Below are 57,671 nucleotides of genomic sequence, written 5' to 3'. Positions count from 1 at the left end.
CGTAGTAGCAGGAGAATATTTCATTAATGAAAAACTGAAAGCTGGTAAGAAAATCCTGGCTGAAGGCGCTCAAGGTAGCATGCTGGATGTGGATTTCGGTACTTATCCTTTCGTAACTTCTTCCAATACCATTTCTGCAGGTGTCTGCAATGGTTTGGGTATTGCACCTCAATGGATTAAGGAAGTAATCGGCGTAACTAAAGCTTATTGCACACGCGTAGGTAGTGGCCCTTTCCCTACTGAGCTCCACGATGCTACTGGTGAAAAACTGCGTGCTGCTGGTCATGAATTCGGCGCTGTAACTGGTCGCCCACGTCGTTGTGGCTGGATTGACCTGGTTGCACTGAACTATACTTGCATGCTGAGCGGTGTAACGCAACTGGTAATGACCAAATCTGACGTACTTGATGAGTTTGATGAAGTGCTGGCCTGCACTGCGTATGAAATCGACGGCAAACAAACAAAACAATTACCTTTCCAAATGACTGGCCTCGACATCACTCCGGTGTATGAAACATATCCAGGTTGGACAGACAAGACTTCTACTAGTAAGCAATTCAATGAGTTACCAAATGAAATGAAATCATTTGTAACTTCCGTAGAGAAATATCTCGGCGTTCCCGTGAAATTCGTTTCCAACGGGCCGGGACGTGACCAGATACTGGAACACTAATTGCAAAAAATTACGGAAAAAAAACGGCAAAAAAAATTTGGCGAATAAAAAAAACTATTAAAACTTTACGGCAAAGAAATAAGTGAACCTATTATGAAATCAAAATCTGATAAAGAGAAAGAGACTAAAAAAACTACTTCTCCTAAGACTGCAAAAGACGCTCCTAAAGCTGCGGCCAAGCCTAAGAAAGAGGTGGATGAAGATGATGAGGATGAAGAGGATGAGGAGGAAACAACTTCTAAATCTTCTGCCAAAAAATCAGATAAATCTACTTCTAAATCTAAGCGTAAGTCAGACGACGATGATGAAGACGACGATGACGGTGATTTCGATGACGCTGATGATGCTGACGCATGGGAAAAGGGAGAAGAAGAGGATTATGATCCTGACTTCGAAGAGTTCGATATTCCTAAATCTAAAGGAAAACGTGGTCGTCCTAGCACCAAAAAGGATGATGACGATGATTTAGGCTTTGATGACGAATTCAAAGATATGGATCTGTTCAACGATCGCTTCGATGACGATGACGATGATTTCTAAGCATTAAATAGATTATTATCAGGATATTTCACACTTTCCCGGTTGATGATCACAAAATATTTAAACAGCAAATGTTGAATTGGTGCTCCCGGTTCAACATTTGTTGTTTATTAGACAATAATGACTATCCCTCGTCTTATCATCAATTCGAAGCTATACTGGCAGCCGACGCAGTTGCAACCCTCCAACTGCCCGCAGGCAACGCCTTTGATGAACTACTGCAGTTTCATAACACTCATCAGGATTGGCTGTTTGGTCACCTGGCCTATGATCTTAAAAATGAAGTAGTTCCTAACTTACATTCCTCCAATCCGGATGGTTCCGGTTTCCCGGATATGTTCTTCTTCCGCCCTCGCATCGTATTGATGCTGGAAAAGAACCAACTCAGTATTGGGATGGAAAATGGAATGCTGGATCAAGCCCGCGAAATTTTCCAGCAATGCCTGGAAATGCCCGCTGCCATTGCAGATCACACTGCGGCTATTTCGCAATCGCTACAGTCACGTCTCCAGCACGATGCTTATATCGATGCGGTAAAATCCCTGCAAGATCACATCCTGCGCGGTGATTGCTATGAGGTAAACTTCTGTAGAGAGAGCTTTATCGAAGATGCAACCGTATATCCACCAGCGTTATACCATCGCCTCAGTACCTTATCTCCGGCGCCTTTTGCGGCTTATTACCGGCTGAACGACCATTACATGGTCTGCTCTTCTCCGGAGAGATTCATGCAGAAAAAAGGCCATAAAATCATTTCCCAGCCCATTAAAGGGACCAGTCGCAAAGACAAGAATCCACAAGTGGACGAAGCCCTGAAAAAGGCCTTGTTCAACAATGCCAAGGAACGTGCTGAAAACGTAATGGTAGTGGATTTGGTAAGAAATGATCTCTCCCATACTGCTGTCAGAGGCTCTGTCACTGTAACGGAACTGTTTGGCATTTATTCCTTCGCGCAGGTACATCACATGATTTCTACTGTGGCGGCAGAACTCCCGCCAGATCTGCCTTTTACGGAAGTGCTGAAACAATCATTCCCGATGGGCTCCATGACAGGCGCCCCTAAAATTAAAGTAATGGAACTGATTGAATCACATGAAAAAAGCAGAAGGGGACTGTATTCCGGAGCAGTTGGATATATCACCCCAGCAGGTGATTTTGATTTCAATGTGGTGATTCGAAGCATTCTGTATAACGCTACTGCGAAATACCTATCTTTCCAAACAGGATCCGCCATTACTTTTTACAGTGATCCAGAAAAAGAATGGGAAGAATGCCTGTTGAAAGCCGCGGCCCTCCGGAGTGTACTCAGCGCTTCGGAAACAACTGTTCCATCGCCTGGTCAATAGTGGGATAGGAAAATTGGAAGCCCGTTTGTTGAATTTTTTCGGAAGACACGCGTACACTTTTCAATACCTCTATACTAAACTCCCCGAGAGCGAGCTTTACGAGTGGAGTAGGCATGTAAGCCAGCATATAGCTCTTGCCTTTTGCAGCCCTGGCCATACTTTGTACCAGTTCCTTATTGGTAACAGGCTGGGGAGCTACTGCATTATAAGTTCCATCCAACTTATCGTTCACAATGGCATTGAAAAATAGGCGCACTAGATCCTGGATATGTATCCAACTGTAATATTGCTCTCCACTACCCATGGCCATTGCAAATCCAAAACGTAAGGGCTTGTAGAATTCTTTCAATGCCCCTCCATCTCTACTTAACACAATGCCTATACGAAATATTACCAGTGGCTTCTCGAGGGATCTAACCTCACTAATGCTTTTTTCCCAGCGCTCCGTGGTACTGCCCAGGTAATCCGTAGCAGCAGGGTCGGTTTCTACAAAAGGATGATCTTTATATGGCCCATAATAACCTGTAGCCGAGGCGCTGATGACCTTTTTAACTTTGTTTGGGGTAGACAACAAGGCCTTGACCAGCAGCTCGCTACTTTGGGTGCGACTATCAACAATTTCCTGCTTGCGGGCGGCTGTCCAGCGTTTATCTGATACAGATGCACCTGCTAAGTGAATAATATAATCTGCCTGCTGCAGAGCAGCAGTGTCTATGGTTTGATGAAGGATGTCCCAGCGGGCATATGTTACCTGTGGGTTGGAGCCTCGTTCCGGTATACGCGTTAGTACAATCACCTTGTACCCTCTTTCCAGCAACAGGGCCGTTAATGCGGTGCCTACCATGCCGGTACCACCGGTTATTAAAACGGTTTCCATTGAAAAATGCTGTTTAAAAATATTTTCCTAAAAGTACACAATAAATCCAGGCTTTTAGTATTTATGTAACGGGGAAACCCGTACGGAATTGTGCACGGAAATTGCTTGTCAATATTCTAAATTTTAATGTAAGTTTGAAAATCATATATGCAGTACACTCCTGCAACACATTACCACAACTTATTGAAATACATCTGACGCATGCATAGACTATACCGCATTCAATTGTTTTTGATAATGCTACTGGCCGGAACTACAGTGATGGCCCAGAAAATAACCTATACCCAGCCGGAAAAGGATGATTTTAAAAACACCGAATTCGAAATTATAGGTAAGGTAGGAGGAAATGTCCTGGTCTATAAATCAGACCGCGGCGCCTATGCAGTGTCGGTATATGATAATGGGATGGAGCTGAAAGAAAGGGTAGCGCTGGACTTTCTTCCTAAGAAGGTAATCAGTATGGACTTTGTAGCTTATCCCAACAAAGTACTCATGATCTACCAGTTTCAGTATAAAGATGCCGTTTACAGCTTCTGCGCTTCTATGAGTCCGGATGCGAAATTCTATTCTGAACCGCTGTTGATCGACTCTACTCGTATCGGCTACTATTCCAAGGAAAACAAAGTGTATTCCATGGAAGTATCCGAAGATAAGAATCGGATCATGATCTACAAGATCAATCAGGATAAGGAAGATAATAACCTTTTCTACACCTTCCTCTACGATAGCACGATGAGCCTGGTGAACAACAGTAAGGTGAGTCTGCCTATGCAGTCAAAGAAGTTCTTCCTGAACAACTTTAACCTTACCAACGACGGCGATTTCATTTTCAATAGACTGGAACGTACCAACAGTAAAGACTATGTGGTAAGTGGTAATATGATCATCAAACATCCGCTGGTGGATAGTTTTGAGGTATCGCCATTACAGTTCCACTCCCAGATGCTGGATGAGATCAAAATGAAAGTGGACAACCAGAAAGGAACGGCACTGATTACCGCTTTCGCTTATAAGCAGAAACGTGGAAATGTAGAGGGAATGTATCTCTACAAATATGATTTTAAAAATCAGAAAACTAATTATGAGAAATTCCTGGCTTTCTCACAGGAACTGAAATCAGCGGCCCGCGATGAATCCAGTACCAATGCTGCTTTTAACGACTACTTCATCCGGAAGGTTATCAACACTGCCAATGGCGGATTCCTGTTGACTGCAGAATCTTTCTCCACTTCCAGCCGCTATCAGCCATGGAACCGCTGGAATTACATGTATGGCAGTCCTTATAGTGGCCTCTATTCTCCCTACTACTATTCTCCGTATTCTCCATGGTACTACAATCCCGGTTACTGGAACAATTCCCAGGGATTGCGCTATCATTATGATAAAGTGATTATAATGTCCTTTGATGAGGAAGGCAATATGCAATGGAACAATTTCATTAACAAAAGCCAGTACGACGATAATGCAGACCTGTATCTGTCTTACATGATGGTGAACATTGGCAGTGAACTGCGCTTCCTCTACAATGATTTGGACAGAAGAAGCTATATACTGATCGACAATAGCCTAGACCCAGGTGGTAAAGTTAACAGGATGCCTACTCTGAGAAATCTGGATAAAGGCTATACCTGGATGCCACGTTACGGTAAACAGATCAGTGGCCATACTGTAGTGATACCATGCATTTACAGGAATTATATTTGCTTTGCTAAAATTGACTTTTAATCACACCTTTGCACTGTGATAAAATTTTTTCGTTCCGGCAACCCACTGACGGTATTGCTGCTGCTGATTTATACACTTGTTGTTAAGTTTTACTACCTATTGCATCCGTCTACATATTTGGCGGATGGGTCAGATGGTTTGTTATATAACCTGTTGGTGAAATGGCTACATGGTCTGGTAGGGCCAAGTCCCGTTTTTTTCACCACGCTGGCCATCTTGTTGATATTGGTGCAGTCGCTCTTGTTTACGAAAATTATCAATCATCACCGGTTGTTTGCCAAGCCTACGTACCTACCGGCGATGTGTTATATCCTCTTTACATCCATGTTGCATAGCTGGAATGTATTTTCTCCAGCGTTGATTGTGAATGTGATCATGCTCTGGGTATTTTCCAGTATGACCTCCCTGTATACGCGTACATCCGCCAGGGACGTGGTTTTTAATATCGGATTTGCACTTGGGGTATGCGGATTATTTTATTTTCCGTCTATCATCTTCTGTCTGTTACTCCTGGTAAGTATGCTGATTATGCGTGCTTTCAGGCTAGCAGAGTGGATTATAGGCATATTGGGGCTGATTTGTCCGTTATACTTAATGGGCACTTATCTCTTCCTGACCAACCAGATTGGCCTGTTGAGAAAGATCCCGAACATTGGCCTTTCATTGCCGTTGATTACCGATTATAAAGTGTGGGGAGCCATGGTGGCCTGTATGCTGTTCTTCATTCTGGGTTGGCTGCTGTTGCAGCGTCCTTTGAAGAAAATGCTGATCCAGGGTAGGAAGATTTGGGCAACGCTGATTGTATACGTGGTCGTAGCGATGTTGATTCCTTTCTTCAATCCGGAGTTTTCTCCTGCCTATTGGGTACTAGCGGTACTGCCTGTTTCTATGTTCGCTGGCAACGTTTTCTGGTGTATCCCTAACGATACTTTTGCCAATGTCGTGCATCTAATTACCTTCTCATATGTGATAGTTATGCAATATTTCAGCTAAAACGAGCTGATAAGGTATTGGTTTTCAGTAATTTGATATTTGAGGATGAACGGCGATGGAAAATTGCGAACGGCGAAGTAATTTTGTCCTTTCCTTGTAGATTTGTCATTAGTGGATTTGCTGATATGAATCACAGGAAAACAGTGAATTTTAAAGCATTTTTTTCTACATAAACACAAAATATTTTCAAATGAAATTTGGTGTTGTCACCTTTCCGGGTTCAAACTGTGATCATGACATGATTGATTCTTTACGTAATGATTTAGGTCAGGAAGTTATAGAGCTGTGGCACAAGGATAAGGATTTGAGCGCATTTACTACAGAAGATTGCATCGTGCTGCCAGGTGGTTTTTCTTATGGCGATTACCTGCGTTGCGGTGCTATTGCTCGTTTCAGTCCTATGATGCAGAGTGTGATCGAGTTTGCTAACAAAGGTGGCCGTGTAATCGGAGTATGTAATGGATTCCAGATTCTGTGTGAAGCAGGTTTGCTGCCAGGCGCCCTGCTGCAGAACCAGAATCAGCAGTTCGTATGCAAAAATGTATTCCTGAAAAGTGAGAATACCACCGCATCCATTACCAAAGATGTAACTGGTCGTGCACTGATGATTCCTATTGCTCATGGTGAAGGACGTTATTATGCAGATGAGGCTACATTGAATGAACTGGCTGAAAACAATCAGATTCTGTTCCGCTACTGCGATGAGTTTGGCAATGTTGTTGACGCAGCTAACCCAAATGGCGCTCTCCGCAATATCGCAGGTATTTGCAATAAAAACCGCAATGTATTCGGTATGATGCCACACCCAGAGCGTGCTACTAATGGCACCCTGCGTAATAGAGACGGACAACTGATATTCCAGAGTCTTATCAATAACAATTAATAAAAATCAAACCACACCAACCAATTAAAAAGCTAAGTATGAAGAAGTTATTAACAGCAATGATTCTGTTTGCGCTGCCATTTCTGGCAAGCGCGCAGATCGAGAATCCAGTGAAATGGAAATTTGCCGCTAAGAAGATTAATGACAACACTTATGAGCTGCACATGACTGCTACTATCGACGGTGGCTGGCATCTGTATGCACAGGAAGCAGGTGAAGGCCCTGTTCCTACCTCTTTCAAATTCACTAAAAATCCACTGGTAACTGCTAATGGTAAAGTGACTGAAGTAGGTAAGCTGCATAAGAACTTTGATAAGAATTTCAATTCTGAACTGAAATACTACGAGAATACTGTAGACTTCGTACAGAAAGTAACTGTGAAAGGTAAAGCTGCTACCAAAGTAAAAGGTTCCGTTGAGTTCATGGTGTGCGACGATCATCAATGTCTGCCTCCTAAAGACACAGAATTCACCATTACTGTTGGAGGTAAATAAATTGTATCTACCTACACATAATAGCAATTTATTAAACGAGTTCCACCCCGCTGGAACTCGTTTCTTGTTTTCTTTGAAAAGTATTATTTAAAGCCTATCTACTTTATGAAGCATTTGCTTTCATGGCTGATCCCTGTCTTCGCATTATTCACAATGCAGGCCAACGCACAGGATCAGAACCCGAAACCAGTGAAGTGGGAATATTCCGCTGAAAAAAAGAACGATTCTGAATATATACTCCATCTGAAAGGTACCATCGAAAAAGGATGGCAGTTGTTTTCCACCACCATGGCGGACGACGCTCCTAATACCCGCGTGGTACTGGACAGCGCTACCAGTAGTGTTGCGAGTATTGTTGGAATAAAAGAAATCGGAAAACTGGATACTCACCAGGAGCCATTATTTGATATGGCAGTTAGCGTTTTCGAAAATAATGTACAACTGGATGTGAACCTGAAAGTAAACGGTACACTGCCAGCCAACGTTAAAGGAAGCGTTAATTACATGGCACTCAAAGGAGAAGAAGCCATTGGACCTGAAGAAGACCAGTTTAAATTCAATAACAAATCCGGAGAGCTGGTAAGTGTAAGCACTGCCCTAAAAGAAGCTACGGGAGATAAGTCGCAATTAAAACGCGCTTCTATCGACCTAAATAATCCGGTAAAAAACTGCGGTGGTACTGGTCAGGAAGGCGGAGAGAAGAAGAGCCTCTGGGGACTGTTTATTCTTGGTATGTTGGGTGGGTTTATCGCACTCTTCACGCCTTGTGTATTCCCAATGATCCCACTGACGGTATCCTTCTTTACCAAGAAATCCCAGGATAAGAAAAAAGGAGTAATGAATGCATTACTATATGGGTTCTTTATCTTCCTGATTTATATCTTGCTGAGTCTTCCGTTCCATTTCCTGGATTCTTTAAATCCGGAAATTCTGAATAACATCTCTACCAATGTGGTGTTAAACCTCGTGTTTTTTGTCATTTTCATTGTTTTCGCTATTTCCTTCTTTGGTTATTTTGAAATAAGCTTACCAAGTGGTCTGGCAAACAAAGTAGATGCAAAAACAAGTGTGGGCGGATTAGTGGGTATCTTCTTTATGGCATTGACCCTGGCCTTGGTATCTTTCTCTTGTACAGGTCCGATTCTCGGTTCCCTGTTGGCTGGTTCCCTGTCTACCGATGGTGGCGCAATGCAACTCACTGTTGGTATGGGAGGCTTCGGATTTGCACTGGCACTGCCTTTTGCATTGTTTGCACTGTTCCCAGGATGGCTGAATTCCCTGCCAAAATCCGGTGGATGGCTGACTTCTGTGAAAGTGGTACTGGGCTTCCTGGAGCTGGCTATGGCTTTGAAGTTCCTGTCCAATGCGGATCTGGTAAAACACTGGGGACTGCTGAAACGTGAAGTATTCTTTGGAATCTGGATTATTATCGGCGTTTGCCTGGTATTATATCTGTTGGGTAAGATACGTTTCCCTCACGATTCTCCTATCAAAAAACTCAGTAAAGCACGTATTATCCTGGCATTGCTGTTTGGTGCATTCACACTGTACCTGATTCCTGGCGTAACCAATACCAAATATGCCAATCGCTCATTGATCAGCGGTTTCCCGCCACCATTGAGCTATAGCATTTATGGTGAAGATGCAGCTAAAGGGGTGGAACCAAATGTCATTAACGACTACGAAAAAGCACTGCAACTGGCTAAAGAACAGCATAAACCAATTTTGTTGGATTTCACCGGATGGGCATGTGTTAACTGCCGTAAAATGGAGGAAAATGTTTGGCCGAATGATGAAGTAAAAGTGCTGATTCAAAAGGATTATATCCTGGTTTCGCTGTATGTGGATGATAGAAAAATGCTGCCTGAAGATCAGCAGTACATCTATACTACCACCAATGGACGTAAAAAGGAAATCAAAACAGTGGGAGATAAGTTTGCCACTATGCAGACAGAGAACTTTGTGAATAACTCACAACCATTCTATGTGTTGATTAGTCCAGATGAGAAACTCCTGACGCATCCTGTTGGCTACACACCAAGTGCAAAAGAATATGCAGATTGGTTGAAATGCGGACTGGAAGCATTCAAGAGTCAGAAATAACAATCACAGTAATGTGGAAACATAAAAAAGACGGCCATTTGGCCGTCTTTTTTACGTTTATATAACTTCAATCAAGTCTATTAGAAGGCGAAATCCGCTACAGCAGCAGCAGCTACTTTCTCCTGTTGGCCTGTCTGTAAGTTTTTAATACTCACTAGATTTTCCTGTAATTCAGATTCTCCGATGATGGCTACAAACGGAATACCGCGCTTATCAGCATATTTCATTTGTTTATCCATTTTGGAAGACTCGTGATAAATTTCTGCGGCAATGCCTTTATTGCGCAGCGCTTGTACATGTCCGAATGCGGCGCGGGCATTAGCTTCGCCGAGGTTCAGGAAGAGTACGCGGGTAGATTGCTGTGCCGTTTCTGGGAAAAGCTTCAGTTCTTCTAGTACATCATAAATACGATCAACTCCAAAGGAAATACCGACGCCGGAAATGCCTGGCAGACCGAAAAGACCAGTAAGGTCGTCATAACGACCACCACCTCCGATACTACCCATTTTAACGGTAGCAGGCGCTTTTACTTCTACAATCATACCTGTATAGTAATTCAGACCGCGGGCCAGTGTTACGTCTACAACAGGAATACTATTGTAGGTGGTATAACCAGAGTTCAGTACAAATGAAAGTTCATCGATACCTTTCTGAGCGGTAGGGCTGTCTTTCAGCAGTGTGCGCAGTTTTTCCAATTTCTCTTCGCTGGTACCATCAATAGCCAGGAATTGTTCAATCGTGTTGATATCCTCAGTAGTAAGGCCTCTTTCAGCGAGTTCTTTACGTACGCCTTCCGCGCCTATTTTATCCAGTTTATCGATGGAGATAGTGATATCTGTAAGGAGACTCGTTTTACCAATTACTTCTGCCAGTCCATAGAGGATTTTGCGGTTGTTCACGCGCAGTTCTACGCCCTGGAGGCCAAGACGAGAGAAAACGGTATCGTAAATGAGCAGCAGTTCTACTTCATTCAGCAGGGAATTGCTACCTACCACGTCCGCATCGCATTGATAGAATTCACGGTAGCGGCCTTTCTGTGGTCTATCAGCTCTCCAAACTGGTTGCATCTGGTACCTTTTGAAAGGCATTGCCAGATCATTCTGGTTCATCACCACGAACCTAGCGAATGGAATGGTAAGATCATAACGGAGGGCTTTTTCACTGAGCGCGCTTACGAGTTCCTTGTTATTGGTCGCCTTTTCAGCATCTGCGAAAATTTCTCCGTTGTTCAGGACTTTAAACATCAGCTTATCGCCTTCTTCACCATATTTGCCTGTCAAGGTCGACAGGTTTTCCATGGCAGGGGTTTCCAGCGGTTGGAATCCGTAGAGTTCAAATACTTCACGGATGGTCTGGAAAATATAATTACGCTTTCTTACGATCACCGGGCCGAAGTCGCGGGTACCTTTGGGAATGCTGGGCTTAATCATTATAAAAAGTTAAAAGTTATTGTTCATTTTTTACTATTCGTTCGCAGGCTTCGTATATTAATCTATATACAGGAGCGAACATGGTATCATCGAAGTATGGATCGGGCACTTCCTGTTTATTTTCCAGCAGGAAATGGACTTTCTGGCGATCGGCTTCATGTCTGGCTTGATGGATAACGTTACTGTAGTTACTGCTATCCATGACGTAGATACGATCGAATCGGTCGAAATCGCTGCTATTAAATTGCTGGCCCCGGTGTCCGGAGATATCGATACCATAGCTCCGGGCGATTTTAATGGATCTACGGTCAGGAGCGTCCCCGACGTGCCAGTTGCCCGTTCCGGCGGAATCGATGTGCCAGTCGTGATGATGATACTCGGTCGCTAGGTGACGCATAATACCCTCCGCAAGGGGGGATCTGCAGATATTACCTAGACAGACCATTAAAATTTTCATGTTAAGGAAATTGAAATTCTGGCCGCAAACCTACAAGATATTATGGAAATCTGCATTGATTTGCATCTAATAGGTAGGTAATGAGATTATTGAAAGAAAAATCTGCTTAAAAAATGTTATTTGTTGAAAAAATGCCTCAAATTGCCGCTGGTTGTGTAATTGAGTGTATATTTAGCAGGTTTTTTTAACAAACTTCTAAAAGTTCATATACCTGATTAAAAAATATTTTTTTGTATACTTGTAAATCGCAATCATAGAATGATGCAGGACGAACGAACAAATAGACGTATAGAAAATAAGTATAGACCAATAGGCGAATTAGTTAGAGGATTATTCTTTCTTCTCTTTGGTCTTTTCGCGATTTTCGCACAAAAATTAGGCTTTGGAGAGTTCCGTTTACCGCCGCAGTGGATGACATTTTTGGGAATTGCACTGTGTATTTACGGTCTCTTTAGAGTTTATAATGGAGTGAAAAAACTTTTTTTTAACGGGAAATAGCGAAAGGAGGTTTGTTTATGGGAATACTCAATTTTACTAAAACGGCGGCGGCCTGTATGATAGCGATGATTGCTATGGCTGCTTGTAATAACAAGACTGGTAAACAGAAGATAGACACGCCAACCGAAGGAACCATCCGGATCAGTGTTGATGAAACATACCAACCGCTGATGGAAGCTGAGATCAAAGTATTTCAGTCTTTGTATCCAAAAGCGCATATTATTGCAGAATACAAGCCGGAATCAGAATGTTTTAAGGATTTGTTGGACGATAGTTCAAGACTGATAATTGTTACACGCGAATTTAACCAACAGGAAAAGGATTATTTTAATCAGCAGATCAAGATTAAGCCACGTAGTATGTTACTCGCCTGGGATGCGTTGGCGCTGATCGTTAATCACAGCAATCCAGATTCTATACTTACCATGGACCAGGTAAGGAATGTGATGGATGGCACAGATACTGAACGTAAATGGCAACTAGTGTTTGATAATGCCAACTCAAGCACGGTTCGATATATAAAGGACTCCATCAACAAAGGTAAAGCGTTACCTGCCAATACTATGGCGGCAAAAACCAATCCTGAAGTAGTGGGTTACGTTACAAAGAATAAAGATGCCATTGGAGTTATAGGTGTTAGCTGGATCTCCGATCCGAACGACTCCCTGTCACTGGCCTTTACCAAAGACGTCACAGTAGCCAAATTGAGAGCTGATGGCTATTCTGAATTTGTAAGACCTTACCAGGCTTACATTGGAATTGGTAGCTACCCATTGAAAAGAGGTTTCTTTTATTGTTTGAGAGAACCATACAGTGGACTTGGCTCGGGGTTTGCCACATTCCTAGGGAGCTATGAAGGACAGCTAGTAATCAAGCAGTTCAGATTGTTCCCGGCCAGATTGAACGTAGTTTTCAGAGAGGCCAACCTGAAGTAGAAAAACACAACTAAAAATTTAAAAAAATCAGATTGCAAATGAACAGACGGAAAAGTTTAATCGTAGCAATGCTGTGCGCTGCATCCAGCAGTGTGATGGCTCAATCTGTAGAAGATGGATTGAAAGACCTTTATTACGGAAAGAATCTATCTGCAAAACAGAACTTCGAAAAAGTAATTGCTGCGAAGCCAACAGAAGACAAAGCCTATTATTACATGGGTATAGCACAACTGGCCATGGGTGATCAGGCTGGTGCTGCTGCCACTTTCCAGAAAGGTTTGCAGGCTGTTCCTACCTCTGCATTACTGCAAGTGGGTATGGGCCGTATCGACCTGTTGAATGGTAACGCTGCTGCTGCCAAACAAAAATTTGAAGGCGCAAACGCTGCTACTCAAGGAAGAGATGGCGATGTGGCACGAGCTATCGCTGATGCCAACACAGAAGTGAAAGGTGGTGATCGCCCTTACGCATTGAGCGTAATGGAAAAGCTCCTCAATAACGAAGGACGTAAGAAAAAAGAACAATATACTGCTACTGCAGCGGATTACATTGAGCTGGGTGACGCTTATCGTTTCCTGGGTGGTGAAAATGGTGGTAAAGCCATCACTACTTACGAGAAAGCTTTGGAATTACAGCCTAACAATGCAGAAGCAGTAATGAAAGAAGGTTTGGTAAACTATAATGCCCGTCTGAAATCAGAAGCGGTATCTGACTTTACCAAAGCAACCAACATGGATCCTAAGTATGCTCCTGCATTCTACGAGCTGTTCCTGTTCTACACCACTCCTAAAAAAGATCAACTGGATTGGAACAGAGCTGCTGGATACCTGCAACAATATATGGAAGTTGCTGACCCTGCAGATAAAGCTAAACTGCAATATCTGTCTGCTTCTGTAGCTTTCTTCAAAAAAGACTACGATCAAGCTATCTCCAAAGGACAAGCTGCCCTGGCTGGTGCTGATGCACAAACCACAGATAAATTAAGTCTGCTGATTGGTGACTCTTACCTGCAAAAAGGTGACTCCCTGACTGCTAAGAAAGTAATGGATGAATATGTAGCTAAAGCTGGCGATGCACATCTTGGTATCCAAGATTACAAACTGCTGAGCACTATTTACCTGCGTCTGAAATCTTCAGATTCTGCTACCCAAGCTGGTTATTCCGATAAAGGTCTGACTTACCTGGAAAAATATGCAGCCCTGGATACTACCAAAGACGTAGAAACCTACAATGCAGTAGCTGAAGCATATAAATCCGCTAAAAAATATGGCAAGGCTGGTGAATGGTATCTGAAATCCAATGATATCCGTGTTGCTAATAAAGAAACACTCCAGGCGATTGACTATTATCTGCCTGCACAGATGTTCTACTATGCCGGTGCTACCAGCAAACCACAGGATACTGTTGCATTAAATAAAGCAGATGAACTGTATGGTAAAATGATCGAAGTAAAACCTGATTTCGTATTGGGTTGGTATTACAGAGGGATGGCCAACTATGCCAAAGACCAGCAAGGTCTGTCAGGTATTGCAAAACCTTACTTCGAGAAATATGCAGAAATCGCTGGTGGCGACCCTGCTAAAAACAAACTTAACCTGATCAATACTTACACTTACCTGCTGCTGTACTACTACAACAAGGAGGATAAAGCAAACATGAACACTTACATGGAAAAACTGCTGTCTGTTGATCCAAACAGCGTTACCGTGAAAGAAATCAAAGAAAACATGTCTGCTCGTGAAAAACCTGCCAAACCAGCAGGTAACGGTGCCAAAACGGCTGCCGGCAACAAGAAGTAAGTAATCATCAAAGATTATAGACAAAAAACCCTCTGAACTTCAGGGGGTTTTTTTGTTTCTGGTTAATGAAAAAATCTAATATTTTACAGGTTTATTCATTTGATATTTAGATTACTTGCAGTATTTTTGCGCATTCGGTCAATATTTTTATCGGGAAGCTTATGTATACAGAAACTGAATTTTTGTCAGCAACGACTACTCCTTTCAGCTATCTCCCTATTGTATTGCAATTATTTGCAGCTATAGGTTTTGTTGGGATTACCATGTTTGCCACCCATTTTCTTGGTCCCAAACGTAAAACAAGCGATAAGCTTATTAACTTTGAGAGTGGAATTGAACAAGTTGGAAATGCCCGTCAGCCGGTTGCCATCAAATATTTCCTCACTGCGATCCTGTTCGTGTTATTTGATGTGGAGGTAATCTTTTTCTATCCCTATGCTGTTAATTTCAGAAGCCTTGGCTGGGAAGGATTTACTGCAGTGCTGATGTTTGTTGGTTTCTTCCTCTGTGGTTTTATCTACATTGTGAAGAAAGGAGCCCTTAAATGGGAAGATTAATCATAAATCTCTAAAACTTATACCATGGCTCGTCCGGTTCAATATAATACTAACGTGAAGATGGTGGAAATCCCTGAGGGATATTCCGGTGAAGGATTCTATGCCACCTCTTTTGATAAGGTGATAGGTTTGGCGCGTAAGAACTCTATCTGGCCACTGCCTTTCGCTACTTCCTGCTGTGGAATCGAATTCATGGCAACAATGGCTGCTACTTATGATATGGCACGTTTCGGTGCGGAACGTATGGCTTTTACTCCTCGCCAGTGCGACCTGCTGATGGTAATGGGTACTATTTCTAAGAAAATGGGACCTATCGTACGTCAGGTATACCTGCAGATGGCTGAGCCACGCTGGGTAATGGCAGTAGGTGCCTGCGCTTCTAGTGGCGGTATTTTCGATACTTACTCCGTTCTCCAAGGTATTGACCAGGTTATTCCGGTGGATGTATATGTACCGGGTTGCCCTCCAAGACCAGAAGGAATTATTGACGGCTTCATGAGAATTCAGGACCTCGTTGGTAATGAAAGTCTCCGCCGCCGTCATTCTGAAAGATATCGTGAACTCATGGAGTCTTACGGTATCAAATAGTGAAGAACTGGTAAATCGTTAATCGTAAATTACTCTTGTTAATGTCTTTAACAAACGAACGCATACAGCAACGACTCACGGAGAAGTTTGGAGAACAAGTCAGCGGCTTTGAAGAGCCATATGGCATGCTCACCTTCACCGTGCAGAAAGACTATAATCTGAAAGTAATGCAATTCCTGTTTGATGACGAGGAGTTGCGTTTTCAGTTTTTAACGGATATCACTGCCGTTCATTATCCAGAAAGGAAAAATGAAGAACTGGCTGTGATTTATCACCTGCATAACTTCCAGGATAATGTGCGCATTAGAATGAAAGCGTTTGCACCGGTATCCGCACCTAAAATATTTACCGCTACCAGCCTGTTTCTCTCTGCAAACTGGATGGAGCGTGAAACATATGACTTTTTCGGGGTTGACTTTGTAGGTCATCCTAATCTGAAACGTATCCTCAACGTGGACGAAATGAATTATTTCCCCATGCGTAAGGAATTCCCGCTCGAAGACTCCATGCGTATTGACAAAGACGATGAGATGTTTGGTCGGGGAGGAAACATTTAATACTACCAGGATATGCTAGACCAGAAACAACACGTAAAGCTGCCGGAAGGCTCAATAGAGAAAACAACTACCACGCTGAACCTGGGGCCTACTCACCCTGCTACCCACGGCGTGTTCCAAAATATTCTGGAAATAGACGGTGAACGAATTGTAAGCGCAGAATCTACAGTGGGCTATATCCACCGCGCCTTCGAAAAACTCGCTGAACGTCGCCCTTACTACCAGATCACTCCACTCACAGACCGTCTGAACTACTGCTCTTCCCCCATCAACAACATGGGCTGGCATCTGACGGTAGAAAAGCTGCTGGGTTTAGAAATGCCTAAACGTGTAGATTACATGCGTGTAATCATCATGGAATTGGCGCGTATTGCAGACCATCTGATCTGTAACTCAGTAATGGGTGTGGATACAGGAGCCCTCACCGGTTTCGTATACCTCATGACCTATCGTGAGTTGATCTATGAAATTTATGAAGAAATCTGTGGGTCCCGACTCACTACCAATATCGGCCGTGTAGGCGGTTTTGAAAGAAATTTCACACCTGCTGCATGGGCTAAAATTAACCGCTTCCTGGATGAATATCCGGCTGTACTGAAGGAGTTTGAAACCCTCCTGACCCGCAACCGTATCTTCATGGATCGTACCAAAGGAGTAGGCGGTATCGATGCCAAACGCGCTATGAGCTACGGCTTTACAGGCCCTAACCTCCGCGCTGCAGGTATCGACTACGATGTACGCGTGGCGAATCCATATAGCTCTTACCAGGATTTCGACTTCTCAGTGCCTGTAGGTACTACCGGCGACTGCTACGACCGTTACCTGGTGCGTAATGCAGAAATGTGGGAAAGTATCAGCATCATCCGTCAGGCAATGGAAAAATTAAAAGGCCTGCCAGAAGATATCTACCATGCAGATGTTCCAGATTTTTACCTGCCTCCTAAACAAGACGTATACACGAAAATGGAAGCCCTGATCTATCACTTTAAGATAGTTATGGGTGAAACCGATATGGTTCCAGGAGAAGTGTATAACGCCGTAGAAGGTGCCAATGGTGAATTGGGCTTCTATCTGATTAGCGATGGTGGCCGCAGTCCTTATCGACTGCACTTCCGCCGTCCATGCTTTATCTACTACCAAGCTTATGCTGAATTGGTACAGGGAGCCATGCTGAGCGATGCGATCGTCTGCATGAGTAGCCTGAACCTGATCGCTGGTGAGCTGGACGCGTAAAAGAGAGATATAAACTCCGGTTTATATCTTACACGTATTAATAAATTTATTCAATTATAAATTTGAATAGCAGTGGTTCAATTTTCTGAAGAGAAACTGAATAAAGTAAAAGAGATCATCGCACGCTATCCGGAAGGGAAGCAAAAAAGTGCGTTGATACCGGTGCTGCACCTGGCACAGGAGTCATTTGGTGGATGGTTGAGCGCAGAAACGATGGACTATGTGGCAGGATTGCTGCAACTGACACCGATCGAAGTATATGAAGTGGCTACTTTCTACAGTATGTTCAATCTGAAACCTGTAGGAAAGTACCTTTTTGAAGTATGTCAGACGGGTCCTTGCATGGTGAGTGGCTCCGATAACATCATTGAGTATATCAAAACCAAATTGGGTATAGCGGTAGGTGAAACTACCGCCGATGGCATGTTTACACTGAAAACAGTGGAATGCCTGGGTGCCTGTGGTTATGCTCCGATGATGCAGTTGGGTAAACATTACCGTGAACATCTCACCCCGGCAAGAGTGGATGAAATCATTGCTGAATGCAGGTCTAAGGCTAACTAATTTCGGTTACTAAAACATTATTACCATGATGCGGTTAACAGACATCTTTGTACAGAATTTATTACAGAACAAATTCATCCTGGTTGAATCAGCCCTGCTGGTTGGATCACTGACAGCACTCTGCAGAGTGGATGATACTTTTGCTTCTTTTATTTTCGGAGTTACTTCTGGATATCTGTTGTTCCGGCTAGGTGACCGTATTGCAAAAAGAGGAGCCAGTAAGGCCTGATGGTCAAAAATCATTACATCACAAATCTGTTGATGACAGCTTTCAGAAGGAAGATTGTCGTCAAACTATAAGAAGAAAATGGGACGCAAATTACTGTTAGAAAACGCACATATTGAAGGCATCCGGTATTATGATACTTACCGGAGCAAAGGCGGTTATGCGGCAGCGGAAAAGGCGCTGAAAAGCATGGGCCCAGAAGCTGTACTGGAAGAAGTGAAGAAAAGTGGTCTCAGAGGCCGTGGTGGAGCTGGCTTCCCTACCGGCATGAAATGGAGCTTCATTGCAAAACCAGAAGGCGTTCCCCGTTACCTCGTTTGCAATGCGGATGAATCCGAGCCAGGTACGTTCAAAGACCGCTACCTTATGGAGTTTATCCCTCACCTCCTCATCGAAGGATTGCTGATCTCCAGCTTTACCCTGGGCGCTAATGCCTGCTATATATATATCCGTGGTGAATATGCTTGGATTCCTGATATCCTGGAACAAGCTATCGCGGAAGCAAAAAATAACGGATGGTTAGGTAAAAACATCCAAGGAACTGGTTTCGACCTGGAAATCTACGTTCAGCGTGGTGCTGGCGCCTATATCTGTGGTGAAGAAACTGCGCTCATTGAATCCCTGGAAGGTAAACGCGGTAATCCACGTATCAAACCTCCATTCCCTGCGGTAAAAGGCCTCTGGCAGTGCCCTACCGTAGTAAACAACGTTGAAACACTGGCTGCTGTAGTACCTATCATTAACTACGGCGCAGATGAATATATCAAACTGGGCACTGGTAAATCTACTGGTACTAAACTGATCTCCGCTTGCGGTAATATCAACAAACCGGGTGTTTACGAAATTGAAATGAATATCTCCGTAGAGGAATTCATCTTCTCTGAAGAATACTGCGGTGGTATCAAAAATGGTAAACGCCTGAAGGCTTGTATCCCTGGTGGATCTTCCGTTCCAGTGCTCCCTGCCAATCTTCTGCTGAAAACAGCTAAAGGCGAAACCCGTATGATGACATATGAAGGTTTGGCAGATGGCGGTTTTGCAACAGGTTCCATGCTGGGTTCTGGCGGTTTTATCGTAATGGATGAAGATCAGTGTATTGTTCGCAACACGCTCACATTTGCACGTTTCTACCACCACGAAAGCTGCGGTCAATGTAGCCCATGCCGTGAAGGTACCGGTTGGATGGAAAAAGTGCTGAAAAATATTGAATACGGAAAAGGTAAAATGAGTGACATCGATCTGCTCTGGGATATCCAGCGTAAAATCGAGGGTAATACCATCTGCCCACTCGGCGATGCAGCAGCATGGCCAGTAGCAGCAGCTATCCGTCACTTCCGTGATGAATTTGAATGGCATGTGAAAAATCCGGATGAAGCGCAGCGCCGTAATTTCGGCTTGGCCCATTACGCAGACCCACTGCCAGTGCCTGCTGCTGTGTAGGTTGCTCGCAAAGGGCGCGAAGGAGCAGAGACGCAAAGATTTTCCCCAGTATTGTTAACCTTTAGATATTTCATCCATGGAGGAAAATGTAATCTCGAAGGAGATTTTAAATGTTTGCTTTGACATTCATAAAAAGTATGGACCAGGATTGTTCGAATCAGTGTATGAGGAGATCCTATGTTATGAACTAAGAAAGAGAGGCTTTGATGTTATTCGCCAAAAGGAAATTACTCTTGTTCATGATGAGGTGAAATTAGATAAGGCGTTTCGAATAGATCTTCTGGTAAATGAAAAAGTTCTTATTGAGATTAAATCAGTGGAAGAATTGGGAAATGTACATTTTAAACAAGTATTGACATATCTGAAACTGACGAATCTGAAATTAGGAATGTTAGTGAACTTTAATGTTTCATTGTTGAAGCATGGCATTCATAGAATAGTTAACGGGTTATATTAAAAATCAGTTAAAAATCAAACTTACTCCTTAGTTCCTTTGCGAACTTTGCGAGAAAAAAAATATACAATGGCTGAGGAAAAAAAATTGTTCAAGGTCAAGATTGATAATATCACCGTGGAGGTTGAACCTGGTACAACCATTCTCAACGCGGCGCGTGGTATCGGGGGAGATGTAGTTCCACCGGCAATGTGCTATTACTCTAAACTGGAGGGTAGTGGCGGTAAATGCCGTACTTGCCTCGTGAAAGTAACCAAAGGATCCGAAGCAGATCCTAGACCTATGCCTAAGCTGGTAGCTAGCTGCCGTACAACCGTAATGGATGGTATGGAAGTGGCGAATATCACGTCTCCAGAAGTCCTGGATGCACGAAAAGGTATCGTTGAATTCCTGTTGATCAATCACCCGCTGGATTGCCCAGTATGTGACCAAGCCGGAGAGTGCGACCTGCAAGATCTGAGCTACGAACATGGTGCTGAAACCACCCGCTACGAATTCAAACGTAGAACTTTTGATAAAGTAGATCTCGGCGAGCATATTCAGTTGCACATGACACGCTGTATCCTTTGCTACCGTTGTGTTTTCACCGCTGATCAACTGACAGAAAAACGTGAACACGGGATACTCGATAGAGGTGATCATTCTCAAATCAGCACTTATATCCAGCAAAACCTGGACAATGACTTCATTGGTAACGTAATCGATGTTTGTCCGGTAGGTGCGCTGACAGATAAAACGGCTCGTTTCAAAAACCGTGTATGGTTCCTGAAACCTGTGGATGCACATCGTAACTGCGAGAATCCAAAATGCTGCGGTAAAACCGTACTCTGGATGCGTGGTAACGAAATCTTCCGTGTAACTGCTCGTAAGGATCAGTTTGGGGAAGTAGAAAATTGGATTTGTGATACTTGCCGTTTCGAGAAGAAAGACGTGAAAGACTGGGTAGTTGAAGGTCCTCGTAATATCGATCGTCACAGTGTGATTTCTCAGGGTCACTATGTAAATATGGTGAAACCTAAAGATCCTCTGGTGGAAGTATTGGATGGCCGTCAGCCACAATTACTTTTCGATATCCACACTACCAGCCAGGTAAACAGACCGGATATCGATCTGTCTAAAATTGACGGACCGGCACATTCTGACGACTTCAACAAGCCTAAATCGTAATTCGTAATTCGTAATCGTACTTGATAATGACGTTATTAAGCATAGACTGGTTTTATTTAGTGGAGAAAATACTCCTGATTTCCGGAGTATTGGTGCTCTCACTGGTGGTGGCCATGTATTCCACCTGGGGTGAAAGAAAGGTGGCCGCCTGGATTCAGGACCGTCTGGGTCCTAACCGTGCGGGTCCAATGGGATTGCTCCAGCCGCTGGCGGATGGTGGTAAACTCTTTTTCAAGGAAGAGATTATCCCAACCAACTCCAACAGATTTCTGTTTATTCTGGGTCCGTCCATTGCAATGATGGTGGCCTGTATGACCAGTGCTGTTATTCCATGGGGAGATACCATCACCATCGCAGGACGTTCTGTTTCCTTGCAGGTGGCTGATGTGAATATCGGTATCCTCTTTATTTTCGGAGTAGTGAGTATGGGTGTGTATGGTATCATGATTGGTGGTTGGGCTTCCAACAACAAATATTCCCTGCTGGCATCTGTGCGTGCTGCCTCCCAGATCATCTCTTATGAGCTGCCTATGGGTCTGGCTTTGATCGCGCTGCTGATGCTGACAGGTACGCTCAGTTTGAAAGAAATTGTTGAACAGCAGCGCCATGGTATGTGGAATGTATTCCTGCAGCCACTGGGCTTTGTGATTTTCCTTATTTGTGCTTTCGCTGAATGTAACCGTACTCCATTCGACTTACCAGAGGCAGAGAATGAGCTCAATGGTGGTTATCACCTGGAATATTCTTCCATGAAACTGGGCTTCTTCCTGTTTGCGGAGTATATCAATATGTTCATCAGCTCTGCATTGATCGCTACCATGTATTTCGGAGGTTATTCCTTCCCAGGTATGGACAGTCTTGGTTGGAATGAAAATGCGATAGCCCTGTTAGGGTTCTTCTTATTTTTCCTGAAAATATTGTTCTTCATTTTCGTATTCATGTGGGTACGTTGGACAATCCCAAGATTCCGTTACGATCAGTTGATGCGTTTGGGCTGGAGAGTATTGATTCCAGTGGCATTGGCAAATATGCTGATCACAGGCGCTGTGGTATTATTACGTCAACATTAATCATGTATTTTCCCTGCCATTGGCAACAATGGCAGGCCTTAAATAGCATTTATTATGCAAACTTTAACTAATAGGGCAAAACCGGTTGATCGCAGTCCCATGACTCCCATGGAGAAATTGTATATCCCCGGTATCGCAAAGGGGATGTGGATTACCCTGAAACACCTTTTCAGACGTAAAGCTACCGTTAGCTTTCCAGAGAAGAAACGTCAATTCAGCCCTGTATTCCGTGGACTGCATGTACTGAACAGAGATGAAGAAGGTCGTGAAAGATGCACTGCCTGCGGACTCTGCGCAGTTGCTTGTCCGGCTGAAGCGATCACTATGGAAGCAGCAGAAAGAAAACCCGGAGAAGAACATCTGTACCGTGAAGAGAAATATGCTGCCCGCTATGAGATCAATATGCTACGTTGCATATTCTGTGGTTTTTGTGAAGAAGCATGTCCTAAAGACGCCGTTTACATGTCTGAAACCTTCCCTCCAGCGGATTATCAGCGTAAAGGCTTTATCTATGGGAAACAAGATCTCCTGATCCCTAATCCCAAAGACAATAAATAATTTCTTCCTAAAAACACAATACAATAGTCAAACATAGCAGAGATGGGAATGAGTATACAACAAATAATTTTCATGGTGCTGTCGTTCGTTGCGCTGGTATCAGCGTTGGGCGTAGTATTGAGTAAAAATCCCGTTACCAGTGTATTATGTCTGATCGTGACATTCTTCGCGATAGCCGGACATTACATCATGCTGAATGCACAATTCCTGGCAGTAGTACACATCATCGTTTATGCAGGAGCCATCATGGTATTGTTCCTTTATGTGATGATGCTGATGAATCTGAATGCAGACATTGAGCCGCACAAACGCAACTGGCTGAAATATGCCGGGGCTATCAGTGGCGGCGCGCTGTTGGTAGTACTGGTAGCAGCACTGCGTGATGCAAGCGTACCTGCACTGAATGATACTGCGGTTGAAATTGGTCTGATCCATAACCTGGGTAAACTCCTGTTTACACAGTATGTGGTGCCTTTTGAGATCAGCAGTATTCTGTTCCTCAGTGCAATGATAGGTGCAGTAGTAATTGGTAAAAAAGACTGATCCTATCAGGTCAGTGTAGTTCGTAAATCGTAATTCATTTATATGCCTGTTCAATATTACATATTCCTGAGTATCGCCCTGTTTTGCATTGGTGTTATGGGAGTGTTGATGCGTAGAAATGCCATCATCATTTTTATGTGCATAGAACTGATGTTAAATGCAGTAAACCTGTTGCTGGTTGCCTTCTCAAAAATGTGGGCAGATGCCGGAAAAGTAGATGCCGGATCAGCGCAGTTATTCGTGTTCTTCATCATGGTTGTAGCAGCTGCTGAAGTAGCAGTGGGCCTGGCCATCATTACAATGGTCTACAGAAATACAAAATCCGTAGATATTAACATTCTTAACAGGCTGAAAAATTAATAATTCTCATCCTTCATAATTATTAATTTCTTCGACGTCGTAAATAGAATTGATAAATGATTAATCTAGTTTGGCTGGTACCATTTTTACCATTATTAGGTTTCCTGGTGAATGGATTGGGACGCAGATTTTTATCCAAGTCCCTCGTAGGGTTTGTTGGAAGCAGTACGGTGTTGGCTGCCTTTGTGGTGAGCTTATTGATTTTTTTCCAGGTGAAAACCCCGGGATTTACTGCACAGGTTGTTAGCCTGTTCGATTTCATTTCTGTCGGATCACTTCATATTCCCTTCGCTTTTCAGGTAGATCAACTGAGTGCACTTTTCCTCCTGATTATTACCGGTGTAGGTACCCTGATCCATATCTACTCTACTTCTTACATGCATGATGAGAGCAATGAGAGCTTCGCAAGATATTTTGCTTACCTCAATCTCTTCGTATTCTCTATGCTGATCCTCGTATTGGGTGCCAACTATGTGATGATGTTCATCGGTTGGGAAGGCGTAGGTTTATGTTCTTATCTCTTGATTGGTTTCTGGTTTAAAAATACCAGTTATAATAATGCTGCCAAGAAAGCATTCATCATGAACCGTATCGGTGACCTCGGTTTCCTGATCGGTATCTTCTTCATGATTATGCAATTTGGTACAGTTACTTTCCCTGAAGTATTTGCAAAAGCAGCGCCACTGGGCATGAATAGCCCAGTTCTGGCGGCTATCGCTATCTTCCTCTTTGTAGGTGCTACCGGTAAATCAGCGCAAATTCCGCTGTATACTTGGTTACCAGATGCGATGGCGGGTCCTACTCCTGTATCTGCCCTGATCCACGCTGCCACCATGGTGACTGCCGGTATTTACATGATTGCTCGTAGCAACGTGATTTACACATTGGCACCTTGTGTTCAGACTATCGTAGCGGTGATTGGTTTGGCAACTGCACTCTTTGCAGCTACCATCGCCCTAAAACAAAACGATATCAAAAAAGTACTGGCCTATTCTACAGTAAGCCAGTTGGGTTATATGTTCCTCGCACTGGGCGTTGGCGCTTACGGTGCGGCGGTATTCCACGTAATGACACACGCTTTCTTTAAAGCGCTGTTGTTCCTCGGTTCCGGTTCCGTTATCCACGCAATGGGTGGCGAACAGGATATCCGTAAAATGGGTGGACTGAAAAAATATATGCCTACCACTCACTGGACATTCCTCGTAGGTTGCCTAGCCATTGCAGGTATCCCTGGATTCTCCGGTTTCTTCTCCAAAGATGAAATCCTCGCAAATGCCTTTGGAGTGAATATCTCTTATTATGCGTTTGGACTTATCGGTGCGCTGATGACAGCCTTCTATATGTTCCGACTGTATTATATCACTTTCTGCGGTCAGTTCCGTGGCACACACGAACAAGAACATCACTTGCATGAAAGTCCTGCTGCTATCACCATTCCACTGGTAATTCTTGCTGTACTGTCCATCTTCGGTGGTTATGTTGGCATGCCGGAAGTATTTGGTGCCAAGAACTTCCTGGCGGAATACCTGGAACCTATCTTCGCACCGTCTGCACCGTTTGCAGTGGCGCATCATCTGGGCCACAGCACAGAATGGTTGCTGATGGGATTGAGCAGTGCGTTGGTAATAGTAATGATCTTCTTTGCACGTTCTCGTTTTGTCAACTACCAGGATACTGGTGCTGAAAGCACAGGCTTAGGAAAAGTACTGGAAAACAAATGGTATGTTGATGAGATATATGATGCGGTAATCGTAAAACCTCTCTATGAACTGAGTCGTTTCTTCCGGGATACTATTGAAAAATCCGGAATTGACAGACTGGTAAATGGTGTCGGTCGTGGTGTTAAATGGGGTAGTAACCAGTTCCGCCAGTTACAAAGTGGAAATGTTGGGTTCTACATCTTTGCCATGGTAATTGGTATGATCGTATTATTTGTGATCGGATTCTTATTATAAACCAAAAGCAGAAGTTACAAGCGCAGATAAATTATGTTGACAGTTTTATTAATATTGATTCCTTTCATAGCGGGCCTTATCGCATTTGGCCTGAAGGGATCCGGGCCTAAAATGCTGGCGATGGTAGCATCCCTGGCAACGGTGGCAACAGCAATCGGCGCATGGTGCCGCCTCGGTACTGCACCAGCAGATTTGAGCTTTGCAGCCAACTGGATTCCTCAGCTGGGGAGTCAATTCAAAGTAGGGTTAGATGGAATGGGCATGATGCTGTGTTTACTTACAGCCATTGCTTTTCTGCTTGTTTTCATCAACATTCATAACCGCGAATACGAATCTTCCAGCAGCTTTTACGGACTGATGTTATTATCGCAGGCGGGTCTGACCGGTGTATTCACCGCGTTTGATGCCCTGCAGTTCTACATCTTCTGGGAGCTGGCACTGATTCCCGTTTATTTCCTCTGCTCACTCTGGGGAGGCGAAAAACGTATAGCCGTTACCTTTAAGTTCTTCGTTTATACATTCCTGGGTTCACTGCTGATGCTGGTAGGTATCATCTACCTATATGCACAAACTCCGGATCATTCATTCAGTTGGGAAAGCTTTACTACCCTGCATTTGGGTGCTGATCAACAAAACTGGCTCTTCTGGCTGTTTTTTGTTGCATTTGCCATCAAAATGCCAGTGTTTCCTTTCCACACTTGGCAGCCAGATACTTACGAACAATCTCCAACCCCTGTAACCATGATCCTCTCTGGTATAATGGTGAAAATGGGTCTGTTTGGTCTGATTCGTTGGTTGCTGCCGGTATTGCCAGAAGGCGCTAGCATGTGGACAGATGTAGCTATCGTATTATCTATCATCGGTATCATCTATGCTTCTTGCATCGCCATGGTACAGAGTGATCTGAAACGATTGATTGCTTATTCTTCCATTGCGCATATTGGTTTGATGAGTGCTGCTATCTTCTCCAAAACGGAGCAGGGTATGCAGGGTGCGCTGTTGCAGATGTTCAACCACGGTATTAACATTATCGGATTGTGGATAATCGTTGAAATTATCCAGCAACGTCTGAAAGTGAAAAATATGGACGATTTGGGCGGTATGGCGCAGAAGGCTCCTCGTATGGCTACCTTCCTGGTAATCATCAGTCTTGCCAATATCGGTCTGCCATTGACGAACGGTTTTGTAGGTGAGTTCCTGATGTTTAGCGGACTTTTCCACTATAATCACTGGTTTATGGCCATTGCCGGACTGGGTATCATACTCGCAGCAGTGTATACACTGAATATGATTCAGAAAGTAATGTTCGGCAACACGAATGCATTAACAGATACTACTACTGACCTGCAGCCTGGTGAAACACTGGCGCTGAGCGTGGTGGTTGCTATCATCCTGATCTTGGGTGTTTATCCAAAACCAATCCTGGATCTGGTTAGCAGCACAACAGCAGGGGTTCTTAAATTTTAAACGGGGTTTTGTAACGCAAAAATATGAATGCACTAATTTCTACTGCTTTATCGGGCGTTGTACTGATGTTTGTTGGTTTATTTGCACGAAATAAGCAGACCATTAAATTTTTTGCCATAGCGGCCATTATTATAGCTTTTATAGCTAACCTCGTACAGTATCCTTCTGTTGAGCTGGGTAGCTATACTATGTTTGGCATGATTGAAGTGTCTAAATTCAGTGTGATCTTCAATGCCGTAGCATTGGGTTCTACGTTGATATATTTCCTGTTATCCGGCAGTGATTTTGAAAAAGTGGGAGAACATGTCGCAGATTATTTTGCGCTGATATTCTTCATTTTGGCTGGTATCTCTCTGGCATCTACCTTCAGCAACCTGCTGATGTTGTTCCTGGCCATTGAGATTATGTCCATTCCACAGTATATCCTGGCAGGTAGCGATAAAAAGAATCAGAAAAGTAATGAGGCTTCCCTGAAGTATTTCCTGATGGGCTGTTTCTCTACAGGTATACTCCTGATGGGTATCACCTTGATTTACGGTTCTGCAGGTACTTTCGAAATCAGTTCCCTCGGACTGGGTGCTGAGAACGTTTCTCCACTTGCATTATGCGGTATTATCCTGGTGGCTTTTGCACTGTCTTTCAAAGTATCTGCAGTGCCATTCCATTTCTGGACACCAGACGTATACGATGGTTCACCAACCGTATTCACCTCTTTCATGGCAACAGTAGTAAAAGCAGGTGGTTTCATCGCTTTTGTAAGGTTGTTCCATGTAGGTTTCAATGGCGGTACCATCAGCCAGCATTGGATGCTGATCTTGTCTATCATCACTGCACTGACTTTGGTACTCGGTAACTTCACCGCAGTATTCCAGCAAAGTGTAAAACGTATGCTGGCTTACTCCAGTATTGCGCAGGCAGGTTTCATGCTGTTTGCTGTCATCGCTATGAATCAGATGGCTGCACAAGGAATTATCCTGTATGCTGCTGCTTATAGCGTGGCTACCATCGGTGTTTTTGCAGTACTGATGCGCATGCATGACTATACCTTCGAAGGCTTCAATGGCTTGGCTAAGAAAGAACCGTTGCTGGCTTTTGCAGTAACTGTATTCCTGTTCTCTCTGGCGGGTATTCCCATTACTGCTGGTTTCTTCGCGAAATACTTCGTACTGGCGGCTGCCATCCAGCAAGGACACATGCTTTGGTTGGTAATCCTAGCAGTGCTTTGTGCAGCTATCAGCGTATACTACTATTTCAGAGTGATTATCGCTATGTACTTCAAACAGGGCACTCCTGTACTGGAACCAGTTTCAGGTGGCTTTAAAGCAGCCCTGATCCTGACCGTTATCATCGTTCTGGCGATGGGTATCTTCCCTCACCTGGTGATAGGTTGCCTCTAAACACATAGTAATACGATATAAGATGAGGGCCCGCGCAGATAGCGCGGGCCCTCTTGCTTTAAAGGAACCATTCATCCCAAATAAGCGCGTTTCGAATGCATTATTATATTAACTTTACTATTAACCCGTAATTATGCAATCCCGAGATATATTTTCACTAGCATATCGTTCCGTTACCGGTAACAGACTACGTACCGGGCTTACTGTAGCAATTATCGCTTTAGGTATCACCGTTCTGGTAGGTATTCTCACAGCTATCGACAGTATGAAGAGCAGCATTTACAGCAGCTTTGCTATGATGGGTGCAAATAGCTTCAGTATCAGGAACAGGGATATCCAAGTACGCATAGGGGATGATGGTGGAGATAAAGCCTCAAAAGGGAACAAAAACATCAAAAAAGTAAAGAAATCAAACAGTAATAAGGTTATTTCCTACCAAGACGCAATGGCGTTCAAGGAAAGATTCAAATTTCCAGCCCAGGTCAGTATTAATGTTAGAGCTTCTGGTATTGCCACCGTTTATAAGGATGATAAGAAAACGAATCCTAATGTGACCGTGTTGGGTGGCGATGAGAATTATCTCTTGATATCCAACTACGAAGTCGCCCAGGGAAGAAACTTTAACTCCCTGGATGTTAACTCCGGTAGAAATGTCGCCATCTTAGGTAAGGACGTGGCCGAAAAACTGTTCGGCAAGAAGCTGAAGAATGTAGTGAATAATACCATTCGGGTAGGAGATGTGCGTTATCGCGTAATTGGTGTGCTGGCCTCCAAAGGTAGCAGTAGCCTGATGAGCGCTGATAATGTGGTCATCACTACGGTCAACAATACACGAAGAATATTCAACAGACCCAATGTTTCTTACCAGATTGGTATCGCTGTGAAGGATATCAATCACATGGAACCCGCACAGGGAGAAGCTACGGGGCTTTTCCGCGTTATCCGCGGACTGGCAGTGAATGAAGAGGATAACTTTGTTATTAGTAAGAGCGATAGCATTGCGGAAATGCTCTTCAAAAGTCTTAGCCAGGTGAATCTTTTCGCCGTTGCGATTGCCTTTATTACGCTCTTTGGTTCGGCCATAGGCCTTATGAATATCATGTTGGTTTCTGTGGCAGAGCGTACCCGCGAAATCGGGGTTACCAAAGCCTTGGGCGCCACCAGTAAAGTTATCCGCAAGCAATTCCTTTACGAGGCTATTATCATCAGTGTAATGGGTGGCTTAATAGGAGTGATTGCAGGTATGCTGCTGGGGAATATTATGTCCATTCTCCTGAGTTCTCCATTTTATATTCCATGGTTCTGGATTTTCGTAGGAGTGAGCCTTTGTGCGCTAGTGGGCCTGATCTCCGGCCTTTATCCGGCCTTTAAGGCTTCCAAACTAGATCCTATCATTGCGCTGCGATACGAATAAGCAGCTTCACTTTACATCTGTTTTTTTATATCTTGTTCATTACCTAAAAAATGAGCAAGTATGCCATTACTCATTGTTATTGCTGCTATTCTGCTGCTGGTAATACTGGTTACCTGGTGCAAGCTGAATACCTTCCTCTCTTTCCTGATAGTATCCCTGCTAATGGGATTGGCCCTGCATATGAAGATGACGGATGTTATCCAGTCTATCCAGACAGGTATCGGGAAGACACTAGGCTCTTTAATTGTAGTCATTGTTTTTGGCAGCATGTTGGGAAAGCTCGTAGCGGAAAGTGGTGCGGGACAAAGGATTACAGGTGGACTCATGCAATTACTCGGTCCAAAGTACGTACAGTGGTCACTGATGATTACCGGTTTTGTAGTGGGAATTCCCCTCTTCTATAACATCGGATTTGTATTGATGGTGCCGCTTATCTTCATGGTGGCAGCGCGTACTGGATTACCGGCTGTCTACCTGGGCATTCCTATGCTCGCGTCTCTCTCTGTAACACACGGTTATCTACCTCCACATCCTTCTCCCTCTGCACTGGTACAATATTTCCATGCCAGTATGGGACTAACCTTGTTGTATGGTATACTGGTGGCCATTCCCGCAATCATCCTTGCAGGACCTGTTTTTAGCCGCTTACTTAAAAACTACACTACCACTCCATCCAAAATGTTTGAGGCGAAAGAACTGCCTGAAAATGAGATTCCAGGTATGGTAGCAAGTCTGCTGGCTGCTATGCTACCGGTACTGTTGCTGGCTATGACTGCATTGGTAAAGCTATGGGTGCCAGCAGGGAGTATCTGGTACGATATGGCCACCTGGTTGGGCGAACCCCTGATAGTGATGCTGCTGGCCGTGTTGAATGGTATGTATTTGCTGGGGTTCCGTCGGAAGATGTCCTCAAAAAGAATGTTGGGATTGATGGATGAGGCAGTGAAGGATGTAGCCGTGATTATACTGATCATAGGCGGCTCCGGGGCATTGACACAATTGTTGCACGACAGCAAGGTAAGTGCTTATATCGCTGATTCATTGCAGCAGTTGCATTTACATCCATTGGTGCTGGCATGGGGCATAGCCGCTATTATCCGAGTATGCATAGGATCTGCTACAGTGGCGGGTCTTACTACTGCTGCTATTATAGCGCCGATGATCCCTGCATCAGGTGTAAATCCTAATCTAATGGTACTGGCCACTGGCGCCGGAAGCCTCATGTTTTCTCATATAAACGATGCTGGTTTCTGGATGTTCAAAGAATACTTTAACTTGTCTGTGAAAGATACGATTAAGACTTGGTCAGTAATGGAAACCATCGTATCCATCACAGGACTGGCGGGCACATTGGTGTTGAGCCTCTTTGTATAAATCATCAACTGAAAATCGGGAAAAATGCTTTGGTACGAATTAAGAAATGCGGCACAGGTGGATTCTCCTGCCATTGTGGTATATAAAGACAGAATTATAGAGAATATAAGGCTGATAAAGGGAATGATCGATGATGTACAACGGTTACGCCCACACGTTAAAACGAATAAGATTACAGAAGTGGTACAGCTCATGCAGGATGCGCATATCAACAAGTTTAAGTGCGCCACCATTGCTGAAGCGGAAATGCTGGGAATCGCTGGGGCAAAGGATGTACTGCTGGCTTACCAGCCTGTTGGCCCTAAAGCGGTACGCTTGCTGGAACTGGTACAGAAATATCCTGCAACTGTATTTTCCTGTCTCGTTGATAACATAGAGGCAGCTAACCAACTCAGCCATTTATTTACTACGGTAGGAAAGAAATTGCCGGTGTACGTGGATTTAAATGTAGGAATGAATCGCACGGGTATTCGTCCGGAAAATGCCCTGGAATTATATGAATACCTGCATACGTTGCCAGGAGTATTGCCTATAGGATTGCATGCCTATGATGGCCATCTGCATGATACGGATATGTATATACGTACCCAACGTTGTGATGAGGCTTATTCGCCTGTTGAGCAACTGCGTGCGGCTATCGTGGCAGCGGGCTTCCAAGAGCCTGTAATTGTGGCGGGAGGTTCTCCTACTTTCCCAATACATGCACAACGTAAGGGGATCGAATGTAGTCCGGGTACTTTCGTATTCTGGGATTTTGGATATGCCCGCAATCTGCCGGAGCAGCCATTTCAGTATGCAGCATTGGTATTGAGTCGGGTGATATCTGTCTTGGATGCGCAGCACATCTGCCTGGATCTAGGACATAAATCCGTTGCTGCCGAGAGTCCGCAGCCACGGGTGGAATTCCTGAATATTCCTGGTAAGATCATTTCACAGAGTGAAGAACACTTGGTAATGGAGGTAGATGACGCCACGAAATATCCGGTAGGCACCCTGGGATATGGCGTGCCACTGCATATTTGCCCAACGGTAGCCCTATACGAGAAAGCATATGTTGCCGAAGCAAACGATGTGATAGCCAATTGGAAAGTAATAGCGAGGGATAGACAGATCATTGTCTGATCCACAATAAAATTCGGTATCTTTATATAGCGCTGAATGGTGCAGTCTAAAGATACCGATTATGCATAGTGTAACCTCAAGAATCATGACGTTCAACCAGGGGCGTATACCTGAGTTGTTAAATATGAAGTATGATGCTATGCGAGAAAACCCATTTCGTTTTTTTCGCGGCACCTGTCATTTGTTTTATGAAGATCTTCCGGCGAGGAGCCCTCTCTTAAAGTCGCCACTCACCTGGGTTTGCGGTGATCTCCATCTGGAAAATTTCGGCAGCTTCAAAGCGGACAATCACATTCCGTATTTTGATATCAATGATTTTGATGAATCTGTTCTGGCGCCATGCCTGGTAGATCCTACGCGATTGCTTTGCAGCGTATTGTTGGCCTCCGATGTATTAGGGATCAACAAAAAGGGCGCTAAAAAGCTGTTTGATACCTTCTTGGATACTTATGCGAATACGCTTGCCACGGGATATATCCGCTCCCTGGAGAAACAGGCAGCCACTGGTACGATCAAGCTGTTTCTGGATACGGTACGGAATAGAAAACACAAGCCATTTATCATGAAGCGCATGGAAATGCGTAATGGCAAACCACGACTAATAATTGATAAAATCAAAACTTTAAAGGCGCCTAAGGAATCCAAAACACAGATAAAGGAACAAGTACAAGCGTGGATGTCACAACATCCGCAAACAAAGGGGTATAAAATTTTAGATATCGCTTATCGTATTGCCGGTACCGGTAGTTTGGGTGGAACGAGATACGCTTTACTTGTAACGCATGCAGATATGCCAGGAGAGCATTATCTATTAGATCTGAAACTAGCGCTGCCTTCTTGCATATTAAACTATCATTCTTTCTCTCAGCCCGAATGGCCTGATGAGGCATCTCGTGTAACCGAAGTCCAGAAAAGGTTTCAGGCAGCTTCGCCTGCATTGTTACACGAGGTGGAAGCGGGAAATCAGCATTATATCTTGAAAGTGCTACAGCCTTCTGCAGATAAGATTGACTTTCAGTCGTTCAATGGGAAAACAAAAAAACTAGAAGAGATTCTTTATTGTATGGCACAGATTTGTGCGTGGGATTGTTTGCGGTCTGGAGGGCGTCAGGGATCTGCTATCGCAGATGAATTGATTGACTTTGCTGCCAAGGCTCCAAAATGGAAGGAAGCTGTATTCGAATACGCTTCTTCCTATGCAGTGCAGGTAACAAAAGATTTCAAGGCTTATGCCGCAGATTATGATGCGGGCAAGGTAAAGGCTTAATATTATTACTTTATAATGCCCCACCACGGTCTATTTCCGTGGTGGGGCATTTTTTTATTTCGCGTGATTCAGCACACGGATATTATTAATTTCTCCTGCAAAAGACTGACCGTTATCGCCAATGAATTGTAGTGGGAAGACAAGTGTCTGCACTTTTGCATTCTTGTCTTTTGTATTAGGGAATGTAATGAATTGTCCCTCCAGTCGCTCTACGAGTTGCCCATTTACGAAGAGGGAAGTTCCTATATTGGTACCTGCAATTTCAATATGCGTCCAAGTGTTGGTAGGTACGGTGTAATTGAAGTTGTAGTTATACCCTTCTCTAGAAAAGCCGAGTTTACCGGTGTTCTGTTGTAGTAATTTCACTTGTGCATATGGTGAAGAGAAAATAACGGCGTTGTTCTTGTTGCCTGCATCTGGCTTGATATCGAAGCTAATCGTATAGTCGTAGCCGATAGCAGTAATAGGTGTTTCGAAATAGCTTTGTCCGCCATTTAAGCGAAGATTTTTTTCGATAACAGCATTCTTCAATTTACCTGCTGGTTTATTTTTTCCAAACGATAAATTGTAAAGTATGGAATCCTTACTATGTTTTTTGTGACGCAGGTTTAGACCCGGACCTTCGCTCAGATGTTGGCTGTTCTGGCTGAAACTGTCGAAGTTGCTAGCGTTGGTATGTCCGTTCCACATTTTTTCAGCGAGTACTTGCATGGCTGGGAATGCGCGGTCGTGTACATCATCGGCGGTGATACCATTGCCTGGGTGATCGTTCCATACGGCAAATGCGCCACCTTTGATTTTAGGATGCCCCATGGGAAACACTGCTGCACCGATCATATTCGGTTCCCATTGGTTATAGATTTTTTTGATATTGAGGTAGTCGTAATAATAGCCTGCTGCTGGAACGATATATAACCAACCATCCGGAGTACTAATGAGGTCATAGCCTTGCTGGATCATATCTTTGGGTTCCGCATAACCATTGTACCAGGCGTTCATAGTAACGCCTTCGGATTTAACAGGCGTTTTGCCCTGTGCATGTGTCAGAGAGCCCCACATACGCACCTTTTTGCCGTATCCTTCCACGAATTTGATCAGATGGTCCGTAAACGCCCTGAATTTCTCTGCTTCATGTTTATCATACTCATCAGTGCCAATATGTACTTCTACGCCTTTAAAGACAGGATTAGGGCCTTCCAGGTACTCTTTGAAGATGTTATCCACCATGCCCCAAGAAACAGGGTCCAGGTTGAGATGATCACGTCCGTATTTGGTACTAGCCACTGCCGGATTGGCTTTGCTGAGCGCCAAGGAGTGTGCAGGCACATCGATCTCAGGAATGATGCGGATACCGAAGCTGTCGGCCATATCCTGCAATGCCATAAATTCTTTTTTGGTATAGAAACCATCTTTGGCAGTCAGTCCTGGATAAGTATTATTTTCTAGGCGGAAAGCGGAATAGGTGCTATCCCAGTTGTCGCCAAAGAATTTTGAAAAGCCGTTATCATTGAGGTGGATATGAAAATCATTCATTTTATAGTAAGACATGAACTGCACGTAATTCCGTAGGAACTCCAGGGTAAAGAATTTTCTACCATCGTCCAGCACAAAACTCCTGATCGCGTACTTGGGATAATCGCGGGTGATTCCTTTTGGTAAAGAGGAATGTAAGGAATCCTGTTCAAGTATTTGGAGGATGGTGCGGGTGGCCCAGAAGGCGCCTTGCTTTTGTGGTGCAGAGATCTCCACTATATCGTTAATGCCTATACGATATCCTTCATTGCCTAAACTGCTATCTGCTTTATTGATGTTTAGGGAGATGTCACCTTTCGAGGGCTTCCCGGCGATACTCTTGATATTCGCTTTTGGTATCACGAGGTTTAAGTCGGCCGCCAGGCGGGCTGCCACCGGAGCGAGGACTGCTTTATCTGCGGGATTGAACACCACCTTGGTAGTAGGAGATATTTTGAATTTCCCTGTAGTTCCATGCCATTCACGCAGTGCTGGAATTACGAAAGGGGCGGTATTATCTGGCGCACCATATTTACCTGGAATTGTCAGTTGCATCGGGGCATCCATTTCAACGCCGTCTTGTTGGCGTTTCAGTACGAAATAGAGATTTACCGGTGCATCTGTTAATGGTTGGTGTATATTACCCTGTGGATCGATTACTGGGTGTCTGTCAGTTCCTTTCAATAGGAGTTTGTATCCTTTTGGAGGAACAGGCAAAGTAATTTTTGTTTGTCCCGGTGCATAACTAATGGCCGGAATGTTTTTCACCGCCTGGGCAAAAGTGGCGGAGTCTGGAATTTGCTGTGCCTTTGCGATGGATACTGGAAGCAGAAATGCGGCCAGCAGCAAAGTACGATTGTCTTTGAGCAGTTTCATTGCAAATAGAAGTTCACTGTTTAAAAAAACGCTTCACTTTGTAAGAAGTGAAGCGTTGGTGGATAAATCCCAAAATAGGTATTTAAAATGAATTCTAATAGTATAGTTGTGTCAGCACGTTGGTGGCGTCTTCTGTGGGTGGTTTCAGATGCATGAACTCGGTGTACTGTGTCAGATTGAGCAGTGGTTTGAGTTTAGCTAACAGCCCATTTTGCATGCTATTTAATTTTGTCTTGTATGCTTTTTCGTTGGTGCGCTGCAGTGACATCATATTTACTTTCTGTAGAAGGTAATTAGTAACGATACTGAGTAACCTTGATTTTTGTTGGTCTGTAAGTATCAGTGATTTATCCAGTTTGCTAACAATGGAGGAGGCGGTGCCTTCTACATTCATGGTGGGGTTCTGAGCGGATACGCGCAGCAGGATAAAACTGAAACAAATAAGCAAAAATGCAGGAATGGCCAGCTTTTTCATGTGACTTGGGATTAAATGTTCGAGTCTATCTAAATCCCTTTTAAGTTACAAAAAAAAGCGACAGGCTATCCATTATTGCATGACCAATTTGACATATTTCGACTGTGTAATTCCTTCTTCATCGATGGAAATATATTGGCAGAGAATTGTTTTTGGGTCCACCCATTTTGTTTGAGTAGGTCCCCAGGTTTCCAGGTTGGCTTCTCCGGCGTATTTAATTTTGTCTTTATCAATATCATACAACTGGAATCCGTTGGGCAGAAATGCCGCTACGAGGTCCATGGAAGCACAGATGAAATGTTTTTTATCTGGAGAGAAAATAGGTTCTGCCCAGATATGGAGGGTGTCACCATTACGGGTATCTACCAGCAAGAAATCCTGCGATTCGTAATAGTAAACGATCACACCTTTTTTGTTGATCTCCGGATAATTGGCAACGTATAAATAGTGGCCAAAGCTGGCAGAACTATCGTTGTCGTTATCAGTAAGGGTAAGTGTTTTACCATTTTTCAGTTTGAAGAGCAGGCTGCTACCGTTGCGTTTTACAGTGGTGTCTTTCGAGAGAACTTGCGCTTCGCAGGTGTCTTGTGGTGGTAATTTGAATTTTTCGAATGCAGCGGAATCGATAGTGTATACGAAGAAAGTTTTGTTGGCCAGGGTGATGGTATCTACAGGTGTTTCAGAAGTAGCTGGCACATCTGCCATAACAACCCCGGAAGAATCTTTATCGCCCGACTTGTTGCCTTTCTGCTGTCCGCAACTCCATAGGAGCGTGACTGCGGCCATCAGGTAAAACAGGTTTTTGTACATATTCATTTGAAAATTTCTGATCTACAAATGTAAGTAATTATGATATGGTCATTTCGTTTAGCCAGAAAGTTGATTCCCCGCTGTTTTTGACAAAGTGAAATAGAGCATATATCCTAACAGGATGCCAATACAAAATCCGGTCAGATGAGCAATATTATCGATTCCTCCACTGAAAAATGCCAGGATAATGTTAAGGCCTACGAACAACGCAATAAACGCTAGTAATGGTTTGCGTATTGTTGGGCGATATAGTGCTGTTGTTAAAAGGGCTAATAATGTACCATAAACGCCGAAAATTCCACCGGATGCGCCTACGCCTAAAGTATCTTTATGGAACCAGATACTGGCAAAATCAGCTACAATTCCCGTACAGAAATATACCAGGCACAACCTGGGGCCTTTGATGACAGGTTCCAGGAAAATCCCTGCTATGAATAATCCTAGCATGTTCGTAAACAGATGCCATAGACCTCCATGGAGAAACATGCTAGTTAACAGGCGCCAATACTGGTGATGGTCGATCGTATATGGCCAGTAATTTCCGCCTGCGTGTAGCAGCGTGTCGGGATTTCCTGACCAGATATTTAGTCCGGAAAATACCATCACAAAGAAAACAATGCAGTTGATTGCAATCAATGCGAGGGTGACAGGTATTTGTAGCAGTTGCTTCTGGAGTTGCATGCAAGATAAGTTACGAAAATTCACGCAAATCCGACTAACAAATCGCTGGGTATCAGCTATTCGTAACTGTAATTAACGACCGTATTGGCATCTGTGTTCAACTGCGTATATCCTTGTGCGTGAAGATATACCTGTGCCTTTTTTGGATAGCCGTGACCGTTACTGGCATACATAAATTGTACAGTGGTGGAGCGGGACAAGCTGGCGGTAGCATTACCAATATTGTTCTCCTGTTTTTCTTCCAGCTTTATCCTGGAAGGATTGTTCGTACTGATATGTAGGAGGAGACTGGTAATATCTGGTAGTGGAGACGCGGGTCTGGCTTGCGGAATGGTATCTGTCAGCAACAACTGATTGGCCATCTGGGCCATTGGATTATAGGATGATGGGTCCCATTCACAAATAGCTTTAGTGAAATAGATGGTGTTATTGTCTGGAGAGGTGGTATCCTGTAGAATATTCTTCCAGTCTGGGTTTCCTTGTACATAGTTCCAGCTAGTAGCCTGACTGGCATTCGAATATTTCAAGGAGAGAGGTTGATTTCCTTGCCAGAGGACTTGTGCGGTAGTGACCTGTTGTTGGTCCTGGTCGAAGAATTCAATTTTCTTGATATTACCGTTGATATCCCAATCTTTCACTGTTGCTCTTTTAGTGACTTTCACTTGATGATTGACATTGGATTCGCATACCATGCCACTGAGGCGTTGATAGGAATCGTAGAGGAATTTGTAGGTATTGGAATCCTGTAGGTTATTGAACCGGGTCATGGCGGTGAGGCGACCGGCGGCATCATAACTGAAGGTGATACAGGGTGCGTGTTCTCCCTGGATGGTCAGGGCTTTGAGATGGGGAATATTATATTTCCCTTTATTGGAGCTGCAAGCCGTAATGAGAACAGGCAGTAAGAGTACATAGAGATATTTGAGCATACTTATGGCGGTAAGTTGCCCTGAAAATACATAATAAAAGTAAAAACCCCACGCTTTTAAGGCGTGGGGTTTTTACTTTTTCCAAGTAAGTTTGGATATTACTCAGCAACCACTTCGAATTCCATTTCGGTATCGTTTCCTTTACCGAAGTCGAGGCGAGCTTTGTAAGTGCCTAATTCTTTAACATCATCGATGATGTGGATACGGCGACGATCGATTTCGTAACCTTTTTGTTCTTTAATTGCGCGAGCAATCTGAACACCGGTAACGCTACCGAAGATTTTACCGGAAGTACCGGTTTTAGCACCGATTTTAACAGGAGAAGCTTTCAGAACTTCTACTACTTTAGCGATTTCCGCCAGCAGTTTCTCTTCTTTCACTTTCTGTACTTTCAGGCGCTCCTGCAGCTGTTTCAGGTTAGAAGGGCTAGCTTCTACCGCAAACTTCTGAGGGATCAGGAAGTTCCTGGCGTAACCATTCTTTACGTTAACCAGTTCATTCTTTTGACCCAGGTTGTCTACGTCTTGTATTAAAATAACTTGCATAACTTCTTACTTTAAAAGGTCAGTAACATAAGGCAATAAAGCCATTTGACGAGCTTTCTTAATAGCCTGGGCTACTTTACGCTGAAATTTCAGAGAGTTACCTGTAATACGGCGAGGCAGCATTTTGCCCTGATCGTTCAGAAATTTCTTCAAAAACTCCGCGTCTTTGTAATCTACATACTTGATGCCCATTTTCTTAAAACGGCAGTATTTCTTCTGACGTTTTTCAGTTTTTACGGCTGTTAAGTATTTGATTTCTTGTTTCGGTTTAACTGCCATAATTTTAAGCTTCAGTGGTTTTAGATTCAGCATTAGCACCAAAGTTCTTACGGTTGTTATACGCTACAGCGTATTTGTCAAGCGCAGTTACCATGTGGCGCAATACATTTTCATCGCGGTTAAGCTGAATTTTCAGCTTCTCATTGAGGTCGGTTGGCGCAGTATATTCCAGAACAACATACATTCCTGTAGTTTTTTTCCGGATAGGGTACGCCAGTGATCTTAATCCCCAGGGATTTTCGTGCGTTACATTTCCACCGTTATCTTTAATGATATCAGCGAATTTTTTCTGAGCCGCTTTGTATTCGTCTTCAGAAAGCACAGGGGTAAAGATCACCATCAATTCGTAGTTCATAATTCCCTGTTTTTTGTATGGTTTAATAAAAAAAATTGGACCGCAAAGATAAAGAACTAATTCCAATTTCCCGTGTTTGCTGCTTTTTATTCTAGAATATTCTTTTTAATAGGCATAAGTAATTGAAAAATAATTGGTTATATATTTTGACTCGATTCAACCGACGCCAACGGCGTCGGTTGAATCGAGTCTTAGGGATTCCGCGCCACCGGCGCGGAACCCCTAAGACCGTGGACAATGGAATGGGGCAAAACTACCCAGCCGGTCAACTTGGCAGCCCACCTCCCACTGGCATAACCTTTGAATCAATCCAACCGAAATAAAAAATTAGTTTACCCATGCAAAAAGGTGCTATACGTGTACAAACGGAAAACATATTTCCGATCATTAAAAAATTCCTGTATTCCGATCATGAAATCTTTATCCGTGAACTGGTAAGCAACGCCGTGGATGCCACCCAGAAACTCAAAACCCTCGCCAGTGTTGGTGAATTTAAAGGGGACCTGGGAAACATCGATATTGAAGTGCGCCTGGATAAAGAGAAAAAAACAATCACCATTGCGGACCATGGTGTGGGTATGTCCGCAGAAGAAGTAGATAAATACATTAACCAGGTGGCTTTCTCCGGTGCGGAGGAGTTCCTGAAAAAATATAAAGGCCAGGAAAATGGTACCAATATTATTGGTCACTTCGGACTTGGTTTTTATTCTTCCTTTATGGTTTCCAATCAAGTGGAAATCTTTACTAAATCCTGGAAAGAAAGCGCTCCTGCCGTTCGTTGGGAATGCGATGGCAGCCCGGAATATACACTGGAAGAAACAGCTAAAACAGAACGCGGTAGCGAAATCGTGATGCACGTGAATGAAGAAAGCGAAGAATTCCTTGATGAAGGCCGCATCCGCTCTATCCTCACCAAATTCTGTAAATTCCTCCCTATCCCGGTAAAATTCGAAGGCGAACAAATCAATAATCCTACTCCAGCCTGGACGAAGAAACCAAGTGAACTCACTACAGAAGATTACCAGAACTTCTACAAAGAATTATATCCTTTCGCAGAAGCTCCTCTCTTCTGGATTCACCTGAATGTAGACTATCCGTTCAACCTGACCGGTATCCTCTACTTCCCTAAAATCACTAAGAGCTACGAAATCCAGAAAGATAAAATCAATCTTTACTCCAACCAGGTATACGTTACCGACGAGGTGAAAGATATCGTTCCAGAATTCTTGATGTTGCTCCATGGTGTGATCGATAGCCCGGATATTCCACTGAACGTTAGCCGTAGCTACCTTCAGGGTGATCCAAACGTGAAGAAGATCAATGGTTATATTACCAAGAAAGTGGCGGATAAACTGGATGAAATGTTCCGGACAGATCGCAAAGGCTTCGAAGAAAAATGGGAATCCATTGGCCTGTTTGTGAAATATGGCATGATGACAGACGATAAATTCCTGGACAAAGCCAATAAATTCCTTGTCCTGGAAGATGTAGACGGTGGTACTTTCTATACGCAGGAAGAATACCGTACCGCTGCTACTGCCCTCCAAACCAATAAAGAAGGGAAACTGGTGGTACTGTATGCGACCAATCCAATCCAACAGGATAGCTATATTCAAGCTGCTAAAAAGAAAGGGTTTAAGATCATTAAGATGGAAACCCTCGTGGACGCAGCCTTTATCAACAATATCGAAATGAAATGGGAAAATGTTCAGTTTACCCGTGTCGATGCAGATATTGCTAATAACCTGATTGATAAAGATGAAAACGCAGATACCCTGCTGTCTAAAGATCAGGAACAAACCCTGAAAGATCTCTTTGGTAAAGAAGTAAATCAACCGAATATCAAAGTGGATATGAAAGGTCTGACGGCAGATGTTCAACCAGTAATCGTTACACGTCCTGAATTCATGCGTCGTATGAAAGATATGGCCAGCATGGGCGGTGGCGGAATGAACTGGTATGCCAATATGCCGGATGAAATCAACATGACTATCAACGCGAATCACCCAGTGTATCTGCAAATCCTTCGGGAAAAAGATAATGGCCTCCAACAGAAACAAATCAAAAATCTGGCAGATCTGGCATTACTTTCGCAGAACCTGCTGACAGGTGCAGATCTCACCGCTTTTGTCACTAGAAGCGTGGAACTAATGACCAAAGAAGAAGAGGAAGCATAAATGAATATCCATTACAAGTATCATCCGATATAAACGAATACTTATTCATAATAGAAAGGCGCTGTAACAAGCGCCTTTTTTATTTTTTGAAAAAAAAATTTATCTCCTTAATATTTTAATAACTGAAGGTTAGTATTCTGATGTCTAACAAAAAAAATATTTGTCTTTTTCTCTACTTATAAAAAATTAAAATACATGTCGCTTCAAATGCTGAAATAAAATAGTTCAGGTCGCGTTATTGTACTTTATTTGCGTACCCCACTGCGAACAGTTATCGTAGGAAATTATTGTAAAACCTGGTCTCGGCAATTGCCGGGACCTTTTTCATTTATATGAGTTATATGAAAAAAAGAAAGATTAAAAATTTATGCCATGTCTTAGTGCTGTTAACAGCATTATTTTCCTGCTCGAAGAAGGATATGTCTGGGCCAGACAAACCGGGAACCAATCCGCCTAAAGAGGATGTTTTTGATCCTCAAACAGTTGGTATAACCGCGAAGAAAGTAGTAAATGGTGGTGGAAACATTAGTGATTATCTACTCTATATCCCTGACGGATATAATACCAGAAAGGATTACAAATGGCCGCTGGTAATTTTCCTGCATGGGATAGGAGAAATAGGCACCAATGTGGATATCCTCAGAAATGTGGCTTTGCCAAGGGTCGTCAAAGGACAACCATTTGTAATGGTAGCACCACAATGCACCAAAAGCTGGTGGAACGGGGCTACGCTGCAAACCTTCTACAAAGAAGTAGTGGCTAAATACCATGTGGATTCTAACAGGGTTATCTTGACTGGCCTGAGTATGGGAGGAATGGCCACATGGGACTGGATCTGTGCAAGTCCAAATAATTTCGCAGCAGCCGTTCCTATCAGTGGAGTAGGTGATCCAAAACTGATGGGCAATGTGAAAAAAATGCCGATATGGGCATTTCATAGTGCCGATGATCCTACTGTAAGTGTAAATGGGTCCAGATTGGCGGTGCAGGCACTACAAGCAATTGGTGGGAATATCAAATACACAGAATATCCAACCGGCGGCCATGATGCATGGACTAGGGCCTACGCAACACCAGAGTTATATACTTGGATGCTAAATCAACATAAATAAAACAGCAAAACTTTTCCTGCCATATCATGAACCTAATATCCGGAGCCCTTTCGAAAAGGGCTCTATCCCTAAACCATAAAGGCTCCAATCGGAGCCTTTATGTATTTATATGATAATTTATTTATCGAATATCTATCACTTTCAATTGTAAACTTGTCTGCCCATTCCACTCATTTTCATCCAAGGTAAACACCATATCAAATGGTTTTTTACCACTGATGATGTCCATTTTCTCCGACATATAAAAACCAATGCCAGACATAGTTGGTCCACCATTGCCCTGACGAACGGAGAATTTAATATGCTCCTCTTTCACCAACTTGGAATAGCCTGTATCTCGGAGGTTCCTTGCAAGAAACACTGGCCGCAGATTCTCAGGGCCTAGTGGCTCAAATTGTTTGAGAATATTATAAAAAGCGGGGGTGATATCACTCAGCATGATTTCTGTATCTATTACAATCTCAGGAACCAGCATGTCCGCCGAAATGGTGTTGGCTACTACTTCTTCAAACTTTTCCTGGAATGCTTTTACATTTTCAGGTTTTAAAGTCATGCCTGCTGCATAGAAATGTCCGCCATAATTTTCTAGTAGATCTCTACACTGGTGTACAGCTTCATATACATTAAACCCCATCACAGACCTGGCAGAACCAGCCACCATATCATTAGATTGTGTGAGAATAACCGTTGGGCGGTAATAAAATTTATCTATAAGTCGGGAAGCTACAATCCCTACTACACCCTTATGCCAGTGGGCCTGGAAAAGGACCGTCGATTTCCGGGCGGCCATGGAAGCATCATTTTCAATCAATGAAATGGCTTCCTGGGTAATAGTATTATCGATTTCTTTACGATCAAAATTATCTGCATGGAGGGCTTCCGCAATCGCTTTGGCCTTTTCGGGATCATTTTCTATGAATAGATTCACCGCCTTGCGGGCATCATCCATTCTACCTGCGGCATTTACCCTTGGTGCAATAACAAAAACGAGGTTGGCTATTGTCAGTTTCTCAGGCTGGGCACTGAGTTGGATCAATGCTTTAATGCCAGGCAGCGGATTTTCATTGACTTTTTTGAGTCCATGATAGGCCAATACCCTGTTTTCGCCTGTCATCGGAACAATATCAGCAGCGATGCTGGTAGCTACGAGATCCAGGTATTTGTTGGGGGCACTATCAGGTAATCCTCTTTTCAGGGCAATTGCGCTGATGAGTTTATATCCGATTCCACAACCGCTTAACTCCTTATATGGATAAGGGCAATCATATTGCTTGGGATTAAGAATAGCGATGGCAGGAGGGAGGATAGCGTCAGGGAGATGGTGGTCACAAATGATAAAATCAATCCCTGCTTGTTTGGCCTCAGTAATTAGCTCAATAGATTTAATACCACAGTCGAGTGCAATGACCAGGCTGAAATCATTTTCTTTCGCATAGGCAATGCCCTGGGGGGAGATACCATATCCTTCGCGGTAGCGGTGTGGGATATAATATTCTATATCGGAGTAGAGCTGATGGAGAAAATCATACACGGTAGCTACTGCTGTGGTGCCATCAACATCATAATCGCCATAGATCAGAATTTTCTCATGGCGAAAGAAGGCCAGTTCAATTCTGGCGATGGCTTTGTCCATATCTTTCATGAGCCAAGGGTCATGAAGATCTCCTGGGAGGGGTCTGAAAAAAAGCCGGGCAGCCTCGTAGGTATGAACATTCCGTTGCACCAGCAGTCGGCATAACAAGGGATGTATGCGTAGGGATGATTGCAGCAGATGTTCCTGATTTGGTTGATAAGCTTTTACTGTCCAGCGTTTTTGCATTATAAGTTCAGGATTCTTTAAGCGTTATGTAGCATCCGGCGTAGGTATCAGGTGCTCATTGCAGTTTACATTTATTATTTTATATTTTTTGAAAATTCTTTTTAGTAGGTGCGGTCAGTGGTATATCGTACCATGGCTTCTAGGCCATTTCTGATATCGCTTTCTGGGAATTGGCGGAGGATTTCCAGGGCTTCATCCCTATAATCGAACATTTTCTGGCGGGTATATTCAATACCGCCGGAGGCTTTCACCATTTCGATTACTTCTTCCACCTTGTCTTTATCTGTATTATGATTTTTTACAATATAGATAATTTTACGACGGACTTCCGGTGTGGCATGTTGGAGTGTATAGATAAGCGGGAGGGTCATTTTTTTCTCTCGAATGTCTATTCCGGTTGGTTTTCCGATTTTGGCAGAGCCATAATCGAAGAGGTCATCTTTAATTTGGAAAGCAATTCCTACTTTTTCACCGAACAACCTCATTTGTTCAGTTGTTGTTTCATCGTTGGTAGAGCTCCATGCGCCAGCGGCGCAGGCAGAGGCTAACAGGGATGCGGTTTTGCGTTTGATGATTTCGAAGTAAATATCCTCTTTGATATTGAGTTTCCTGGTTTTCTCTATTTGGATCAGTTCACCTTCACTCATGGCCTGAACAGTGTCAGATATAATTTGTAAAGTTCTGAATTCGTTGTGGTTAAGACAGAGGGACAGCCCTTTGGACAGGAGATAGTCGCCCACCAGTACGGCGATTTTATTTTTCCAGAGTGCATTAATAGAAAAAAAGCCTCTACGTTCATTGGCATCGTCCACTACGTCATCGTGTACAAGTGTTGCAGTATGGAGTAATTCCACAAATGAAGCAGCACGGTAAGTACTTTCTGGGAGTTCATCCCTGAAAAGTCTGGCTGTGAGAAACACGAACATGGGGCGCATTTGCTTCCCTTTTCGCTTAACAATATAGTGCATAACGCGGTCCAGTAGCGGAATGTTGCTTTTTACTGAATCAGCGAATTTGCTTTCAAAATCATGTAATTCCTTACCTATCAGGTGTTTAATATCATCCATGGCCTAAATCAAAAGGATTGCTAAGCTAGGTTTAAAATGTGAAATTTTAACATTTTGGCCTCTAATTTGTATAAGGAGTATAACAATCTTTTAACAGCAGTTAAAGGATTTGTTAACACGAGGATTGCAATACTTTAACTTACGCGGAATTAAGGTATATAAATACTTTCGATTACGCACTGCTTTCTAAGCACTTATCAATGAAAATAATATTGCAAGAAAAATTTGTATATTCATTAATGATTTTTACCTTTGCTTGGTAAAAAACGGGTTATTAGTAAATTTTTAACAGTTTTTAAATAAAAAACAATTATGGCAAGCAAAAAGTACTTTTTACTGGCAGGCGCTGTGAGTTTATTAGCCGCGTCTTCTGGTTTTGCACAGGTTCAACCAACCGGCTATGATGCTTTGGATTCTTCCAAAGTGCCTAGCAAGAGAATGGTACAACAGAATAACTTCCAGAACCACACTTCCAATTTCCCTGCTAAACCAAGGGATATGTGGGAACTTGGTTTCCATGGAGGTCTTCACCTGATCGATGGAACTGTTCCTCCAAGACCAGGTTTCGGTGGTGGTGTTTCTATCAGAAAATCTCTGGGTCACACTTTCTCACTGAGAGCAGAATACACTGGTTCATTTGACTATGGTCAGGACTATAAACTTCGTCCTACTCAGATCAGCGCTGATGGTGCTAATCCTTGGGCTAAAACTGCTGCTCTGAATGGTGGCATGATCGTTCCAAACTACAAATCTGCTAACCACCAGCTGTCTTTGGACGTATTGATGTCTCTGAGCAACATTATGTTCTACAAAGCTGAACCTAAAGCTAACTGGTACGTACTGGCTGGTTACTCTATAGTTGTGGCTGATGTTGACGTTGATGCATTGGATGCAAACGGTAATGGTTACAATTACTCTAGCGTTAACTTCAATGGTAAACGTCACGATATCATCAATCAGATCAGAGCTATTCAGGATAAAAAATACGAATCCAATGCTCCTGCACAGGGTAACCGTATTGCTATCGGTCGTCACAACAACAACCAGCTCCTGCGTCACGCACTGGACCTGGGTACTGGCGTAGCGTTCAAAGTAACTAAACGCTTTAACATCGGTCTTGAAGAAAAAATCACTATGCCATTTGATGCTTACCTGGATGGTTATGCAGGCCCTGGTGGTTCTTCTAAAGATTTCTACTCTTACACCAACGTACGTCTGAACTTCAACTTGGGTAATCCAAACAAACGCGTTCAGCCATTATGGTGGATCAACCCGCTGGAATACGCTTACAGCGAGCTGTCCAACCCACGTCACATGAAACTGCCAGTTCCAGTATTACCTGATGCTGACGGTGACGGTGTAACTGATCAGTTCGACCGCGAACCTAACACTCCAGCAGGTGCACCAGTTGATTCTCACGGTGTATCCCGCGATACTGACGGTGACGGTGTTCCTGATTACAAAGACAAACAACTGATCACTCCTACTTACTGCCAGCCAGTTGACGCTGACGGTGTTGGTAAATGCCCAGATCCTGAGTGCTGCAAAGGTATGAAAGCTGAGAACACTTGCTCTAGCCTGGTTCTGCCTTCTGTATCCTTCAAAGGTGCTGCTACCAAAGTATCTAAAGATCAAGAAGCTATCCTGTCTTCAGTAGCGTCTACTCTGAAAGCTAACCCATCTTGCAACGTTCTGGTTACCGGTCACGCTGGTGCTAAAGGTAAAAAAGGTGGTGTTGATCTGAGCAGCCGTCGTGTTGACGCAGTTATCGACTACCTGGCTGATAAACAAGGTATCGATCGCGGTCGCTTCATCAAACAAAACACTCCTGGTGAGTCTTCTACTGTTGATTTAGCTCCTGCTAACTAATCAGTATCACTCCCAAAGATGATAATGCTGAAAAGTCCTCCGGTTCAATCGGAGGACTTTTCCTTTTTATCCTTTTTCCTCTGTCCTCTCCCTTAATTGACATCTTAAGTCCATTTTTTCCTTTCCTTTGCTCTGTATTCCAAAATCATATAATTTTGGGGGCTTTTTAACAAATTTACTTTTGTGGGTATAAACATTAACAGGGTCTCCCTGGCAGGTTTAGTAGTAGCGCTTGGTATTATCTACGGCGATATCGGAACCTCTCCGCTCTATGTGTTTAAAGCCATAGTCGGTGGAAATCCCATCAGCGACCTACTTGTAATAGGTGGTATTTCCTGTATCATCTGGACACTTACACTGCAAACAACGATTAAGTACGTTATCCTGACGCTCCGCGCAGATAATAAAGGGGAAGGTGGTATCTTTTCTCTCTATGCCCTCGTCAGAAGACATGCCAAATGGACGGTTATCTTTGGCATGATCGGAGGCGCCGCCCTCCTCGCCGACGGGATCATTACCCCGCCCATTACTGTAACCTCTGCGATTGAAGGTCTTCGAACGCTCGAAGTCTTTAAAGACCTTAGCCAGTTAACTATCGTCAAAATAGTGCTGGCCATCATTACCGGACTGTTTATCATGCAGCAATTCGGAACCGTATCTATTGGCCGCATGTTCGGTCCTATCATGGTACTCTGGTTCACTATGCTCGGTATCCTCGGGATTACTCATATCGCCGATGACCTCAGTATTTTCAAGGCATTCAGTCCGCACTATGCCATTGAGTTATTAACAACATACCCGAAAGGATTCCTGATCCTAGGTGCCGTATTCCTTTGTACCACAGGGGCAGAAGCCCTGTATTCGGACCTTGGTCACTGCGGCCGAGGAAATATCCGTATTTCCTGGATATTCGTTAAAACCTGCCTTATTCTGAACTATCTTGGCCAGGGTGCATGGCTCCTGACCCAGAAAGGTCAAATCATTCCTAAAGATCAGAACCCATTCTTTACGATCATGCCAGAATGGTTCATCATCTTTGGGGTATTGATCGCAACAATGGCTTCTATCATCGCCAGCCAGGCGCTGATTTCAGGTTCATTCACACTTATTGCGGAAGCAATGCGACTGAACCTTTGGCCTAAAATGAGGGTCAATTATCCTACTGAAATGAGAGGCCAGCTCTATATCCCAGGTATTAATGTTATGCTGTTTGTGGGTTGTGCTTCTATCGTGCTGCTGTTCCAGGAATCCTCCCATATGGAGGCGGCATACGGGTTGTCAATCACGATATGTATGTTGATGACATCCTGTCTGTTTGCTTTCTATCTCTATACGCGACGCGTATGGGTGGGGTGGATATTATTATATCTAGTCGTCTATTTCACGATTGAATTCTCCTTCCTCTTCGCTAACCTTGTGAAATTTGCTCACGGTGGTTATGTGACAGTGGTGGTAGCAGGCGGCCTCTTCTTGGTGATGATGGTATGGTTCAAATCCAGGAAAATCAAAAACCGCTACGTGGAATTTGTACGCCTGGAAGATTACCTGCCTATCATGCAGGAACTCAGTAACGATACTACCATCCCGAAATATGCGACCCATCTGGTGTATATGAGCAGTGCCGATAATCCAAAGGAAATCGAGCATAAAATCATTTACAGCATTCTGAATAAGAAACCGAAACGCGCCGATATTTATTGGTTTGTACACGTAGACGTAGTGGATGAACCATATCTCAGCGAATATTCTGTACAAACTATCATTCCTAATGAGGTAATCCGCGTGGAATTCCGCCTAGGATTCAAGGTGGAACAGCGTATTAACCTGATGTTTAGAATGGTGGTGGAAGACATGGTGCGCAATAAAGAGGTGAATATCACCAGCCGCTATGAATCGCTCAGTAAGAATAATGTGGTGGGCGATTTCCAGTTCATTGTGATGGAGAAATTCCTTTCCCATGATAACGACTTACCGCTCTACGAAAGAATGATCATGAAAATGTACTTCTTCCTGAAGAAAATCAGTCTTTCTGAAGAAAGAGGCTTCGGACTGGATTCCAGTTACGTTACCATTGAAAAATATCCGCTGGTAGTTGCACCGGTTACTAACCTGCAACTCAAACGGATTGTACATAAGTTCTAAGATTTCCATGAACGGAGATCTCCAAATTGCCCAATATCTTAGAAAAACCGGTTTTTTTTAAGATATTGGGCAATCTTCTTTTGGTAAATGGTGGTCATTTCCCGAAGACACAATGGAAATCTCTTATTATGGTGAACAAATTTTTTGGCATGCTGGTACTGCTGGCATTGCAACAAAACGTATGGGCGCAGTCGCCATTTACGCGCGACTACACCGAACTTCCTGATCCTCGCCCAGTTAATACTGCATCCTGGCAAAGTAGTCCGGATGGTATTGCATTCGGTAATATAGACACCCGTTATGAAAAACGAAATTCGCCGGATGCCTCCCAAATTTCGCAAACCTGGAAAGGCAATGCCTGGAGAGGGGAACGTGTCTCCCTACAACTACTTTTCTGGACATCTAAACCTGTACAAAATCTTTCTATTCGTACTGTTTCCCTGCAAGGGAAAAATTATTCCTTCCCTGCTAGCGCTATAAAAACTGGCTTCGTTCGTTATATCATGACAGATGAGCTGAATAAGAATGGTGGTGGATGTGGTTACAGGAAGCCACAGGACTTCGATTCTTCTTTGGTGGCTGATGGTATTGATTTGCGCAGTTCCAACGCTGTAGTAGCCCATAATACACAACCTGTATGGATCAGTATAGAGGTGCCTCAAGATGCGCCTGCAGGCATTTACACCGGAACTATTCATATCACTGCAGATGGCGCCGAAACTGTGAAAAAATTTGAGTTGGAAGTACAATCACGTACCCTGCCAACCCCCGATAAATGGGCTTTTCATCTGGATCTCTGGCAAGGCCCAGATGCAGTTGCCAGGATGTATAACGTAAAACCTTGGAGTGAAGAGCATTTCAAGGCCATGAAGCCTTATATGCAAATGCTGGCGGCAGCCGGACAGAAATGTATCACTGCCACACTGATTTATGATCCATGGAACAGTCAAACGCAAGACGTTTACAGCGGCATGATTAAATGGACCAAGAAGAAGGATGGTAGTTGGTCTTATGACTATTCTATATTCGATAAGTGGGTAAACTTCATGATGGGATTAGGTATTAAAAAGGAAATCAACTGCTATAGCATGATTCCTTGGAACCTGAAATTCTATTACTACGATGAAGCATCCGCGAAGGATACTTTTATTGTTGCCAAACCTGGTACACCGGAATATGCTGCACATTGGCAGCCGATGCTGAACAGTTTTGTAAAACATCTGAAACAAAAAGGTTGGTTTGATATCACTACCATTGCCATGGACGAACGTCCTATGAAGGATATGCAAGAAGCGTTGGCGATTATCCGTAAGGCAGATAAAGACCTGAAACTCTCGCTGGCAGGTAGTCATCACGCACCATTGGTGAATGAAATCTATGATTATTGTATTGCTTCCGGAGAGAATTTCACGAAAGAAGAAATGTCCGCAAGACATAAAAAAGGATGGCCAACAACCTTCTACACCTGCTGTACAGAAGGGTATCCGAATACATTCACCTTCTCGCCCCCAGCAGAAGCCACTTTTATGGGTTGGTATGCTGCAGCAAAAGGTTATAATGGCTATTTGCGTTGGGCATTTAATTGTTGGGTAAAGGATCCGCTGACAGACAGCCGATTCAGAGCTTGGGCTGCCGGTGATACTTATTTCGTATATCCGGGACCGAGATCTTCCATTCGTTTTGAAAGATTGGTAGAAGGTATACAGGATTTCGAGAAAATAAGGGCTTTAAGGGCAGAATTTGAGAAAAACAAACAAACTGCTAAGGTGAAACAACTGGATGAAATCTTGAAGACGATAGAGATTAGTACGTTGAAAAATACACCTGCGGCTACTGTTATCAATGCCGCGAAAGCGCAATTGAGTAAATTATAAGCAAGGCAAAACTCTCCTTCTTGTCGTCCCTGCCGGCAGGGACGACGAAAAAGATCAAAAGCTGTAATTGACGTCACAGAGGTCAATTACAGCTTTTGATCTTTTATGCTAATAAAAAATCCTCCGGAGAACCGGAGGATTTTCTTAACACAACTAAAAAACAATCAAATTATTACCGAAAAAGATGCATTTAACGTCATCAATCGGGTTTTTTCCCATCTAAAAAGGTATTTATAGTATTGATTTCTGATGGATTATTTTGGCCAGGCTCGCCGCTTACAGTGTAATTGGAATAGAACTGTTCAGCAGATCCTGCGCCATTATCCAACGCTACATTCCGACGCAGATAAGCAGGCACGTTTTCGATTTCAGCATTGTTGTCCATGTTTTTCACATTGAAACTTATGCTGCGCAATTTTGCTACGCGTTCTGCCTGTTTACGTTTTTGTTCTTCCAGGTCTTCATATGCATTATGCATAGGAACTTCCGGTGGCATAGGAGTGTGGTTGTGATCCTCTTCCTTGTATACCATCTTCATTTCCTGGGAAGGAGTAGTACCTGGCTCCACGTAAATGTGTGCTGGTCTGTTCGTATATCCGCCAGCGTTACCAGCTTGTGGCTGAATAACGTTGATGTTATTCTGTGTATTGTTAACTGCAGATGGCTGCATGGGTTGCACTGGCTGTACCTGTTGCACTTGTTGTACAGGCTGAATAGGCTGCACCTGTTGTACTATTTGTTGAATAGGCTCCTGCACTGGTTGTACAGGTGTTTGTTGAATATTCAGCACGTAGTTCTGACGGGAAGGCGCGATAGGCGCTTGTTGTCCGGCAGGAGGTGGAGGAGGCTGTGAATAAGGCATAGCAGGTTCAGGATGGTCCATTAATCGTGGTGCCATCAGGTCCTGTGGTTCCTGGAAGAGTACTCCCTGGCTTTGGCCCATATTCATTTTTTTCTCATCGCCATCTTTACCCAATTGCATTACGATTTTTGGTTCTACTCGTTCAGGGTTACTGGGAGTGGTTTTCATCTGCTGAATAGGTTTCTGTTCGAAACCGGTAGCGATGATGGTAACACCCAGATTTCTGTCGAGGGATTGATCGTAGCCCACACCGAGGATTACATCGCAATCCTCACCGGCCTGGCTTTGTACGTAAGCCTGGATGATATCCATTTCATCGAGGGTGTGTTCGAATTCACCTTCAGAAGAAGAGATATTGATAAGGATCCATTTTGCACCACGGATATCGTTGTCGTTCAGGAGTGGTGAAGTAAGTGCATCTTCGATAGCGCGTTGTGCACGGTTTTCACCTTCAGCGAGCGCGGAACCGAGGATAGCAACGCCACCATTGCGCATAACGGTACACACATCGGCAAAGTCCACGTTGATTTGACCGGTGGAGTTGATTACATCGGTGATACATTTGGCAGCCGTAGCGAGTACGTTATCCGCTTTTTCGAAAGCGGCCTTGAATTTCAGGTCGCCGAATTTTTGGCGGAGTTTATCATTAGAAATGATCAGGAGGGTATCTACGTATTCTTTCAGACGGGAAATACCTTCATCTGCCTGACCCATTCGTTTTTTTCCTTCATAAGAAAATGGGGTGGTAACAATACCAACGGTGAGGATACCCAGCTCTTTACATATACGTGCGATAATAGGGGCGCCACCAGTTCCGGTACCACCGCCCATACCAGCAGTAATGAATGCCATTTTGGTATTCACCTCTAGTATTTTTTTGATTTCTTCAAAGGACTCTTCTGTAGCCTGTTTGCCGATTTCGGGGTTAGCGCCGGCACCTAATCCTTGCGTGAGATGGGGGCCCAGCTGGATTTTGTTGGGGACAGGACTGTTTGCAATAGCCTGAGCATCGGTATTGCAGATAATAAAATTCACGCCTTCAATGCGCTGGCTATACATATGATTCACCGCATTGCTTCCGCCACCACCAATACCGATGACTTTGATGATAGAAGATTTTTCTTTAGGAAGATCAAAATGTATCATGACTCTGTCTCATTTATGGGTTAGTACGATTAGTTAATAATGAACTATTAAGAATTAAGTGTGCTTTTACTATGTTGTTACTATGGTTCATTTATCCCTTCATTATTAACGATCGTTCTTAATTCTTATTTATTATGTCCGTTAGTTTTAGCGCAAAGTTACCCGGAAGGCTACTAACAGCAACAATTGCGCCATCTCTGTTATAGTTTAGCGTCTTCTTCTTCCGTGAACATATCAATGATCTTTGTTTTCATTTTATCGAGGAAATTTTTCAAAGATGCATTTCTTTCTTTTGCCTTTCTATCCTGGATTTCCTGGGACGTTGGTGTATTTTCTTCTGTCCAAGTTTCCTGTTCGGCCATTGTTTGTGCAGCTTGTTCTTTTGCGAGATAGCTGGTATTAATTTTTACGTAATTCTCTTCCATGGCTTTACGATCATTTTCATAATCGTTATAACCTTTGAGAATTAAACCAACGCAAGTAGCATACATTGGTTTGGTCAGTTCGTCGATATGACCGCTGGCCAGATGTTCGTTAGGGAAACCGATACGTGCACTTACACCTGTAGTGTATTCTGTTAACTGAATTAAATGTTTCAGTTGAGAACCTCCACCAGTAAGGATTATACCACCATTCAGCATTTTGTTATCCATGCCGATTTGTTTCAGATGGTATACCACAAAATCCAGAATTTCACTCATGCGCGCCTGGATGATATGTGCCAGGTTTTTCACGGAAATTTCTTTCGGGCTCTGGCCACGCAGTCCCGGGATAGTGATATATGCATTGCTTTTCGCTTCGTCTGCCAGGGCGTAGCCGAATTGCACCTTCATCTGTTCTGCTTGTGTTTTCAGTACACCCAGGCCGTTTTTAATGTCGTTGGTGATATTCTCACCACCGTAAGGGATCACTGCAGTGTGTTTCAGGATACCTTCATAGAAAACAGCTAGATCGGTTGTACCACCACCGATATCTACGATGGCTACACCTGCTTCAAAGTCCATATCGCACATTACAGCAGCGGCGGAAGCCAGTGGTTGTAATACCAGGTCTCTTATTTTGAGTCCCGATTTTTCCACACTACGGTTAATGTTGCGGATAGCGTTTTTATCGCCAGTGATGATATGGAAGTTTGCACCCACCTTCACCCCCGACATACCAATGGGGTAGGTGATATTCTGCAGACTATCCACTATATATTGCTGCGGGATCACATCGATGATTTGATCACTTGCAGGGATGACGGTTTTGTACTGATCATTGATCAGTTGATCTATATCTTTCTGGGATATTTCCGCATCGGTATCGGCGCGGACGATATCGCCACGGGTTTGCAAACTCTTGATGTGATGTCCTGCTATGCCAACATATACTTCATTGATTTCCAGGTTGGGGTTGGATGCATAACAATTTTCCAGGGCTTGCCTGATTGCCTTTATAGTTTGGTCTATATTCAGCACCATACCGTGCTGAACGCCAAACGATGTGGCTTTACCGAATCCCAGGATTTCCAGTTTCCCGAATTCATTCTTCCGTCCTGCTATGGCAGCAATCTTCGTAGTACCTATGTCGAGGCCTACAATGATAGGAGCTTCCTGATTCATGGCGTGTTTTGTTTTTTTGATGTGTTAACAGATTTATTCCCTGGCTTATACACTGCTTTAGGTTGTGGCTTAGGCTTTTCTGCCCGGGCCTTTTCGTGCGCTTTCACTTTGTCTCTTTTCTCAGGCTCCTTATGCTTTGCTGCCTTTGCTTTGGCTTCCGGAGCGGGTTTGGAAGCTGGTTTTGCAGCTACCACCGTTTCCGTTTTTTTCGTATCATTTGAAGAGGAATCAGGGTCGTCGTATGCGGGTGCTTCGTCTGCGCCGTTTACTTTAACGCTATCGGTTGCAATAACGGGTTGCAAAGGTGGCACTCCGTCTTTCCTGGTACATACTACCTGATCTTCAAATGCTACGTTGATGCGTGAATAATTATTCCAGCCTACTTTATTCAGGCCTTCCTGATAAAAAGCCAGTAGTTTGGTGAATTTTTTATCGATGTCATTGCCATCGCCCAATGCGATTACCTGGTCGCCTAATTGCGGGATGAACTCGAATTTGCGATCCGGCGTAATCATTAGTTGGGCTACTTGCGCCATCCAAAATGGATGTGTAGCGATGTAGTTGCCCATTTGCACAATTTGTACGGTGAGCAAGCTATCTGGCTGTTGCAGTTTTTCCGCATCTGTTGGAAACCCTGTAAATACAGGTACTTTGGCGGCATACTTGGTAGAAACAGGAATACGTTCTCCTGATTCATCCAGGTAAAAACTGTTGCCAGAGAAGGTGAAAACCCTGGCCACTGGCTCTCTTTGGGTAATTTTGATATTCAGTTGTTGCTTATTATCAAAATACAGTTCTGCATTTTTTACCCAAGGATCGGCACTGATAATTTTTTCCAGTTGCGCTACATCAATACTGCCCACCCGTTTGCCAACAGGATTGATAGATTTATCTTTGTTGATCAATGATTTGATATCTTTTGCTTCGATGAAAAAGTTATCATCTTTCCCTTCGAGCTTTACATTGACCTTTTTACAAACCGTTTCTGTTCTGGCATTATTGGCGGCTACCATCAAAATGACAAAACCGGTCAGTACCGCCGCCCAAAGGGTGACGATTCCCAGTCTTTTCAATATGGTGGTAGTTTTAGACATACTATTATTGAACGATTTTTTTAATTGGTTCTCTTAACTGATCGATATCACCTGCTCCTGCTGTGATCAGCAATGGAGAAGGATTTGACTCCAGCCATTTCAACAATTCCTCTTTCTGCATGACACGTACCGGTGCGGTGATTTTGTTGGCAATCATTTCGCTGGTAACGCCTTCTATTGGCAGTTCGCGTGCCGGATAGATAGGTAGCAGTATCACTTCGTCGGCGATGGACAGCACTTCTGCAAAGCCATCTGCCAGATCGCGTGTGCGGCTGAACAGGTGCGGCTGGAAAATCACTGTTGTTTTTCTGCCTGGGAAGAGCGCCTTTGCACTGTTGATCAGTGCTCTCAGTTCCTCTGGATGGTGTGCATAATCA

At 43.6% G+C, this 57,671-nt stretch carries 52 protein-coding genes (2 of these 52 running past the window's edge); 35 read left to right on the top strand and 17 right to left on the bottom strand.

Features of this window, described 5'->3' with window-relative positions; translation table 11 throughout:
* The 3 genes from JO154_RS24590 to JO154_RS24580 all read left to right on the top strand — a co-directional run.
* On the top strand, window positions 1-673 hold the 3' portion of the coding sequence (locus JO154_RS24590; protein WP_291951191.1) for an adenylosuccinate synthase. Its footprint begins 599 nt before the window's first position; only the last 673 of its 1,272 coding nucleotides appear in the window; the start codon falls outside the window, past its left edge; it ends in the stop codon at window positions 671-673.
* Window positions 674-766: 93 nt separating this feature from the next.
* Complete coding sequence (locus JO154_RS24585; RefSeq protein ID WP_291951188.1) at window positions 767-1,213, top strand: hypothetical protein; 447 nt, start codon at window positions 767-769, stop codon at window positions 1,211-1,213.
* 71 nt (window positions 1,214-1,284) lie between these two features.
* On the top strand, window positions 1,285-2,559 hold the full coding sequence (locus JO154_RS24580; protein WP_291951185.1) for an anthranilate synthase component I family protein: 1,275 nt from the start codon (window positions 1,285-1,287) through the stop codon (window positions 2,557-2,559).
* Here JO154_RS24580 and JO154_RS24575 read toward each other — a convergent pair.
* On the bottom strand, window positions 2,519-3,436 hold the full coding sequence (locus tag JO154_RS24575; protein ID WP_291951182.1) for a TIGR01777 family oxidoreductase: 918 nt from the start codon (window positions 3,434-3,436) through the stop codon (window positions 2,519-2,521). The two genes, JO154_RS24580 and JO154_RS24575, sit on opposite strands and share 41 nt — an antisense overlap.
* 201 nt (window positions 3,437-3,637) lie before the next feature.
* Here JO154_RS24575 and JO154_RS24570 point away from each other — a divergent pair, with 201 nt between their 5' ends.
* The 5 genes from JO154_RS24570 to JO154_RS24550 all read left to right on the top strand — a co-directional run bounded on the left by JO154_RS24570 (window position 3,638) and on the right by JO154_RS24550 (window position 9,634).
* Window positions 3,638-5,161 (top strand): hypothetical protein, encoded by a 1,524-nt coding sequence (locus JO154_RS24570; RefSeq protein ID WP_291951179.1) that lies wholly within the window; start codon window positions 3,638-3,640, stop codon window positions 5,159-5,161.
* A gap of 15 nt (window positions 5,162-5,176) precedes the next feature.
* A complete protein-coding gene (locus JO154_RS24565; protein WP_291951176.1) occupies window positions 5,177-6,154 on the top strand; it encodes a hypothetical protein in 978 nt (325 codons plus the stop codon).
* 190 nt (window positions 6,155-6,344) lie between these two features.
* Window positions 6,345-7,037: a phosphoribosylformylglycinamidine synthase subunit PurQ gene (purQ, locus tag JO154_RS24560; RefSeq protein ID WP_291951171.1), complete on the top strand. Its 693-nt coding sequence runs from the start codon at window positions 6,345-6,347 to the stop codon at window positions 7,035-7,037.
* Between the two features lie 38 nt (window positions 7,038-7,075).
* On the top strand, window positions 7,076-7,531 hold the full coding sequence (locus tag JO154_RS24555) for a protein-disulfide reductase DsbD domain-containing protein (protein WP_291951167.1): 456 nt from the start codon (window positions 7,076-7,078) through the stop codon (window positions 7,529-7,531).
* Window positions 7,532-7,636: 105 nt separating this feature from the next.
* A complete protein-coding gene (locus JO154_RS24550) occupies window positions 7,637-9,634 on the top strand; it encodes a thioredoxin family protein (protein WP_291951164.1) in 1,998 nt (665 codons plus the stop codon).
* Window positions 9,635-9,714: 80 nt separating this feature from the next.
* Here the strand turns inward: JO154_RS24550 and hisS are convergent, their stop codons facing one another.
* Window positions 9,715-11,064, bottom strand: coding sequence for a histidine--tRNA ligase (gene hisS, locus JO154_RS24545; protein WP_291951161.1), 1,350 nt, complete (start codon window positions 11,062-11,064; stop codon window positions 9,715-9,717).
* Between the two features lie 16 nt (window positions 11,065-11,080).
* Window positions 11,081-11,509 (bottom strand): low molecular weight protein-tyrosine-phosphatase, encoded by a 429-nt coding sequence (locus tag JO154_RS24540; RefSeq protein ID WP_291951617.1) that lies wholly within the window; start codon window positions 11,507-11,509, stop codon window positions 11,081-11,083.
* Between the two features lie 527 nt (window positions 11,510-12,036).
* Between JO154_RS24540 and JO154_RS24535 the strand changes: the two genes are divergently transcribed.
* The 22 genes from JO154_RS24535 to JO154_RS24430 all read left to right on the top strand — a co-directional run bounded on the left by JO154_RS24535 (window position 12,037) and on the right by JO154_RS24430 (window position 34,066).
* Window positions 12,037-12,954: a substrate-binding domain-containing protein gene (locus JO154_RS24535; protein ID WP_291951158.1), complete on the top strand. Its 918-nt coding sequence runs from the start codon at window positions 12,037-12,039 to the stop codon at window positions 12,952-12,954.
* 38 nt (window positions 12,955-12,992) lie between these two features.
* The gene (locus JO154_RS24530) at window positions 12,993-14,753 is read left to right on the top strand and encodes a hypothetical protein (RefSeq protein ID WP_291951155.1); all 1,761 of its coding nucleotides are present in this window, start codon (window positions 12,993-12,995) and stop codon (window positions 14,751-14,753) included.
* 161 nt (window positions 14,754-14,914) lie between these two features.
* Entirely contained in the window at window positions 14,915-15,310 is a 396-nt protein-coding gene (locus JO154_RS24525; protein ID WP_291951153.1) for an NADH-quinone oxidoreductase subunit A, read from the top strand.
* Window positions 15,311-15,370: 60 nt separating this feature from the next.
* On the top strand, window positions 15,371-15,898 hold the full coding sequence (locus tag JO154_RS24520; protein WP_366935604.1) for an NADH-quinone oxidoreductase subunit B: 528 nt from the start codon (window positions 15,371-15,373) through the stop codon (window positions 15,896-15,898).
* Window positions 15,899-15,939: 41 nt separating this feature from the next.
* Entirely contained in the window at window positions 15,940-16,455 is a 516-nt protein-coding gene (locus tag JO154_RS24515) for an NADH-quinone oxidoreductase subunit C (protein WP_291951146.1), read from the top strand.
* 12 nt (window positions 16,456-16,467) lie between these two features.
* Window positions 16,468-17,688 (top strand): NADH-quinone oxidoreductase subunit D, encoded by a 1,221-nt coding sequence (locus tag JO154_RS24510; protein WP_291951143.1) that lies wholly within the window; start codon window positions 16,468-16,470, stop codon window positions 17,686-17,688.
* Between the two features lie 72 nt (window positions 17,689-17,760).
* A complete protein-coding gene (locus JO154_RS24505) occupies window positions 17,761-18,252 on the top strand; it encodes an NAD(P)H-dependent oxidoreductase subunit E (protein ID WP_291951141.1) in 492 nt (163 codons plus the stop codon).
* 25 nt (window positions 18,253-18,277) lie between these two features.
* Entirely contained in the window at window positions 18,278-18,481 is a 204-nt protein-coding gene (locus JO154_RS24500) for a hypothetical protein (protein WP_291951138.1), read from the top strand.
* A 78-nt stretch (window positions 18,482-18,559) separates the two neighbouring features.
* Window positions 18,560-19,918, top strand: coding sequence for an NADH-quinone oxidoreductase subunit NuoF (gene nuoF, locus JO154_RS24495; protein WP_291951135.1), 1,359 nt, complete (start codon window positions 18,560-18,562; stop codon window positions 19,916-19,918).
* A 76-nt stretch (window positions 19,919-19,994) separates the two neighbouring features.
* A complete protein-coding gene (locus JO154_RS24490) occupies window positions 19,995-20,375 on the top strand; it encodes a GxxExxY protein (RefSeq protein ID WP_291951132.1) in 381 nt (126 codons plus the stop codon).
* A 66-nt stretch (window positions 20,376-20,441) separates the two neighbouring features.
* On the top strand, window positions 20,442-21,539 hold the full coding sequence (locus JO154_RS24485) for a 2Fe-2S iron-sulfur cluster-binding protein (RefSeq protein ID WP_291951129.1): 1,098 nt from the start codon (window positions 20,442-20,444) through the stop codon (window positions 21,537-21,539).
* Window positions 21,540-21,565: 26 nt separating this feature from the next.
* Complete coding sequence (gene nuoH / locus JO154_RS24480; RefSeq protein ID WP_291951126.1) at window positions 21,566-22,609, top strand: NADH-quinone oxidoreductase subunit NuoH; 1,044 nt, start codon at window positions 21,566-21,568, stop codon at window positions 22,607-22,609.
* A gap of 54 nt (window positions 22,610-22,663) precedes the next feature.
* The gene (nuoI, locus tag JO154_RS24475) at window positions 22,664-23,167 is read left to right on the top strand and encodes an NADH-quinone oxidoreductase subunit NuoI (protein WP_291951123.1); all 504 of its coding nucleotides are present in this window, start codon (window positions 22,664-22,666) and stop codon (window positions 23,165-23,167) included.
* A gap of 48 nt (window positions 23,168-23,215) precedes the next feature.
* A complete protein-coding gene (locus JO154_RS24470) occupies window positions 23,216-23,710 on the top strand; it encodes an NADH-quinone oxidoreductase subunit J (protein WP_291951120.1) in 495 nt (164 codons plus the stop codon).
* Window positions 23,711-23,752: 42 nt separating this feature from the next.
* Window positions 23,753-24,070 (top strand): NADH-quinone oxidoreductase subunit NuoK, encoded by a 318-nt coding sequence (nuoK, locus tag JO154_RS24465; protein WP_111595207.1) that lies wholly within the window; start codon window positions 23,753-23,755, stop codon window positions 24,068-24,070.
* 56 nt (window positions 24,071-24,126) lie between these two features.
* Window positions 24,127-26,025: an NADH-quinone oxidoreductase subunit L gene (gene nuoL, locus JO154_RS24460; RefSeq protein WP_291951115.1), complete on the top strand. Its 1,899-nt coding sequence runs from the start codon at window positions 24,127-24,129 to the stop codon at window positions 26,023-26,025.
* Between the two features lie 33 nt (window positions 26,026-26,058).
* Complete coding sequence (locus JO154_RS24455; protein ID WP_291951112.1) at window positions 26,059-27,492, top strand: NuoM family protein; 1,434 nt, start codon at window positions 26,059-26,061, stop codon at window positions 27,490-27,492.
* Between the two features lie 23 nt (window positions 27,493-27,515).
* Entirely contained in the window at window positions 27,516-28,889 is a 1,374-nt protein-coding gene (locus JO154_RS24450; RefSeq protein WP_291951108.1) for an NADH-quinone oxidoreductase subunit N, read from the top strand.
* A 133-nt stretch (window positions 28,890-29,022) separates the two neighbouring features.
* Window positions 29,023-30,303: an ABC transporter permease gene (locus tag JO154_RS24445; protein ID WP_291951105.1), complete on the top strand. Its 1,281-nt coding sequence runs from the start codon at window positions 29,023-29,025 to the stop codon at window positions 30,301-30,303.
* Between the two features lie 60 nt (window positions 30,304-30,363).
* Entirely contained in the window at window positions 30,364-31,677 is a 1,314-nt protein-coding gene (locus JO154_RS24440; RefSeq protein ID WP_291951102.1) for a gluconate:H+ symporter, read from the top strand.
* A gap of 24 nt (window positions 31,678-31,701) precedes the next feature.
* A complete protein-coding gene (locus JO154_RS24435; RefSeq protein ID WP_291951099.1) occupies window positions 31,702-32,799 on the top strand; it encodes a D-TA family PLP-dependent enzyme in 1,098 nt (365 codons plus the stop codon).
* Between the two features lie 85 nt (window positions 32,800-32,884).
* Window positions 32,885-34,066 (top strand): DUF2252 family protein, encoded by a 1,182-nt coding sequence (locus tag JO154_RS24430; protein ID WP_291951098.1) that lies wholly within the window; start codon window positions 32,885-32,887, stop codon window positions 34,064-34,066.
* A gap of 54 nt (window positions 34,067-34,120) precedes the next feature.
* Here JO154_RS24430 and JO154_RS24425 read toward each other — a convergent pair whose 3' ends face one another.
* The 8 genes from JO154_RS24425 to rpsF form a co-directional block, all read right to left on the bottom strand.
* Entirely contained in the window at window positions 34,121-36,454 is a 2,334-nt protein-coding gene (locus JO154_RS24425) for a family 20 glycosylhydrolase (protein WP_291951096.1), read from the bottom strand.
* A gap of 94 nt (window positions 36,455-36,548) precedes the next feature.
* On the bottom strand, window positions 36,549-36,929 hold the full coding sequence (locus JO154_RS24420; protein ID WP_291951093.1) for a hypothetical protein: 381 nt from the start codon (window positions 36,927-36,929) through the stop codon (window positions 36,549-36,551).
* Between the two features lie 72 nt (window positions 36,930-37,001).
* Entirely contained in the window at window positions 37,002-37,739 is a 738-nt protein-coding gene (locus tag JO154_RS24415; RefSeq protein WP_291951090.1) for a hypothetical protein, read from the bottom strand.
* Window positions 37,740-37,796: 57 nt separating this feature from the next.
* The gene (locus tag JO154_RS24410; protein WP_291951087.1) at window positions 37,797-38,420 is read right to left on the bottom strand and encodes a rhomboid family intramembrane serine protease; all 624 of its coding nucleotides are present in this window, start codon (window positions 38,418-38,420) and stop codon (window positions 37,797-37,799) included.
* A 56-nt stretch (window positions 38,421-38,476) separates the two neighbouring features.
* Window positions 38,477-39,349 carry a hypothetical protein gene (locus JO154_RS24405; protein ID WP_291951084.1) on the bottom strand — a complete coding sequence of 291 codons (873 nt, stop codon included), beginning with the start codon at window positions 39,347-39,349 and terminating at the stop codon, window positions 38,477-38,479.
* Window positions 39,350-39,447: 98 nt separating this feature from the next.
* Window positions 39,448-39,894: a 50S ribosomal protein L9 gene (rplI, locus tag JO154_RS24400; protein ID WP_291951081.1), complete on the bottom strand. Its 447-nt coding sequence runs from the start codon at window positions 39,892-39,894 to the stop codon at window positions 39,448-39,450.
* A 6-nt stretch (window positions 39,895-39,900) separates the two neighbouring features.
* Complete coding sequence (rpsR, locus tag JO154_RS24395; RefSeq protein WP_073077706.1) at window positions 39,901-40,173, bottom strand: 30S ribosomal protein S18; 273 nt, start codon at window positions 40,171-40,173, stop codon at window positions 39,901-39,903.
* A gap of 4 nt (window positions 40,174-40,177) precedes the next feature.
* Entirely contained in the window at window positions 40,178-40,528 is a 351-nt protein-coding gene (gene rpsF / locus JO154_RS24390; RefSeq protein ID WP_291951078.1) for a 30S ribosomal protein S6, read from the bottom strand.
* A 338-nt stretch (window positions 40,529-40,866) separates the two neighbouring features.
* Between rpsF and htpG the strand changes: the two genes are divergently transcribed.
* Window positions 40,867-42,705, top strand: coding sequence for a molecular chaperone HtpG (gene htpG / locus JO154_RS24385; RefSeq protein ID WP_291951075.1), 1,839 nt, complete (start codon window positions 40,867-40,869; stop codon window positions 42,703-42,705).
* Between the two features lie 341 nt (window positions 42,706-43,046).
* Window positions 43,047-43,817, top strand: a complete 771-nt coding sequence (locus JO154_RS24380; protein WP_291951072.1) for a prolyl oligopeptidase family serine peptidase — start codon at window positions 43,047-43,049, stop codon at window positions 43,815-43,817.
* Window positions 43,818-43,938: 121 nt separating this feature from the next.
* On the opposite strand, the gene recJ is transcribed toward JO154_RS24380, so the two are convergent.
* The gene (gene recJ / locus JO154_RS24375) at window positions 43,939-45,636 is read right to left on the bottom strand and encodes a single-stranded-DNA-specific exonuclease RecJ (protein ID WP_291951069.1); all 1,698 of its coding nucleotides are present in this window, start codon (window positions 45,634-45,636) and stop codon (window positions 43,939-43,941) included.
* Between the two features lie 101 nt (window positions 45,637-45,737).
* Window positions 45,738-46,703, bottom strand: coding sequence for a polyprenyl synthetase family protein (locus tag JO154_RS24370; protein ID WP_291951066.1), 966 nt, complete (start codon window positions 46,701-46,703; stop codon window positions 45,738-45,740).
* A 312-nt stretch (window positions 46,704-47,015) separates the two neighbouring features.
* Here JO154_RS24370 and JO154_RS24365 point away from each other — a divergent pair, with 312 nt between their 5' ends.
* From JO154_RS24365 to JO154_RS24355, 3 genes are all read left to right on the top strand, one after another.
* Window positions 47,016-48,572 carry an OmpA family protein gene (locus JO154_RS24365; RefSeq protein WP_291951063.1) on the top strand — a complete coding sequence of 519 codons (1,557 nt, stop codon included), beginning with the start codon at window positions 47,016-47,018 and terminating at the stop codon, window positions 48,570-48,572.
* Between the two features lie 183 nt (window positions 48,573-48,755).
* The gene (locus tag JO154_RS24360; protein ID WP_291951061.1) at window positions 48,756-50,714 is read left to right on the top strand and encodes a KUP/HAK/KT family potassium transporter; all 1,959 of its coding nucleotides are present in this window, start codon (window positions 48,756-48,758) and stop codon (window positions 50,712-50,714) included.
* 128 nt (window positions 50,715-50,842) lie between these two features.
* Window positions 50,843-52,588, top strand: a complete 1,746-nt coding sequence (locus tag JO154_RS24355) for a glycoside hydrolase domain-containing protein (RefSeq protein ID WP_291951059.1) — start codon at window positions 50,843-50,845, stop codon at window positions 52,586-52,588.
* A gap of 199 nt (window positions 52,589-52,787) precedes the next feature.
* On the opposite strand, the gene ftsZ is transcribed toward JO154_RS24355, so the two are convergent.
* The 4 genes from ftsZ to murC form a co-directional block, all read right to left on the bottom strand.
* Window positions 52,788-54,596 (bottom strand): cell division protein FtsZ, encoded by a 1,809-nt coding sequence (gene ftsZ / locus JO154_RS24350; protein ID WP_291951058.1) that lies wholly within the window; start codon window positions 54,594-54,596, stop codon window positions 52,788-52,790.
* Window positions 54,597-54,796: 200 nt separating this feature from the next.
* The gene (ftsA, locus tag JO154_RS24345) at window positions 54,797-56,200 is read right to left on the bottom strand and encodes a cell division protein FtsA (protein ID WP_291951056.1); all 1,404 of its coding nucleotides are present in this window, start codon (window positions 56,198-56,200) and stop codon (window positions 54,797-54,799) included.
* The gene (locus JO154_RS24340) at window positions 56,197-57,294 is read right to left on the bottom strand and encodes a hypothetical protein (protein ID WP_291951054.1); all 1,098 of its coding nucleotides are present in this window, start codon (window positions 57,292-57,294) and stop codon (window positions 56,197-56,199) included. The genes ftsA and JO154_RS24340 overlap by 4 nt, the downstream gene beginning before the upstream one ends.
* A 4-nt stretch (window positions 57,295-57,298) precedes the next feature.
* Window positions 57,299-57,671: the 3' portion of a UDP-N-acetylmuramate--L-alanine ligase gene (murC, locus tag JO154_RS24335; RefSeq protein ID WP_291951052.1), read on the bottom strand. It continues 977 nt past the right edge of the window; the window shows 373 of its 1,350 coding nt (coding positions 978-1,350); the start codon falls outside the window, past its right edge; the stop codon is at window positions 57,299-57,301.

Origin of the sequence: Chitinophaga sp., from assembly GCF_019236475.1 — a bacterium.
GTDB lineage: Bacteria > Bacteroidota > Bacteroidia > Chitinophagales > Chitinophagaceae > Chitinophaga.
Note: the sequence above shows the minus strand (reverse complement) of the source record. Positions and strands in the feature narration are given on the sequence as shown.

What these genes read in the sequence shown, in the direction of transcription:
- JO154_RS24450 (WP_291951108.1), top strand. Translation starts at nt 27,516, where the DNA reads ATGAATGCACTAATTTCTACTGCTTTATCGGGCGTTGTACTGATGTTT.
- JO154_RS24355 (WP_291951059.1), top strand. Translation starts at nt 50,843, where the DNA reads ATGGTGAACAAATTTTTTGGCATGCTGGTACTGCTGGCATTGCAACAA.
- JO154_RS24455 (WP_291951112.1), top strand. Translation starts at nt 26,059, where the DNA reads ATGTTGACAGTTTTATTAATATTGATTCCTTTCATAGCGGGCCTTATC.
- JO154_RS24380 (WP_291951072.1), top strand. Translation starts at nt 43,047, where the DNA reads ATGAAAAAAAGAAAGATTAAAAATTTATGCCATGTCTTAGTGCTGTTA.
- ftsA (WP_291951056.1), bottom strand. Translation starts at nt 56,200, where the DNA reads ATGAATCAGGAAGCTCCTATCATTGTAGGCCTCGACATAGGTACTACG.
- nuoL (WP_291951115.1), top strand. Translation starts at nt 24,127, where the DNA reads ATGATTAATCTAGTTTGGCTGGTACCATTTTTACCATTATTAGGTTTC.
- JO154_RS24570 (WP_291951179.1), top strand. Translation starts at nt 3,638, where the DNA reads ATGCATAGACTATACCGCATTCAATTGTTTTTGATAATGCTACTGGCC.
- JO154_RS24405 (WP_291951084.1), bottom strand. Translation starts at nt 39,349, where the DNA reads ATGCTCAAATATCTCTATGTACTCTTACTGCCTGTTCTCATTACGGCT.
- htpG (WP_291951075.1), top strand. Translation starts at nt 40,867, where the DNA reads ATGCAAAAAGGTGCTATACGTGTACAAACGGAAAACATATTTCCGATC.
- nuoF (WP_291951135.1), top strand. Translation starts at nt 18,560, where the DNA reads ATGGGACGCAAATTACTGTTAGAAAACGCACATATTGAAGGCATCCGG.
- JO154_RS24415 (WP_291951090.1), bottom strand. Translation starts at nt 37,739, where the DNA reads ATGTACAAAAACCTGTTTTACCTGATGGCCGCAGTCACGCTCCTATGG.
- JO154_RS24555 (WP_291951167.1), top strand. Translation starts at nt 7,076, where the DNA reads ATGAAGAAGTTATTAACAGCAATGATTCTGTTTGCGCTGCCATTTCTG.
- JO154_RS24340 (WP_291951054.1), bottom strand. Translation starts at nt 57,294, where the DNA reads ATGTCTAAAACTACCACCATATTGAAAAGACTGGGAATCGTCACCCTT.
- JO154_RS24580 (WP_291951185.1), top strand. Translation starts at nt 1,285, where the DNA reads ATGTTGAATTGGTGCTCCCGGTTCAACATTTGTTGTTTATTAGACAAT.
- JO154_RS24575 (WP_291951182.1), bottom strand. Translation starts at nt 3,436, where the DNA reads ATGGAAACCGTTTTAATAACCGGTGGTACCGGCATGGTAGGCACCGCA.
- rplI (WP_291951081.1), bottom strand. Translation starts at nt 39,894, where the DNA reads ATGCAAGTTATTTTAATACAAGACGTAGACAACCTGGGTCAAAAGAAT.
- nuoI (WP_291951123.1), top strand. Translation starts at nt 22,664, where the DNA reads ATGCAAACTTTAACTAATAGGGCAAAACCGGTTGATCGCAGTCCCATG.
- nuoH (WP_291951126.1), top strand. Translation starts at nt 21,566, where the DNA reads ATGACGTTATTAAGCATAGACTGGTTTTATTTAGTGGAGAAAATACTC.
- JO154_RS24585 (WP_291951188.1), top strand. Translation starts at nt 767, where the DNA reads ATGAAATCAAAATCTGATAAAGAGAAAGAGACTAAAAAAACTACTTCT.
- JO154_RS24370 (WP_291951066.1), bottom strand. Translation starts at nt 46,703, where the DNA reads ATGGATGATATTAAACACCTGATAGGTAAGGAATTACATGATTTTGAA.
- JO154_RS24535 (WP_291951158.1), top strand. Translation starts at nt 12,037, where the DNA reads ATGGGAATACTCAATTTTACTAAAACGGCGGCGGCCTGTATGATAGCG.
- JO154_RS24500 (WP_291951138.1), top strand. Translation starts at nt 18,278, where the DNA reads ATGATGCGGTTAACAGACATCTTTGTACAGAATTTATTACAGAACAAA.
- JO154_RS24410 (WP_291951087.1), bottom strand. Translation starts at nt 38,420, where the DNA reads ATGCAACTCCAGAAGCAACTGCTACAAATACCTGTCACCCTCGCATTG.
- JO154_RS24440 (WP_291951102.1), top strand. Translation starts at nt 30,364, where the DNA reads ATGCCATTACTCATTGTTATTGCTGCTATTCTGCTGCTGGTAATACTG.
- JO154_RS24485 (WP_291951129.1), top strand. Translation starts at nt 20,442, where the DNA reads ATGGCTGAGGAAAAAAAATTGTTCAAGGTCAAGATTGATAATATCACC.
- hisS (WP_291951161.1), bottom strand. Translation starts at nt 11,064, where the DNA reads ATGATTAAGCCCAGCATTCCCAAAGGTACCCGCGACTTCGGCCCGGTG.
- nuoK (WP_111595207.1), top strand. Translation starts at nt 23,753, where the DNA reads ATGCCTGTTCAATATTACATATTCCTGAGTATCGCCCTGTTTTGCATT.
- JO154_RS24365 (WP_291951063.1), top strand. Translation starts at nt 47,016, where the DNA reads ATGGCAAGCAAAAAGTACTTTTTACTGGCAGGCGCTGTGAGTTTATTA.
- JO154_RS24470 (WP_291951120.1), top strand. Translation starts at nt 23,216, where the DNA reads ATGAGTATACAACAAATAATTTTCATGGTGCTGTCGTTCGTTGCGCTG.
- JO154_RS24425 (WP_291951096.1), bottom strand. Translation starts at nt 36,454, where the DNA reads ATGAAACTGCTCAAAGACAATCGTACTTTGCTGCTGGCCGCATTTCTG.
- JO154_RS24435 (WP_291951099.1), top strand. Translation starts at nt 31,702, where the DNA reads ATGCTTTGGTACGAATTAAGAAATGCGGCACAGGTGGATTCTCCTGCC.
- recJ (WP_291951069.1), bottom strand. Translation starts at nt 45,636, where the DNA reads ATGCAAAAACGCTGGACAGTAAAAGCTTATCAACCAAATCAGGAACAT.
- JO154_RS24490 (WP_291951132.1), top strand. Translation starts at nt 19,995, where the DNA reads ATGGAGGAAAATGTAATCTCGAAGGAGATTTTAAATGTTTGCTTTGAC.
- JO154_RS24525 (WP_291951153.1), top strand. Translation starts at nt 14,915, where the DNA reads ATGTATACAGAAACTGAATTTTTGTCAGCAACGACTACTCCTTTCAGC.
- JO154_RS24515 (WP_291951146.1), top strand. Translation starts at nt 15,940, where the DNA reads ATGTCTTTAACAAACGAACGCATACAGCAACGACTCACGGAGAAGTTT.
- JO154_RS24550 (WP_291951164.1), top strand. Translation starts at nt 7,637, where the DNA reads ATGAAGCATTTGCTTTCATGGCTGATCCCTGTCTTCGCATTATTCACA.
- JO154_RS24530 (WP_291951155.1), top strand. Translation starts at nt 12,993, where the DNA reads ATGAACAGACGGAAAAGTTTAATCGTAGCAATGCTGTGCGCTGCATCC.
- JO154_RS24510 (WP_291951143.1), top strand. Translation starts at nt 16,468, where the DNA reads ATGCTAGACCAGAAACAACACGTAAAGCTGCCGGAAGGCTCAATAGAG.
- JO154_RS24540 (WP_291951617.1), bottom strand. Translation starts at nt 11,509, where the DNA reads ATGGTCTGTCTAGGTAATATCTGCAGATCCCCCCTTGCGGAGGGTATT.
- rpsF (WP_291951078.1), bottom strand. Translation starts at nt 40,528, where the DNA reads ATGAACTACGAATTGATGGTGATCTTTACCCCTGTGCTTTCTGAAGAC.
- JO154_RS24520 (WP_366935604.1), top strand. Translation starts at nt 15,371, where the DNA reads ATGGTGGAAATCCCTGAGGGATATTCCGGTGAAGGATTCTATGCCACC.
- JO154_RS24445 (WP_291951105.1), top strand. Translation starts at nt 29,023, where the DNA reads ATGCAATCCCGAGATATATTTTCACTAGCATATCGTTCCGTTACCGGT.
- purQ (WP_291951171.1), top strand. Translation starts at nt 6,345, where the DNA reads ATGAAATTTGGTGTTGTCACCTTTCCGGGTTCAAACTGTGATCATGAC.
- ftsZ (WP_291951058.1), bottom strand. Translation starts at nt 54,596, where the DNA reads ATGATACATTTTGATCTTCCTAAAGAAAAATCTTCTATCATCAAAGTC.
- JO154_RS24420 (WP_291951093.1), bottom strand. Translation starts at nt 36,929, where the DNA reads ATGAAAAAGCTGGCCATTCCTGCATTTTTGCTTATTTGTTTCAGTTTT.
- JO154_RS24430 (WP_291951098.1), top strand. Translation starts at nt 32,885, where the DNA reads ATGACGTTCAACCAGGGGCGTATACCTGAGTTGTTAAATATGAAGTAT.
- rpsR (WP_073077706.1), bottom strand. Translation starts at nt 40,173, where the DNA reads ATGGCAGTTAAACCGAAACAAGAAATCAAATACTTAACAGCCGTAAAA.